The organism is Rhodococcoides sp. S146-33 (assembly GCF_059489205.1).
On record NZ_JCAJWY010000002.1, the window covers coordinates 1,432,963 to 1,490,633 of the forward strand.

Sequence of the window (57,671 nt, forward strand, 5' to 3'; positions counted from 1 at the left end):
CCATGACGGTGAACCTGCATTCGGGCTCGAGCGCAGCGCTGCCGTCCAGCCAGAAACTTTTCTTACCGTTGGCGTAGAGCGTCGCGAAAACCTGCTCCGGATCGAAAACGTCGTCGAGAGAACGGGTTTCGATGGTGAACATCGATTGCTGGGTACCTTCGGCACTCGATGCGCTGGACTGCGCCAACGTCAGGTCTCTGAAGTTGGCGAGCAGCTCGCGTCCGTACTCGGTGCTGATGGATTCGGGGTGGAATTGCACACCCCACATAGGCTTGCTGCGATGCCGAACTGCCATCACCAGTCCGTCGGGTGTCCACGCAACTTCCTCGAAGTCCGCAGGCGTCTGTGTCACGACCAGCGAGTGGTAGCGGACTACCGAGTAGGGAGACGGGATTCCGGCGAACAGGTCGACACCGGTGTGACTGATGTCGGTGATTCTGCCGTGCATCGGCGTCGGTGCGAGGTCGACACTGCCACCGAACAGATGGCACAACCCCTGGTGCCCGAGGCAGACACCGAGAATCGGAAGGCCCGATTCACGGATCACCCGACTGCTGATACCGAAGTCCTGCTCGAGATCCGGGCGTCCGGGTCCGGGGGAGATGACCACGTTGTCGTAGACACCGAAATCCAGGGACGACCACTCGACGTCGTTCTTGACCACTGTCGGAGGGCGGCCGTTGACCTCGGCCAGGAGGCTGTAGAGGTTGTAGGTGAACGAATCGTAATTGTCCACGATGAGAGTGTTGATGGTCACCGAACTGCTCTACCGTTCACTCTCGAGGCCTGGACCGGCCACGGGAGAATCGATGATCAAGTCCTCGACGCGACATGCTTCGGCAATCATCGATCGGTACAGTTCTTCGAGGAAGTCGGGGGACAAGCCGTTTGCGGATGCGAAGTCTCGAGCACGCTCGGTCACCAATCCGACACGACCCGGTTGCATCATGGGAATGTCATGTTCTCGCTTTACGTGTGCAACTCGGACACACACATCGATGCGGTCTCGAATTGCGGCGCGCAGTACTTCGTCTATTCCGTCCAACTCACGCCTCAGCTCGGCAAGCTTCCGTTCGCCTGCGGCGCGATGACCTTCGAATGTCGCCTCCGAGGCAGCTGTGCTCTGAGCACCGTTGGAGCGTTGATCAATATCCTGGCTCACGAGTTACTGCCCCCTGCTTTATTCGACTCCTGTGGTGATGCTTATCGGAATGCACCGACCATTGTTACGGCAGAACTTGCCTATCGACGACCTGCGCAGCAATTGATGCTCGATCATGACACTTCTCGCGGTTTCACCGCCACTCAACAGTATTGGAACACCCGAAAGCGCGACGATAAACACATAGCTCTGGACCGAAACGTACGCCGAGTTGGGATAGCGCAAAAAAACTGCACCGCCGGATTGTTTCCAATCAGGCGGTGCAGTTGGCGAAACTCATGCGCCGCGGCGCTTGACCTTCAGCAAATCCAAACGCTCTTTGAGGAGTTCTTCGAGCTCGTCCACCGAGCGACGCTCGAGCAGCATGTCCCAATGGGTGCGCGGCGGCTTGACCTTCTTGGCCTCCGGCGCGGTGCCCTCGATCAGCGACCCTTCGAGGCCGTTACGGCAGGCCCAGGTACCGGGGATCTCTGCGTCGTCGGCGAAGGGGACGTCGAACTCCTCACCGTTGTCGCATCGGTAGCGTGCAACGCGGCGAGGTGCCAGGTCGTGATCACGATCGGTCTCGTAGCTCACGGCGCCGAGTCGGCTACCTCGAAGTACACGATCTGCCATGGTGAAGTCCTCTCCCTCGATAGTAGGTACGCGAGTCCGTGTCATCCGTCGACACAGCGCTACAACCGTCTACCCACTGATCTACAACGTCGCCGCGCGTCGGTTCGTTCCCCGGGCCCATGAGCCCCGGTGCGATGCCATCGGCGCAGCTGGTGAATGCATCTTACCTTCCGGCCGCAGTAGGCTGAGCGACCATGTCCGTCAGAACTCGCCGTGACCAGACGTGCACGTGGTGCGGACGCCCTGTCGCCGACTCCGGAACCGGACGCAAGCGACGGTACTGCCGTCAGTCGTGTCGCCAGCGTGCCTACGAGCAGCGTACTGCGATGAAGGAAACCTCGATTCCCGACGATGCCATAATCTTGACGGCCGAAGAGGCGTCGGCGGCGGCCGATCGAGCGTTCGAGGTCCGCTGCGCCGCCGAGGACGTCAGCACCGCGGTGACGGAAGGTGCAAACACCGTGGAGTTGCACCGCTTGTGTGTCGAACTGTTGACCAAGGCGCGCGATGCGGAGCGGCTGCGCTGAGGAGCACAACCTTGTCCAGCTGGGGTTCCATGCTCGTTTGCCGACACCGTGGACAATGGACGAGGTGCGCGCATCTGCGCGGATGAAAGAACATGAAGAGGAGCTCCATGGCGTTCTGGGATCAACTCAAGTCCAAGGCACAGGAACTGAACGGGCAGCTGCAAACCAAGACGAGCCAGTTCAAGAACAAGGAATTCGCGAACGGCAGCATGGCCATGTGCGCGCTCATCGCGGCTGCCGACGGCACCATCGATCCTGCCGAGCGTCAGAAGACGGCCGCCCTGATCGCCGGCAACGAGGCCTTGCGGGTCTTCGAATCCGACGAACTTCGCCAGAAGTTCGACTGGTACTGCGACAAGCTGCAGGGTGACTTCGATTTCGGGAAGGTCGAGGCGACTGCCACGATCGGCAAGCTGAAGTCCAAGCCCGACCAGGCGCGGGCCGTCATTCAGATCGGCATCATCATCGGCGGCGCAGACGGCCATTTCGACGATCACGAGAAGGCTGCCGTCCGCAATGCATGTTTTGCGGTGGGAATCGACCCGGCCGAGTTCGAGCTCTGAGGCGTCCCAACCGAGGGAAGACGAATATTCGATCGCAGCAACGGCGATCGGCGAAGGAGCTCCTTCGTCGGTCGCCGTTGCCGTTGTCGTTGTCGTCGGAACAGCGTGCGCTGTGAATTAGCCGGAATGCCGGGATACTGAGGTCTCTCCGACTGAATATGCCGATGTCGTCGATCCGTTGGAGATCCGGTTGCGACCCATCAGCAGAGAGACTGTGCATGACAGTTGCCGCGATCTACCTCGTCATTGCTTTCGGACTGGGCGGACTCGCCATGGCTGTCCGTCTACCTCCACTGGTCGGCTTCCTGGCGGCGGGCTTCGTCATCAACGCCCTCGACGTCGGCGAAGTGCCTCAACTGGAGGTTGTGGCCGACCTGGGCGTCACACTGCTGCTGTTCGCTATCGGTCTGAAGCTCGACGTTCGGATTCTGTTTCGACGTGAGGTGTGGTTGGCCACCTCGGCGCACATCGTGGTCAGCGTGGTGCTGGGGACCGGTGTTCTGTGGTTGGCGGCAGTCGCCGGAATGTCGATGTTGTCGGAGCAGTCCCTGACGACGATCGCTCTGCTCGCTTTCGCGATGTCGTTCTCGAGCACCGTCTTCGTGGTCAAGGTGTTGGAGGAACGAGGGGAGTCGCACGCGCTGTACGGCCGCGTGGCAATCGGCATTCTGGTGATGCAAGACATCGTTGCCGTCGTCTTTCTGACGCTCACCAGTGGGAAGCTACCGTCGATCTGGTCGCTGGCCCTGGTGTTGCTGTGGCCGCTCACCCGTATTCTTCGCAAGATCTGGAGCGGTTTGGGGCACGGCGAGATGCAGTCGTTGTTCGGCATCGTGATGGCGTTGGTACCCGGGTACGTTCTGTTCTCCGAGCTCGGTCTCAAGGGCGATCTCGGGGCGCTGATCATCGGCATTCTGTTGGCCTCACACCCGGCGTCCTCCGAGTTGTCGAGATCGCTTTTCCACATCAAGGAGTTGCTGTTGGTGGGGTTCTTCGTGTCCATCGGCCTCTCCGGTCTGCCGGACCTGCCCAGCATCGGCATCGCCCTGTTGATGGTGCTGCTCTTACCGCTCAAGAGCGCGCTCTATCTGGGCCTGTTCACGATGTTCAAACTGCGGTACCGCACGTCCGTATTGGCCGGGCTGAGCCTGATGAACTACTCCGAGTTCGGACTGATCGTCGTCTCGGTCGGGGTCGCCTCGGACCTCCTCGCACCATCCTGGCTGGTGGAAATGTCGATTGCCGTCGCTCTGAGCTTCGTGGTGTCGTCTTTGGTCAACGGTCGAGGCCATCTGATGGTCGAGAAGATCGCGGCGCGTCTGCCGGCGCAGAACGAACACGAACTGCATCCCGAAGAACGTCCGGGTGACGCCAGTGACGCAGAGGTGGTGGTGATCGGCATGGGACGGGTGGGGTTCGCGGCCTATGAACGCCTCACCGATCACTATCGGCTCCGCGTCGTCGGAGTCGACTACGACGGCCCTCGGATCGAGCGGCTCGCCAACCGTGGGTACCGAGTCATCGAAGGTGATGCCACAGATCTCGATTTCTGGAATCAGCTTCGACGATCCCAATCGGTGCGCATCGCCGTGCTGGCGATGCCGCGTCACGGTGCCAACGTCACGGCGCTCGCATGTCTGCGAGAGTCCGGATTCAGCGGCACGGTTGCTGCCGTCGCGCGCTACGACGACGAGGTGCAATGGGCCATGGAACACGGTGTGGACATCGCATTCAACGTCTACGCCGGTGCGGGCTTGGAGCTGGCGGATCAAGTCGGGAACGCGGTGCCCGAATTCATCGGTGATCACATCGACTCCGAGACCGACGAGCCGCGCATGCCGGACAACACCGGATGAGCCGGTGCCGATAGGGCACAGGGGAGTCGTCAGCCCGGCGCAGTGCCTCGGTAGTCGGTCTGTCTTCTGGCGCTCTTCGCGCGGTACATCTCGGCGTCGGCAGTTTGCAGCAGATTCAGTACGGCCTGTTCCGAACCTCCGATGTGCGTTTCGGTGGTAGCCGAGCCCACGCTGACCGAGAGCCCCGAAATCACTCGTGTGTCGGACAAGGCGGCCACCAAGGTCTCGATGCGCGGCTCCGTAGTCCCCGTTTCCGCCACCGATACACAGGCGAACTCGTCCCCGCCGAGTCTGGCGACCACCCATTTGTTTGCGGTGACGGCACGCAGATGTTGCGCCAGATCGACCAGAACAGCGTCGCCGGTGTGGTGACCGAACGTGTCGTTCACGTGCTTCATACCGTCCACGTCGAGCACGACAACACTCATCTCGGCAGCTCGATCCTTCTGCGCACTCAGGAATATCGCTTCGACCGCGGCGAAAAGCCCACGACGATTACGCAAGCCGGTCAGCGGGTCGACCAACGATTCCTGTGCACGGGAGCGCAATTCACTGACATAGATGACCAGAATCATCGGTGCCGCAAACATGAGCAGCATGGTGAGTGAGTGAGCAGCCACCACCCACACGCTGGCGGCATCGTTGAGGGCGGCCCGCACGCACACGATCGCGAGAACGAGGACGGTTGCGGCCATGTGCAGCCAATACACAAGCGGCCGCACGGCGATGACGGCGAACATGGTCACCACCGCGAACAGCACGGTGCCGCCGATTGCGGTGAGCAGATCTTGTTTGAGCAAGAGGCAGGCACCGATCGATACGTCGGCATACACCACATAGGCGACGAGTGCTCTCGGCGTCGGCCACCCACCGATGAACCACCGGAGTGACACGGGAAAAGTCGTGAGGCTGACGAGCACCACGATGACGACACCGATCCCGTCGTATTCCTCGCTGGGCGCACTGAGGAGTCCGATCAGCCCGATGACGACAGTGGCGGTACCGATGAAGAATTGCGCGATTTTGACTCGACCGGCATCGAGGTCGAGCACGACCGGATTGTCCCGTCGAGATTCGGACGGATGAACTGCCTCAGCGAAGAGTGCGCGTACCGCGATCATGAGAACCCCTGATGGAGATTGTGCGCCTCCGTGCACCGTAACCGGAAAACAGCAGCAGGATCGGACTTTCCCGATGTTCTCTTCCTCGCTCGCGCGCTGCGGAATCGTGATCGATCCCCACGAGGTGGGACATCGACCGATCGATCAGGTACTGCCTGCGGCTCCGCCTCCTCCACCTGCGCCTCCGCCCGAAGCAACGGATCCGCTACCGCTGGACACGAACACTCCGGAGAACGAGGCCCAGGGGAGGACCACTGGGCCGCTCGCCGCGTAGTCGGCACTCGCGGGTGATGTGAAGGCTCGCAGTGGCGTGTCACTCCTCGGGTCGGTTGCGGCCTCGAGTCGTTTCCGAAAAATCGGAGCCAAGCCGAGGGCAACGATGTCGGGCAAGGCTGCGTTCAAGTCGACCGACTCGTCGTCGTCCTTGGCGGCCTGCTTCAATCCGTCGCGGTACGCCTCCCACGGGCGGGCCGCATCGAGACCCGCGACCGAGAACCGGGAGTATGCGATCGCCGCTGACAGTCCCGCAACGAAGAGAAGTGCAGATGCCACCACCGCGAGCCACATGATCGGGGCACCCGACGTCGCAACGGCGATTCCTCCGGTCGCGCCGACTCCGCCGAGTACGCCGAGACCGGCCAAGACGGACCGGCGTCGACCAGTGCCGTCCGCGACGAACCCACTGGATCGTAGTCTCGAGTCCACGATGTCTTTCGTCGCGCCGAGGCCATGCGCGATCTTTTTCAACTCGCCGCCGGGTACGACATCGTTCTCGGCACGTTCGGCGAGCATCGACCAGACCGCTTCCTGGACTTCTCCGCGGGCATGGGTTCGATCGAGAAGCCTGATCTTGACTGTGCCCTTGTCGAACTTTCCCGGCTTCTTGTCTTGCTCGAAGGTGAGCGCATCGGCGGCAGCAAGGGCCAGCACCGTCCCTGGTATGCCGCTGGGCTGCGCCTTGCGGTGTACAAGGGCGGTCGCGTAGGCGGCATCGGTGGACTGGTCGGGTCGAACCGTGGTCGGAAGTTGTTTGGAATCGGTCGGTTTCGCGCGGCCGCGGAATACGGTTGCCACCAGGAGCAGCCCGAGAAGTGCGATCACCGAACCGGCCCACGGTAGCCATGTGGAGCCGGGACCGCCGGCGAACCTGTCCATGGCGGTCACTGGCGGACCGTTGCGAATGTCGGACCTCAAGCGATCTATGCCTGCGGTCAGGCTGCCCGCGACGTCTCCGTCTCGCAGCGGCGGAATCAGTGCGTCCTCCACGATGGCCTCTTGTTCGTCACGAGGGACGTTGCCGTCGTCGTACGTGCTGCCGACGAAGACGCCCGCGCGAGCCTCGTCGACCTTTCCGGGCTCCCGGTTTATCAGGATCGCGCCCGCAGTGTCCTGATCGACCCCTGTAGCGGACACCCAAGTCTGCTGCAGGTCTTCGACCTGATCCAACGTGTCATCGGAATCCGCGTCGAGTTCACGGACGTACGCAATGACGTCCGCACCGGTTTCGGATTTCAAGATCTCCAACTGACGTTGGATGTCCTCGGCCTGCGCGGGGTCGAGGGAAAAACCCGTTCGGTCGTAGACGCGCTGACCCGACGTCAGACTGTCGAAACCGGTGTCAGCGGACGAGTCGTCGGAGCAACCCACGAGGCCGAGGGCCGCGAAGAGGGCGATCAGCACGGCGGCAACTCGGCGGTTCGAGCCCCGACGACGGGATGTCTCAGCAAAGGCGTCCATCGACGAATGCTAACCAGAGTCGGTGTTCGGTAGCCAGCGCATGTCGACCGACGCGACGGTTGACATCGGGACCCGTTGCAGGTATCTGTTTCGTCACAGTGACGAAACAGATACCTGCAAGGAGCTGGGGTTGTGGGGCGAACAGAGGTATTCGATGTGTGCCGATCTCAGCGCGTCCGACGGACTCGGTCTGTCGAGAGCACCGCTTGACGGATCCACGGCCAAGCCTCGCAAGTACGCCGACACCACCGAGCCGCGTCACATCGCTGCGAAAGCTGAACAACGACGAGCTGCAGCCGAATCGACAACATCGAGCCCTGAGTTCAGCGAACTGCAGGCCGATGTTTTGCCGATAATCAACATTATGTCAAGTAGTGGATTGGTCACCAGCACTCGGCGAATATCTCCACTTCGTGCACACGCCTCACTGCGGCTCTCAGACCGGACGATCTCCCGGACCGCTCGAGCTCAGTGGCGAGTCGCCCCGCTTATGGGCTGCATCGAAGGTTGGTGCCGCCGTCCATCCGTACCGGGCGTCGACGCTGGGCAACACGATCTCTCGTTAAACGCAGCGTTACCAGCAATAGTTCGAAATGGCCCGCGCGCAACGGATTCGACCATCCTGATCGAAAGCACCACTAGCTACCACCCAACATTTGTGTCAAACTGTTCCCATGACTACCGGAAAGGCTGACACAGCCTCCATCGCGTGAGCGCCGTGCAGATCCCCTCGACTTCTTCGTCTCACGGGACATCCATCGACGGCCCCCATTCACAACTCGTCCGCAGAGTCGTGTACTTGCGTGACACCTACCTCGGTCACGGTATGCGGGCCGGACCATCGAATCGATACTCTGCCGAAGCTGCTGTGGCACAGCTGTATCGACATGCCGACCTCCCCGTTCCTCGCTTCGTATGGGAACAGTCTCCGGCAGCTGCAGCGGCCCGCATCGCCGAGGACAACCTGGCTTACGCTGTCACCTTTGCCGTCGAGGGCCCCACCTGTGCATCGGCTCGCATCGCGACACTGCTCTCCATTTCACGGTCCCGAATGGACGCATGCATTCGATTGCCGGTGAGCGAACGGCCACCACCCCGGTGGCCGATGACGATCCGCTCTCAGGCGCTCAGAGCAGCCCAAGGTCGCACAGCGGCTGCAGCACGAAATCAGCCACCCGAAATGTCGGTCCGCGAGGGCATCGGACTCAACCCGGTCATCCGATCAACGGTGTGGGACTCGTTGCGCACCAGCCTGTTCGACGGCGTCGCAGCAGCAATCAGGACATCGATGCCGCCCCTTGTCGGCGGAATCCCCTGGTACGGCCAGCAGGAAGCACACCGCATCGCGTACTACGACATATACCGCCGCCTCGGCCTCGCAACCTTCCAACCACAGGACAACGAACTGCTCGACGCACTTGTTGCCCTGACCGAATCGACGGGATGGTGGTGGGCGTTCGACGACGTCTGCGTCATGTCCGAACGACCGACCGCGCTGCACTCCGAACCCATTCCCGATCGAGTACACGGTGAACGACGACTGCACCACCACGACGAACCGGCGCTCCAATTCGCTGACGGCAGTGCGGCATACGTCCTGAACGGCACAATTGTGCCGGATTGGGTGATGCTCGACCCGAGCGTCGAACGCATCACCGTCGAACGCAACGTCGAGATCCGCCGCTCCGCAATCGAACGCATCGGGTGGGACAACTACATCGACGCTGCAGGACTCGCGCTGGTCGACAACGCCGACGATCCAGGCAACGAGGGCTGCATACTGCAGCTGTTCGCCACCCCCGCCGGCTGGGGCGGCGAGGGTCGAGTGCTTCTCGCTGTCAATGGGTCTCGCGAACGCGACGGCCAGCGCAGACGCTACGGCCTGTACGTTCCAGGTGAATTCTCCTCGGCCCTCGACGCCGCAGGCTGGACCTACGGCCTCAGCGGAGAAAACTACGCCCAATTGCTCCGCCGAACCTGAACCTACTCTCACACAAGGTGACTCAGATGAATCAGAACATGACCCTGTCCGCATTGACATCGATGACCGGCCTCGATGTCTTCGACTATCTCGACAAGGAGATCTCGGTGCCGATCATCGACGGCATGCAAGCTCAAGGCGACCTCATCGTCGTTCCGTATGCGCTGCTCGACGGCGTCGTCTCCACCGGGATTTGGACGCGAATCGACGCGGTGCCCCTGTCCGGAATCGAGTTGCTGCGCAGCGCAGCGGGCGGAAATCCCCACAGCCTCGTAGCCGATGGCGGCCGATGCACATGGTCGACACCGGTGAGCGATACGCGGCGTCTGGCGCTCGGAATTCTCGACAACACAGTGACCGCCTACCTGATCCACCCCGAACACGGAGCCACCGGAATTGCCCCGGGCCGCTACGTCATCGGCAGACAACGTGAGCGTGCTCGAGGTGGGTACTTCGAGTCGACGCAGTTGGTCGCCGACTGAGTGCGGCTCGGCCGCGCTGCTCCTTGCCCATTCGGAAATACGGGTGGGCAAGGAGCCACGACCTGAACGACAGGCAGGGCCGCGTACCAGGGTTCTGCATACTGCGATTCTGAGATGATTGCCCGATGCATCGAATCCGGCTGATCTCCGCGCTCGTCGCGCTGACACTGCTCGCGGCAGCATGCGCCGACGACCCTCCACCCGAGCCGACACCGGTGGTCGTGGCCTTCGACGACGGATGGGGCCAGCTGTTCGTCATGAACATCGACGGCTCCGGCTTGCGTCAGGTCACCCCGACCGTGGGCGAAGACAGCCGCGACCCGAACTACGGGAACGACGCCGCCCTCTCCCCCGATGGCAAGCAGCTCGCGTACGCCCGAGGCCGGTTCATCGAGATCGTCGACCTCGAGTCGGGTGAATCGAGGTCGGTGCACGAAGGTGGCTACGAACCGGCTTTCTCACCGGACGGATCCAAGATCGCGTTTACCTCGAACGGCAGCATCAACATCATGAACGTGGACGGATCCGACGCACACGTCATCGCACAAGAAGAGTCGGCCTTCGGAGCGACATTCTCCCCGGACAGCTCACGGATAGTCTACGTCACCGGCGGCTACCTGAACGAAGTGTCTGTCAACGGCGGAGAATCGACAGTGCTTCTGCGCGATCAGTTCTGGAACTCCGACCCGACCTTTTCGCCCGACGGGTCGGCACTCGTCTTCTCCAGTAACCGAGGCGGTAACAACGGCTCGGAGATCTACGCAATGCCCTCCGGAGGAGGGGAAATCACTCCTCTCACCGATACCTACGCCGTACATCCGAAGTTCACACCCGACGGCTCGCGCATCCTGTACGACCGGGCGGTCACACAGGCGGGTGAACTGGTGACCGACGTCGCTACCGGCTCTCAGCCCGAGATTGCATCGATGAACCCCGACGGGTCCGACCAGAAACGGCTGACTCCACGCTCTCTGAGCGGTCAGATGCCGACCGTGGGCGGGGGACGTTGACCCGCGAGCGACAATGACTGTTGCTGCGGAGTGGTGATGGCCAGGTCGTCGGGGACCACCTGGCCGTCATCACGGTTGATTCGGTCGATCCGTGCAGCGGTTGGGCGGTATCGGATTGGTAATCGGCGAGCTCGGTCAGACGGGGAAATCCGCACTACGAGAGAGCGTTTCGTTCGACCGGATGTCGCCCAGGCTCTGTTCCAGCGAGTCGACCACAGCGTCGTAACCATTGTTTCCCAGGATCAACCGTCGTGGTGGCGGGTCCTGGGCCATCGCCGTGATCACCGCGCGGGCACCGCGATGCGGATCGCCCGGTTGCACCCCGTTCATGTCGACGAAGGCGGCACGAACCTGTTCCAGCATGTCGTGGTATTCCGGAATCGACTCCGATACGGGCTCGTCGGTGAATCCGGCATAAGCGTTCGTGCGGAAAGCCCCTGGTTCGACCGCCAACACGCAGATGCCGTGCGCGGCAACCTCTTGGCGCAGAGCGTCGGTGACGGCTTCGATCGCGTATTTCGTGGCGCTGTAGTAGCCGAATCCGACCGCCGCCAGAAGTCCGGCCACCGAGGATACATTCACGATCCACCCACTTCCGCGGGTGCGCATCCCAGGTAGCACGGCTCGCGTCACGGACAGTACTGCAAAAAAATTCAGCTCGAACATCGCCCGAATCGAGGCTTCGTTCATTCCCTCGATCGATCCGTACCAGCCGCGACCGGCGTTGTTGACCAGCACGTCGATACCGCCGAAATGCCCCTCGGCCGTTCGTACCGCCTGCAGTACCTGTGCCGCGTCCGTGACATCCATGGGCACGACGAGAACGCGGTCACCGTACTGATCGGCCCACGACGCCAGTTCCCCGGGACGCCGCGCCGTGAGTACCACGCGGTCCCCCGCACCCAAAGCCACCTCTGCGTACGCCATGCCGAAGCCGCCTGGTGTGCCACCGGTGATGAACCATCGCTTGCTCATGGCTCGATCACCAACCGGTTGATCAGCGCGCCGTCCAGAGTGAAGCGGTAGTGCAGGTCGACGACTCCCCCGGGAAAATTGCCTTCCAGGTGCTGCGTGACGTCGACAGTCGCGGCCGTCGCGGTCGCTCCCGTGAACTCCGTTGTGTAAATGTACTCGCTCTCATTGACCGAGGCGGTCAGCCAGGCCTCGATCTCGTCGCGGCCCGAGTGGTCGTGGCCCTCGTCGGTCACGACGGCATCCGCGGTGAACACGGTAGTTGCGCGAGCGCCCTGTCGGGCATCGAGTGCGGTCATGAACTTCTTCACGTTGTCCGGGAGTCCATCCCATTCTGTGGTCATGGCACCACGGTGATGCCTCCCCCAGGGGGAAGGTCAACACCGGATCGACACCGGTCTCCATGCCGGACTCTCGACGTCACGTGTTCTGGGAAACACTCACCGGAATTGCCGGGACAGACCGCAGGAAGCACCGAGCGGACTCCAGGCGATCGGCGTCGTAATGATTCCATTTTGCAGCAGGCACATCCTGGCGTCCTACCTCGTCGAATCCCCGTCTGGCGAAGAAATCTGCAGCCTCGCCGCTGACGGTCACGGCGAACAGGTTCGCGATCCCCCGCTCCCGACACAGATCCATCAACCCGTCGATCAGCAGGCCGCCAGCACCGAGACCCGAGAACTCTGCGACCGTGATCAAGCCCGACACCTCGCCGAATCCCGTTCCGTCGTATCGGTCGACCTCGAGTCCGACGATGCCGGCGAGATGTCCGGTGCGTAGGACCCGGGCACCGAGCCCACCGGCAGCCATCCTCGCAATCTCGATCCGGCTGCGCCGCTTGAGGACCCCTTCGCGTACTCCCTGCGCGACCAATGCCTCGATTGCCGGAAAATCATCCACCTGAAGCGAGGCCAAGTGAAGATATCGTCCCTGGGTCAGAACGGTACCTCGGCCATCGAAGGTGAACAGCTCGAACTCCACATCCTCTGCTCGGCAGAGGTTCACGCTGTAAGCGCCGCCTGCGAGAGCTACCTGCGCGGCGTGCGGAAAATCGTCCAGTCCGCGTCGAGTCAAATGACGGGTGAGACGCTCGCGGTGCACGTCGATATCCGCGAAGCTACGAGGCGGAGCCCCCCAGCCGCCGCCCGGGTCGGTCAGCACCATCTTCGATGCCCGGACGCTCGCAGCTACCGACCCGGCTGTGCGTGCGACGTCGGAAGCCTCGGTCCCGATCACGACGCATTCCGAGTCCGCGATGGCGAGCCACAGACGGGCCACCGCCTCGCCGGTCCACGCCGTCGAACCGTCCATGGTCAGACCACCTACCGCAGTAGTGGTTTCCGAAACATGGTCGGACGGAACGACAAATATGAATCGCGTATCCCCCGTACCGAACTGGCTCACCGTGCGGCTGACCGCGTCCAGACCAGCGGCGCTGACAACGGGTAGCGCGACCACGATGGTGACCCCGCGGAACTCTTCGATGAAGAAGTCCCGCTCGGATACAGGCACACCGCTGGACGTTAGTTCGACCGCTGCCTCGAGTGGTGCAATCCGTCTCGCCCTCGCTGTGCGCGGCTTCGCGCGCAAGTCGTCGTTCGTCATGATTGCTTCAGTCTGAACTGTTCCCATCGCGCCCCGCAACGCGTGTGATACTCCGTGCCGCGTTGGCGATGTTGCGAGGAAGCTCCATCCATCGAGTTCGCGCCGACGTCACCGCTGTGGTGTGGTGGCAGTCCGTAATTCCCGGATGTTCTGGAAGGTAACCGACCACATGACAGCGCTATCCACCCGAGCCGGTGCCGCCCCGTACACCAGACTGTTTCTGAACGTGTACGACCTGTGGGTTATCAGAATCTCGAACAGTTACGGATGGCGTTGCAACAGAGAAAATTTCGTCGATCTCTATCGTCAGCACATCGGCCACCGTCACCTGGAGGTCGGCCCTGGATCCGGCTGGGCCCTCGCGAACCTCGACCTACCCACCGATATCGACCTCACCCTCCTCGATCTCAACGCCAATTCGCTCACACACACGGCCTCCCGACTCGATGTCGCTGCCACGCAGATCCAGCGCGACGTTCTTGTGCCACTGGACGAGGGTGTCGACAAATTCGACTCGGTGTCGATCAATTACGTCCTGCACTGCCTCCCCGGCGACTGGTCCACCAAGGCGGTCGCCCTGACGAACCTTGCACGGATACTCGAGCCGGAGGGGGTCTTGTTCGGATCGACCGTGATCGGTGTCGACCAGCGCTTCACCGTCCTCGGCACTGCGCTGATGTTCGTTTACAACAAGATTGGCGCGTTCGGAAACAGCCGAGACGATCTGCCCGGTCTTCGTCGGCTCCTGTCCGACAAATTCGAGTACGCGGAGGTGACGATGGTGGGGAATGTCGCGATCTTCGTCGCTCGACGGCCTCGAACGACGACGTAGACCCAGTACACACGCTTCGTCGTAGCAATCGTGCACATCGATTGCACCCGCCGAATAGCATTGGCCCGGTGCCGCTCGGATGACGAGCGAGGTGGATCGGAGGACCGGTGAACGATCTCACGGGTGATCCGGTGAGCCTTCGGTCGTTTCTCGATCGATTTCCCGACTTCGTTTCCCTGTCCGACTTCTCGGGAAAGATCCTGTACATCAATCCTACCGGCTTGGAACTGATCGGATCGACGAGCCTTTCCGCGGCCATGGAGTTGACTGCTCTCGAATTCCTCACCCCAGGTGCGCTCGATCTCGCGGCGGATATCGGTGCCGGTCTGCGCGCCGACGGAAAGTGGGAAGGATACTGCGAATTACTCCATCAGGTGACCGGTGCCGAAATTCCGGTGATGGTCACCGCTTATTCGATCGAATCCGACGACGGTGGACCCGACTTGGTTGCCTCCACCATTCGCCATCGTCACACTGTCGAACAGCGCAACGCTCGGATGGCCGCTGATGCACTCGTCGCGGGTCGGCATGCCCGCGAGCAGAAGGCTCTGGCCGAGCTCAGCAGATTCGCCGTCATCGCCGACCTACCGACACTGCTCACTGCCGCCACCGACACCGCAGCAACCCTGATCGGTGTCGGAAATTCGGCAATCGCCCATCTCGAACAACCCGACGATCCTTATCTGACCATGGACGCCGCAAGCGGTGTACTCGGCAAACGGCGTGACGTTCCAGCCGGAGACGGTTCGTTGATGGGATACGTCCTGGCGAGCTCCGAGCCCGCTGTGTGCAACGACCGCACAATGGAGACTCGTTTTCGTACCGAGACGATGGCTGCTTTCGGACTCCGCAGCGGAGTGGCAGTTCCGATCTTCGACGTCACCGGCGACGCGTGCGGAGTGCTCTCGATCCACAGCGTGGAGGACCGCCTCTACCGCGACGAGGAAGTGTCGTTTCTCGGTTCCGTCGCCGGGATCGTGTCCGCGGCGGTTCGAAGAATCGATCTGGAACACCAGCTGAGACGACGCAGTACCCACGACGACCTCACCGGTCTACCGAACCGCACGCTGGCCTACGACGTAATCGACGCTGCGCTTGCCCGCGCCCGTCGACAGGTCGGCACCGTCGCGCTGTTGTTGCTCGATATCGACGACTTCAAGATCATCAACGACAGCCTGGGCCACGACGCAGGCGACCGCGCGCTGGTCGCATTCGTCGACCGACTGGGCTCGGCAATCCGCGAAGCCGACACCGTCGCCCGCCTGGGCGGAGACGAATTCCTGATTGTCTGTGAGGGCGTGGACAGCGTCGAGCATGCGGAAGAACTCGCGCGGCACATCTCTACGTCGATCGCGGTGCCGTTTTCTGCCGTCGACGTTCCGATCCCGCTCAGCGCGAGTATCGGCATAGCTGTCTCCGACCGAGATTCGACGCGACAGGAGCTCATTCACCGGGCGGACCTTGCCATGTACCGCGCAAAAGACAGCGGTACCGGCGGCCATGCCGTCTTCGATCCAACCGATCTGTACGACGCCGATCGCATCAGATCGCTCTCGATAGATCTCAGGGCAGCCCTGAAAGCGAACGAACTCACGCTGGCCTTTCAACCGCTGGTGGAGATCGCGACTCGGAAGATCGTTGCGGTCGAGGCACTCGCCCGCTGGAATCACCACCTCCTCGGACCGATCGAACCCAGCGAATTCGTCGGTGTCGCCGAGAGAACCGGCCTTGCAACACCATTGGGCACCTGGGCACTCCGAACCGCAGCCGCGGCTGCGGCACGGTGGCGAGCGTTCTCGGACATCGTCGTTCGCGTCAATGTCAGCGCACTCCAACTGCGCGATCCAAACTTCCCGAAAGAGGTTGCATCTGTCCTGGCAGACACGGGACTTCCCGCTTTCGCCCTCGGCTTGGAAGTCACCGAAACCGTCTGGGTCGCAGACACCGAACGCGTCGCCGACACCGTCTCCACGCTGCACTCGATGGGTGTCACTCTGCTGCTCGACGACATGGGGAAGGGACACAGCTCCATGTCGTATCTCGACCGCTATCCCATGTTCGAGAGTTTCAAGATCGACCGGTCGTACATCGCCCGACTGCCGGCCCCCCGCGCCTGCGCCATCATCTCGGCTATCGTCGCGCTCGCCCGGGCGTTCGATGTAACCGTCGTCGGAGAAGGGGTCGAGACCGAAGACCAACTCGAGGCGTTGGCCGCCGCGGGATGCGATTTCGCACAAGGTTTCCTGTTGGGACGACCGGTCGACGCCGGCGCAATCGCAGATCTGCTGCTCGCCGATTCTTGAGGCGATGGATTGGGAAGGCGACGATTACCTCTTCCCCTTTCAATGTATAGCGCACCCCCGGTCTTGCGGCAAGACCCCGTACAGGGCTCAGAATGGCTCGCTGTAGTAGCGAATCAGCCGATCGGAGTCCTGTGAAACCTGAATACCCACCCGTCTTCGACTTGCCAAAAGCTCTTGCCCGCAAGCGCGATCCAGAATTGACCGGTCATGACCAGCAACACTTTTCGGCAATCCGTTCGAGTATCGAGACGTCTCGAACCGACACGGCGGATCGCCTGAACACCATCCAGAAGTCGTCGGGCCGGATGGGACAAGAGGTGATGGAGCGTGACTTCGAGATCCACAGATTGAACGGACGACTGCGTTCCCTCCGTCGATACGGCATCGACCTGTGCCTGGGACGAATGGTCCCCTCCGGCTCCGACGAGCCGGTGTACATCGGGCGCCTCGGACTGTTGGGGAACTCGGGTGAGCAACTTCTGACGGACTGGCGCTCCCCCGCTGCCGAGCCCTTTTTCGGTGCGACCCACGCGAACCCCATGGGGCTCGCGAGTCGCCGACGCTACCGATGGACGAACGGCCTCATCACCGATTACTGGGACGAGGTGTTCGACTCGACGGAGCTCGAAACCGATGCGGCGCTCGACGATCAGTCGGCATTCATCGCCACCTTGGGTGCCGATAGGTCGGCACGGATGCGAGACGTGCTCGGCACCGTGCAAGCAGATCAAGACGCGATCATTCGAGCCGATGCGCACGGAGCTCTCGTCGTCGACGGTGGGCCGGGAACCGGCAAAACGGTTGTTGCTCTTCACCGTACGGCCTATCTCCTCTACGCGGATTCTCGTGTCGGCCACAACCGGGGCGGAGTGTTGTTCGTCGGCCCGCACGAGCCGTACCTCGCCTATGTCTCCGACGTCCTGCCGAGTCTCGGTGAAGACGGGGTACACACCTGCACCCTCCGCGACCTCGTTACGGAAGGAACGAACGCAGCAGAGGAGGCCGATCCCGTTGTGGTGCAACTCAAGTCCACCCTCGGTATGGTCGACGCAATAGAGGCAGCCGTCGCGTTCTACGAGCAACCGCCCACCCAGAACATGATCGTGGAAACAGAATGGGCCGATCTGAAACTCACCCCGGACGATTGGATCGAAGCCTTCGGGGCAGCCGAGCCCGGTACTCCGCACAACGAGGCCCGTGAACAGATCTGGGACCTACTCCTCACCATTCTCGCGGAGCGATACAGCGGTGAGGAGTCCACCCACGAAGTACGACAGTCTTTGCAGCGCAACAAGTATCTACGTCGGACTCTCGAAAGATCCTGGACAATAATTGATGCTGCCGACCTGGTGGCCGACTTGTGGAGCGTGCCGGCATATCTCCGTCGATGTGCACCCTGGCTCAGTGGCGAGCAGGTGCGTGCGCTCCAACGAACCGATCCGACACGATGGACACTTGCCGATCTACCATTGCTCGATGCCGCGCGCATGCGGCTCGGAGATCCCGAGTACGCGCGTCGCACGCAACGCCGCGAGGCAGCGTCGGCAGTCGAGCGGACGCGGATGGATCGCGTCGTGGACGAACTCATGGCGGCCGACGACGACGAGATGATGGCTGCACAGTTCCGCCAGGACGGGATTCGCGATGCGCTCGTCGATCGGGCCGGGTTCGAGGACGTCCCCATCGACCCACTGGCCGGTCCGTTCGCGCATATCGTCGTCGACGAGGCGCAGGAGCTGACCGACGCACAATGGCAGATGGTCCGGCGACGCAGTCCTTCGGGAAGCGTCACGGTTGTCGGAGACCGTGCGCAGTCGCGTCGGGGATTCTCCGAATCCTGGCTCGAACGGCTCGGACGAGTGGGGATCGACCGGATCGACATTGCCACCCTGAGCGTCAACTACCGCACGCCGCGAGAAGTGATGGCCGTGGCCGAGCCGGTGATCCGCGCGGTGTTGCCGGACGCCAATGTCCCGGTATCGATCCGCAGCAGCGGTGTGCCTGTCGAGTACGGCACCTCAGCAGATCTGTTGTCGATCTTGGAACGGTGGATGGTGTCGAACGCCAACGGAATCGGTTGTGTCATAGGCGATCCTGCGTTCTCAGGTTCTGGACGTATACGCTCACTGACACCGGAACTGACCAAGGGACTCGAATTCGACTTGGTTGTTCTCGTCGACCCGGATTCGTTCGGTTACGGAATCGCCGGTGCCGTCGACCGGTATGTGGCAATGACGCGGGCAACGGGACAGCTGGTCGTTCTGACCTAACGACCCGAGGCCGGTTGCAGCACGTCGAGCACCGCGTGAATTGCCGGGCTCGCGTCCGCGCTACGCCTCCAGGCGGCGTGCACCTCACGCGTGGGAATGCGTGCAGGTGGAATTGCAACGAGGCCGGCAGTGAGGACCGGACGGGCGAGACGAGGAACGAGCGCAAGAACATCGTCCCCTTCGACCAGTGCCAGCTGGGTGGAGAAGTCGTCGACGAGATGGCGGACATCGACCTCGGTGGGCGTCTCGGCGAACAACCGACGAAACCATTGATGACACACGGTTCCCGCTGGGCTGGTCACCCATGGGTAGCGGGCGAGGTCGGCATGGGTCGGTGCACGCCCGAGCCCTGCAAGTGGGTGGCTCCGATTCATGATCACATCGCCGTGATCGGTGTGGATCGGTCGCCGGACGATCGAGGGCGGTGCGGCCGCTGGTACGCCATCGGCGTCGTGCACCAGCGCCAAATCCGCGGCACCGGCGTGGACGCTGTGCAGGGCGCGATCGGGATCTTCCTCACTTATATGGACGGTCAGGTTGGGATACCGCCGGTACAGGTTGCTCAGCGCAGGTGCCACCAGACCGCGAAGGGCGGTCGAGAATCCGACGAGGCGAACGACTCCACGAGCGACGCCCTCATCCGCGGAGCGTGCCGATTCCACGCAGCGCTCCAAGGCCTGGAATACATCGTCTGCGGAATCGACCACCGCTCGGCCGGCCGGGGTGAGTACGACGCCTCGGCCGGCCTGCGCCAGAACCGATGTCCCGATCTGCCGTTCGAGTCGTTTTATCTGCTGGGAAATCGCCGACGAGGTGTACCCGAGTTCGTCGGCCGCTCTGGCAAGAGTGCCGAGAGCAGCTACCGCCCGCAGGGCGTGAAGGGCACTCACATCGATCATGAAGCAACACTACGCAATATTGCCGATAATCCATCGCTGGACCGTAGGTGTCGGACAGACCACACTCACCTGGTGACCACCACCGCGCCTTCTTCCCCGTCGATTTTCGGTACCAATGTCGTCGCCATGGTGACGCCCATGCAGCCGGACGGAAGTATCGATCGCTCCGGCGTCGATGCACTGCTCGTGTACCTGCTGTCGACCGGATGCGACGGAGTCGTCGTCGGCGGCACCACCGGTGAAGCACCCACTCTGACCGCTCACGAGATGTCGGGGCTGATCACGCAGGCCCGAGAGCACTCGAACCATGCCTTTCGGGTGATCGCCGGAGTCGGTACCAACGACACTGCAGCGGGGATGGACATGGCTCGGTCCGCTGCGGCGGCCGGGGCCGACGCACTTCTGATCAGCGCACCCCATTATTCGCGCCCCACCCAGGCAGGAATCGCGACACACATCGTCGACATCGCGGAGGCCGGTGGGCTTCCCGTCATGGTGTACGACGTTCCGGCGCGCACAGGTGTCACGATCGAGCAGGCGACGTTGATCGAACTGTCCCGGCACCCCGCGATCAAAGCCGTCAAAGACGCAAAGGGTGATCTCTACGAAGCCATGACCGTCATGGCTTCGACGGATCTTGCCTACTACTGCGGAATCGACGAGCTTGCCCTGCCCTATCTCTGCTGTGGCGCAACGGGTTTGGTGAGCGTCACCGGAAACGTCGTGGCCGCCCGGTACGCGCGGATGATCGATGCCGTCCGAACCGGCGACCTGGATCTGGCGAATGCTATACAGCGGTGTCTGTTGCCGCTGACCGACGCCGTCATGCGCACTACCCAAGGTGCCATCATGGCCAAGGCGGCGCTGGTCAGGATCGGTGTTCTGCCCAACGCATCCGTCCGTCGTCCACTCCTCGAGTCATCTGCAACGGAGCTGAGGCGATTGGACGAGGCGCTGTGCGGCACCGGAATCGATCAGGAATCGAGAAGCGTGGGCGTCCCGGTACGACTAGCCTGACTGCTCATGGCGACGAAGAAGGTCACGCAGGTCTCCGAAACGCACGCTGCCGACAGCCACGATCTGATTCGTGTGCAGGGCGCGCGGCAGAACAATCTCCAGGACATCAGTGTCGACCTACCCAAGCGACGCCTCACCGTGTTCACCGGTGTGTCGGGATCGGGCAAGAGCTCACTGGTCTTCAGCACCATCGCCGCGGAATCACAGCGGATGATCAACGAGACCTACAGCGCCTTCGTCCAGGGATTCATGCCGACGCTTGCTCGACCCGACGTCGACGTCATGGACGGGCTCACCACCGCCATCATCGTCGATCAGCAGCGAATGGGTGCCAATCCTCACTCCACCGTCGGTACCGCCACCGATGCCAATGCCATGCTCAGAATTCTGTTCAGCCGCATCGGCAAGCCGTATATCGGTTCGGCACAGGCCTTTTCGTTCAACGTGGCATCGGTCTCCGGAGCGGGAGCCTACAAAGTGGACAAGGGTGGCCGTCAGACCACCGAGAAGAAGTCCTTCTCGGTCACCGGCGGCATGTGCCCACGCTGCGAGGGACGGGGCTCGGTCAGCGACTTCGATCTCACTGCCCTGTACGACGCGAGCAAGTCCCTCAACGAGAGCGCGATCACGATCCCCGGCTACAGCATGGAAGGTTGGTACGGCCGAATCTTCCGCGGCTGCGGGTACTTCGACCCGGACAAGCCCATCTCGAAGTACACGAAGAAGGAACTCGACGATCTGCTCTACCGCGAGCCCACGAAGATCAAGGTCGAGGGCATCAACCTCACCTACTCGGGACTCGTACCTCAGATTCAGAAGTCGTTCTTGTCCAAGGACGTCGACGCCATGCAGCCGCACATACGCGCCTTCGTCGAACGCGCGATCACCTTCACCACGTGTCCGGACTGCAACGGCACCCGACTCAACGAGGGCGCTCGATCCTCGAAGATCAAGGGCATCAACATCGCCGATGCCTGTTCGATGCAGATCAGCGATCTGGCCACCTGGGTCGCAGGCCTGAAGGAACCGTCGGTGGCACCGCTCTTGACGACGCTGAGCGAGACTCTTGACTCGTTCGTGGAGATCGGCCTGGGCTATCTGAGCCTGGATCGCCCCTCGGGAACATTGTCGGGCGGAGAAGCTCAGCGCACCAAGATGATTCGCCACCTCGGCTCCTCACTGACCGACGTCACGTACGTGTTCGACGAGCCCACGACCGGCTTGCACCCTCACGACATCGAACGTATGAACAACCTACTGCTGCAGTTGCGAGACAAGGGAAATACGGTGCTGGTCGTCGAGCACAAGCCCGAGACGATCTCCATCGCAGATCACGTCGTAGATCTGGGTCCCGGGGCCGGCAGTGCAGGCGGGCACGTGTGCTTCGAGGGTACCGTCGACGAACTCCGACACAGCGACACTGTCACCGGGCACCATTTCGACGATCGAGCGTCACTCAAGCAATCGGTGCGTGAGTTCTCGGAAGTACTCGAAATTCGCGGCGCGAACTCTCACAATCTGCGTGACGTCGACGTCGACGTTCCACTCGGTGTGCTGGTCGTCGTCACCGGCGTCGCAGGCTCGGGCAAGAGCTCGCTGATTCACGGGTCTCTGTCTGGCACGGACGATGTGGTGTCGGTTGACCAGGGTGCGATCCGTGGTTCACGACGAAGCAACCCCGCGACGTACACCGGCTTGCTGGAACCGATACGGAAGGCCTTCGCCAAGGAGAATGCCCTCAAGCCAGCGCTGTTCAGTTCCAACTCCGAAGGTGCCTGTCCGACGTGCAACGGAGCAGGCGTCATCTACAGCGACCTCGCGATGATGGCCGGGGTGGCCACGACGTGCGAGGTGTGCGAGGGCAAGCGGTTCCAAGCTTCGGTACTCGAGTACCACTTCGGCGGTCGCAACATCGACGAGGTGTTGTCCATGTCGGTCGCGGAGGCCGAGGAGTTCTTCTCGGACGGCGCAGCCAAACTGCTCCCAGCGCACAAGATTCTGCAGCGCTTGAACGACGTCGGGCTCGGCTATCTAAAGATAGGACAGCCGCTGACGACGCTCTCGGGCGGCGAACGCCAGCGCCTCAAGCTCGCCACGCACATGGCAGGCAAGGGCGGGGTCTACGTCCTCGACGAACCCACCACCGGACTGCATCTCGCCGATGTCGACAAGCTGCTCGGACTACTCGACAGACTGGTCGACTCCGGCAAATCGGTGATCGTGATCGAACATCACCAGGCCGTGATGGCACACGCCGACTGGATCATCGATCTGGGACCCGGTGCCGGACACGACGGCGGACTCGTCGTGTTCGAGGGAACGCCGTCCGATCTGGTGGCGGACGGTTCTACCCTCACCGCGCAACACCTGGCCGCATACGTCCAGAGCTGATAGCTGCGGACCGCACCGAACGATCAGTGGTCGAACGTAGACTCTCGCGCATGGCTCTCGATCACGGCGACCCCGGTGACGCTCCGTCCGTTCCCCCTCCCCTGGCTCCCGTGGTCACCGACCGTCGTCCCTCGGCGGCCGAGGAGGCGCGCACGATCGCCGCATCCACCAACATTGCGACCCTTGCGAGCCTGACCACTGACGGCGATCCCTGGGCATCGTTCGTCACGTACGGATTGCACGGCGGCGCTCCGGTTCTGTGTGTCTCGCGGATGGCCGAGCACGGGCGCAACCTTGCCGGCGATCAGCGCGCGAGCCTGTCGATCGTGGCGCCGCAATCGCAAACCGATCCGTTGGCGTCGGGCCGAATTACTCTCGCCGGCGTGGTCGAACGGCCCGAGGGAGACGAGCTGGCGGCGGCCCGCGAGGCGCATCTCGCGGGAGTGCCCGCGGCGAAGTACTACCTCGACTACAGCGACTTCACGCTGTGGGTCATGCGGGTGCATCGGGTCCGGTGGGTCGGCGGATACGGGCGCATGGATTCGGCAACTGCCGAGGACTACGCCGAGGCCGCACCCGATCCGGTATCGCCCACGTCCGCATACGCGATCGAGCACCTCAACGCAGACCACTCGACGTCTCTGATGGCAATGGCCCGCGAACTGGGTGGCTATCCCGATGCCACGTCCGCCGAGTGCACCGCCGCCGACCGCTACGGACTCGATCTGAAGGTGCTCACGCCGCGCGGAGTCGCCTACACCAGAGTCGGCTACGCGACTCCGATCGACTCTGCCGGAGAATTGCGGGCTGCGACCGTGGAACTGGCGAAGCGCGCGGTAGGCAGCCGCTAGTTTCCGCTGCGCTCCCGGCTCTGTACCGGTACAGCCACCTCGCCGAGACGCCGCGAAGGATGGCGGCTACCGTTGTGCTTACATCTCAACGTCTAGGGAGCAGGTAATGAGCATCCAACCGGTCGAATCGAAGCGTCATCGTGTCGTCGTCATCGGTTCCGGGTTCGGAGGTCTGTTCGGCGTCAAGGCGCTCAAGAAGGCCGACGTCGACATCACCCTCGTCGCCAAGACGACGCACCACCTCTTTCAGCCGCTCCTCTACCAGGTCGCGACGGGCATTCTGTCCGTCGGCGAGATCGCTCCGACCACCCGCGTCATTCTCCGCAAGCAGAAGAACGCCGAGGTGTTGCTGGGCGACGTGTTGAACATCGACCTCGAAGCCAAGACGGTGACGTCCAAGTTGCTCGAGCGCATCACCGTCACTCCCTTCGACAGCCTGATCGTCGCGGCCGGAGCACAGCAGTCCTACTTCGGCAACGATCACTTCGCCGAGTTCGCGCCCGGCATGAAGACCATCGACGACGCACTCGAACTCCGCGGACGCATCCTCGGTGCGTTCGAGCAGGCGGAACTCTCCGACGATCAAGAGGAGAAAGACCGCCTCATGACCTTCGTCGTCGTCGGGGCAGGCCCTACCGGCGTCGAATTGGCCGGGCAGATCGCAGAGCTTGCGGACCGGACGCTCGACGGAGCATTCCGCAACATCGATCCTCGCGACGCCCGCGTCATCCTGCTCGACGCCGCGCCCGCCGTGCTGCCGCCGATGGGCGAGAAGCTCGGCCGCAAGGCCGCCGAGCGGCTCGAGAAGCTCGGCGTCGAAATCCAGCTCAACGCGATGGTCACCGACGTCGACAATGACGGCTTGACCGTCAAGGAGAAGGACGGCACGACGCGTCGCATCGAGTCGCAGTGCAAGGTCTGGTCTGCAGGCGTGCAGGGCAGTCCCCTCGGCAAGCAGCTCGCCGACCAATCCGGATCGGAAACCGATCGCGCCGGACGCGTGCTGGTCGAACCGGATCTCACCGTCAAGGGCCATCCGAACGTGTTCGTGATCGGCGACCTGATGTCGGTCAAGGATGTGCCGGGCATGGCGCAGGGTGCCATTCAGGGAGCGACCTACGCGGCCAAACTGATCAAGGCGTCGGTCAAGGGCCAGGACGATCCCGCCCAGCGGGCCCCGTTCAAGTACTTCGACAAGGGTTCGATGGCAACGGTCTCGCGCTTCAACGCGGTGGCCAAGGTCGGGAAGCTCGAGTTCGGTGGATTCATCGCGTGGCTGATGTGGCTTGCGCTGCACCTCTACTACCTCGTGGGCTACCGCAGTCGAATCACCACCGTCATCTCCTGGTTCGTGACCTTCCTCGGCCGCGGTCGCGCTCAGATGGCGTCGACCGAGCAGCAGGTGTTCGCGAGGCTGGCCATCGAGCAACTCAACTCGATCGAACGCGCCGGTGACGTGAACAAGCGCACCGCAGAGTTGGAGCAGCAACGCGAAGAGGCAGCAGGCTGACAGCGAGCTGAACCACAACTATCGGCGATACGCACCGGCCGGCGAAAACCGCCGCCGGTGCGTTGTCGTTTCGCGAGCCGCGAACTCACTGATCCGGTCCAGCGGCCGGTAGGCGGCGGCCCACCGAGGTAGTCAGCGAGCCGCCTCCTGCCAGGGCCAACCGAACGGTTCCGCCGCGTAGATCGACTTCGGACGCGCGAGCATCGGGGTATTGCAACGTACTGGCCATCGACAGCGGAGCCGACAACGCGTCGTGCGACACCGATCCGTCGCCCAGCTCCACTCGGTGGCGCAACAACGGACTGTCTCCGACGTCGCAACGCATCGCACTGGTCCACTTGCCCGACGCCTCCTCGAAACGCCCGATCTGCGTCCGCTCGCGCAACCACAGCGTCGAATCCGGCTGCAGCGCAATAGTATTGACCACCGAATGCGATGCGTCCGAGACAACGACCATCGGCTCGGGATCGAAGATCAAAGACGCACCCGCACCGACCTCGACGTGCCACTGCGCCGACGAATGACGCTGCTGCCCACCGGGCATCGCCAATGACGCCGCGACGCTGCGGACCTCCAGGTGCGCGCCGGCCGCCACAAAAATTCTGACGGTGATCGTGTCACCACCGAGTGGCGTTGCGGCGGTTCCGATCAGGTGGACCGTATCCGGCCCCGTCTGCCGTCCGGCAAGTCCGCCGACCGAGGTGATGCGTGGGCTGCGATGCGGGCTCGCATCGATGCAGAGCTCGGTGTGCATCGACGCTCAGTGCGTGTGGGCATGTGCGTCGGCGTCGGCAATGACCTTCAGCTGCTCGCGAATCCACGCGAGTACCGTGGTCGCGGCCGGATCGTCGGTGAGTGAGATCAGCGCAGTCGGTCGGCCCTCGCGCACCTGTGCCGCATCGCGCTCCATCACACTCAGATCGGCCCCGACGTACGGAGCCAGATCTGTCTTGTTGACGACCAACAGATCGGAGAACGTGACACCCGGACCACCCTTGCGCGGCACCTTGTCGCCGCCCGCGACGTCGACGACGAAGATCTGTACATCGATCAGACCGGACGAGAACGTCGCGGTGAGATTGTCTCCACCCGACTCGACCAGAATGAGGTCCAGAGGCGGATTGTTCTCGATCAGGTCGTCGATGGCGTCGAGATTGGCGGTGATGTCGTCACGAATTGCAGTGTGCGGGCACCCACCTGTCTGAACGGCCGTAATGCGCTCGTCCGGCAGCACCGCATGCCGACGCAGGAAGTCCGCGTCCTCGGTGGTGTAGATGTCGTTGGTCAGAACGGCAAGCGACAGCTCGTCGCGCAGCTGGCGGCACAGGGCAGCCACCAGAGCGGTCTTCCCGGAACCGACCGGTCCACCGATTCCCACTCGCAGCGCCTCCCCTGCCCCCCGGGCGCGTTTGGGGCGATCCAGTCCGTGGTCGTGGGGCTCACCGTCGATCAGGTGCGGGGGCATGACATCTCCTTTGTCGTTCGAGAACAGTCGGGCGAATCAGTGGATCGCAATTTTCAGGATACGAACAACGGACGATCGCGGACGGCGTGGGCTTCGGCGAACATGTCCAGCAACGGATCCGACAACTCCATCAGCTCGGGTAGGCACTCGCACACCGAGGCGGTCACATCGTCACAGAAGTCGCCCAGGCGGATGGTGCATGCGGCAACCTCGGCCGGATCGAGCGCCAGCAGACGCTGCGCCGCGATCGCCGAACCGGTCATGGTGATGTACACCTGCACGGCCGCTGTGTCGGCAACCGACAGCCCGCACGCGAGCCCCACATGGCCTGCAGCCACGGGGAGGTGCGGCTTACGGCCGATCGATGTCCAATCATGAAGCGGCCACGCCGATTTGGCCAATCGAAGCAGACCGCGACCCTGTGCGCGTGACGCGGACCTGGCCGCCGGGGACGGCGTCCGAGCGTCGCACTCGGCGTCGGCGTCCGCCGTGCCGAGCGAGCCGTGGACGATCGCTGCGGCCACCGACGCCATGGTGGCACCGGAGGTCTTGATACGACGTCGCAAGAAAGCCTCGAGTGTCGCGATATCTCGGACGAAACCCGAGGCGATCGCCTCCTCCACTCCACCGGAATGCACGTGTCCACCGGTGGGCAGCCGTGAATCGGCAAGCGAGAGAAGCGTTGTCACCTGCAGACGAGCAGCCGTCATCAGAAGAGAAAGTATCGCTGCGCCATCGGCAGTTCGGTTGCCGGCTGTTCTTTCCACACGTCGCCGTCGATGCGCACCGTGAACGTGTCCGGATCCACCTGAATGTCGGGCATCGCGTCGTTGAGAGCCATGTCGGACTTCCTGATGCTGCGGACGTTCTTGACCGGCACGAGCCGGCGATCGCAGTTCAGGCGGCCGGCGAGTCCATCTTCGATTGCCTGGGGAGCGACGAAATGCAGCGAGGTGGCTGCAGCTGCTTTGGGCGAGGCTCCGAACATCGGTCGCGGAAGCTCGGGTTGCGGTGTCGGAATGGACGCGTTGGCATCGCCCATGGCCGCCCAGGCGATCATTCCGCCCTTGATGACCATGTGCGGACGGACGCCGAAGAACGCCGGGTCCCACAGAACCAGATCGGCCAATTTCCCCGGCTCGATCGAACCGATCTCATCGTCCAGCCCGTGGGCCACGGCCGGGCAGATCGTGTACTTGGCGACGTACCGCATGACGCGGTTGTTGTCGGCCCCGTTGTCTCCGGACAGGAAGCCCCGACGAGACTTCATCACGTGCGCCGTCTGCCAGGTGCGCAGAACGACCTCGCCGATCCGGCCCATTGCCTGCGCATCGCTGCCGATCATCGAGATCGCACCCATGTCGTGCAGCAGATCCTCGGCCGCAATGGTCGACGGCCGAATACGGCTCTCGGCGAAGGCCAGATCCTCGGGAATCGACGGACTGAGGTGATGACACACCATCAGCATGTCGAGATGTTCGTCCAGGGTGTTGACGGTATGGGGACGCGTCGGGTTGGTCGAGCTCGGCAGCACGTGACCTTGCGCAGCCACGGTGATGATGTCGGGTGCATGCCCGCCGCCCGCGCCTTCGGTGTGATACGCGTGAATTCCGCGGCCGTCGATCGCCGCGAGAGTGGTCTCGACGAAGCCGGCCTCGTTCAGCGTGTCCGAGTGGAGCGCGGCCTGCACACCGGCGTCGTCACACACTCGCAAACACGCGTCGATCGCAGCGGGCGTCGAACCCCAGTCCTCGTGCAACTTGAATCCTGATGCGCCGGCACGCAATTGCTCCCACATGGAATCGGAGTTGACGGTGTTGCCCTTGCCGAGGAGCACGATGTTCATCGGCCAGTCGTCGAGAGATTCGAGCATCCGAGACAGGTGCCATGCCCCCGGGGTGACCGTGGTGGCCTTGCTCCCCTCGGCCGGTCCGGTGCCACCGGCGATCACGGTGGTGATACCTCCGCCGAGAGCTTCTTCCTTGATCTGCGGACAGATCAGATGGACGTGACAGTCGATGCCGCCGGCAGTGACGATCTTTCCGTTGCCCGCGATGATCTCGGTCGAGGGTCCGATCACGAGATCGGGATGAACCCCGGTCATGGTGTCGGGATTGCCGGCCTTGCCCAATGCCACGATGCGCCCGTCGCGAATACCGAGGTCGGCCTTGATGATTCCCCAATAGTCGACGACAACCACCCCGGTGATCACCGTGTCGGGAGCTCCGTCCGCGCGGGTGGCACGCGATTGACCCATCGATTCGCGGATCACCTTGCCCCCGCCGAAGACCGCTTCCTCCCCCGCGTTGCCCGGTCCGCCGCTGCGGTCCTCGGTGACCTCGATCAGCAGATCGGTGTCTGCCAATCGAATTCGATCACCCGTGGTGGGGCCGAACAACTGTGCGTATCGACTACGGCTCAGACGCGCCATCAGCTGTCCAACTTTCCGGGAGGTGTCATGCTCAAACCGTGGACCTCGCGCGTGCCACCGAGGGGCACGAGCCGAACTGTCTGTTCGATGCCGGGCTCGAAACGCACCGCTGTGCCCGCCGGAATGTCGAGGCGATGGCCGTGTGCACCTTCACGATCGAACTGCAGGGCGGCGTTGGACTGTGGGAAGTGCACGTGAGAGCCCACCTGGACCGGCCGATCTCCACCGTTCACGACGGTCATCGTGATCACCTCGGCACCCTCGTTGATCTCGATGTCCCCTGCGACGGTGATGATCTCGCCGGGAATCAGGTGACCGTCACCTCGCTTGGGTGAGATGGGCTCGTGCACCGTGATCAGCTTCGTACCGTCGGGAAAAGTAGCTTCGACCATCACCTCGGGAAGCAACTCCGGAACCCCACCGAGCACATCATCGGCGGTGAGAATTTCGCGCCCCGAGGACATCAGGTCCGCAACGGATCGGCCGTCCCGGGCCCCCTCGAGAAGGTGATCGGTGATGACCGCGATCGCCTCGGGGTGATTGAGCTTCAGTCCGCGAGCCCGACGACGCCGAGCGAGCTCGGCCGCATAGCTGACGAGCAGTCGATCCTGCTCGTGCGGAGACAACCGCATTGGAGTTCTCCGTCCCGATCGGTGATGGTGCTCGGCAATTCTGACACGCGCGCGGCGACCCGGCAGCGGAGTGCGCCACTGCGCCTCACCCGAGGGGCACGGTCACCGACCGATCGAGCAGTCCCCGCAGAACGTCTCGGTCGATTCTCGAGGCAATTGCCTGCACGTCGGCGAGGCCGAACGCACCGGCGTCGAGGCCACGCACCAGCACGCCGGCCAAGGCCTGCGCGGTGGCGGGCTCGTCCATGACCTCACCGCCCTGACGATCGAGGTAACCCCCGAGTCGAGCAGCCGCGACCGGCATAGCGTGGCGGAAGAAACCGAAAGTGGCCAGCCATCGCGTCACCAGATGCCCGGGATGCATGTCCCACCCCTGGTAGAAGCCGCGTTCGAGAGACCTCGTCACCAGCTCGAAATGCCGACGCGCCGACGCCGCGACCTGTTCCGGATTGCCGGTAGGAACAACCTGGGTCGAGCCGTCACACACCCACACTCCGGTCTGCGCGGCTGCCACCAGCATGACATTCTTCGCGTGGTCCGCCACCGGATGTGCCAGCGACTGCTGCGCAGAGGTGATCCCACATGCGGCGCTGTAGTCGTAGGTTCCGTAATGCAACGACGTGCAACGACCGTCCGCACGGGTGATCGCCCGCGCGAGAGTCGCCGTACCGTCGGCCCCGATCACCGCCTGGGGACTCTCGATCTGCAACTCGAAACGCAGGGCGCGATCGGGTAGTCCGTGCGCTCGCTCGACCTCCTCGCACAACGCGACCACCGCATCCACCTGACCGACAGCACGCAGCTTGGGCACAGTGAACACAAAACCGTCGGGCACTCCCCCGGCCCCGTCGAGAACGAGCTCGAGGGTGCGAATTCCACGCCTGCGCTCGTGTGCTGCAAGCCCTTTGGAGCGAATACCCAACCAGGTAGGACCGTCGGAATCCTTCGCCAGCGCCGCCAACGCTGCACCCGCTGCGGTTGCATGCCGGTCCTCGACGACGTCGGAACGCCATCCGTAGCCGTCCTCGAAATCGATTCGGAGGTCCTGGATGGGGGCCGTGCTCAATCGCTCACGAACCACCGGAAGAACGTTCGCAGTGTCGAGTTCGGCAAATGCCTCGGGGTGAGCGTCCAGAATCGCCGACGCTGCAGTGCCCCATTCGGCGGGCACATTCGCCGAGGCATCCGCCGCCGAGACGTACACGGTGTGGGAAGGCTGCCCGCCGATTCGGTCCCCGGGATAGTGCTGCGCCAAGTCCTCGTCGATGGGTACGAAGAGTGACTCGAGACGATCGACAGCGTCGGAGGTCAGCGCGGTGACCGGTGAATCCGGATTCTGATTGTGGCCCGTCATGGGCATCACTGTCCCAGATGTGCAGTGTTTTCGATATTTGCCAACCGGACTTTGCCCTGCGCTACCAAGCGACCGGTCTCGTCGGAGATGTCCACCTGCCACAGCTGCTGGGTGCGTCCACGATGAATCGGATGTCCGTGTGCGGTCAAGGTTCCCGATCGTGTGGCGCGCAGGAAATCGGTGTTGTTGTTGACGCCGACCACGTGTCCTCGCGAGCCGAACCAGGCCGAGCCGGCGATGCTGGCCACCGATTCGACCACCGCGCACAGGACGCCGCCGTGCATGATTCCGGCGGGTTGATGGAGCTGCGGTGTCACTGCCCACTCCGCGCGCACGTCGTCGCCGGACACCTCGAGGTATTTCAGACCGACGACTCCGTCGAATCCGCGGTGACACAGCTCGGTCAACTGTTCCGGCGTCAAGGCGTCGAAAGGCGTCTCTTCCGTGGTGCCGTTCGAGTCCGTCATTGCACTGCCTCCGGTTGCGTCGAAACATCTCGGCCGAATGTGCAGCCGACTTTCCATCAGAATTACACGACGGTCGACCCACGAAAATCGGTGGGCCTCCCGTTCGTGACGAACGAGAGGCCCACCGTGGCAAGGACCGGGAGTCACTGCAGCCCTCAGGACTCCGGCGCGATCCGTTGGTACGTAGTCAGCATAGGCAAACCTTAGTTGGGATGCAAGAGCGTCACAACGCTCGGAGTCTCGCCCGTCCGGGAACCCCGGCGCGTGACCGGACCGGAGCGCCGGCATCGACCATCGCGTCCAGCAGCATCTGTCCCCGACGAGCCCCGTCCGACGCGCTGGCTGCCGCCAGGATGGGAACGTGTGTCGAAGCGCCGAGAATCGCGTCTCCGACCAGAGCCCAGAAGACGCGCACATCGAGCGGGGCGCGCTCGGATATCGCGCTGAGCACCGCACGCAAGGACGTCGTGCACCGGTGCGCTGTCCAGACGAACAGGGCTTCTTCGCACGGAAGGGTGACCGTGCCGGGCTGGCCCGCCGAGGGATCTTCCGGCAGTAGTCTCAGGATCGGCGATGCGACACCCGCCCAGTCGATTCCACCGTCGCTGTCCATGTGGATCCACATGTTGTCGATGCCGGGATCCCACGCCCGGGCCTCCAACACCAACAGCGCAGATACTCGCCCGATCACAGCGTGGATCAAGGCCGTGGCCACCTGCACCGCAGCGGCCTCCGGCGCATCCAGATCCTCGAGCGACCGGTTGTACATCCGTTCGACACGTCCGTCCGTGAGACCGACAGCCAGTTGCCACCACCGGCGCTTACCTTCGTTGGCCATGGCAGCCACGGCATACATCCGCGGGTAATCGGGGTTGAGCGCGCGAAGGGTCTCACACGACTCGGCCAACTGGGCCGTCCCATCGGATCGATTCGAGAATCGACGAACATCGGCCCAACTCGAGAATGCCGCCGTTGCAACTGACACCTGATCGCTCCTTGAAGTTCGTGGCGGTGGATGCATCGCACCCCGACTTGTTATATAGGTTAGCCTAACCAGATTAGTTGAGGAATCAGGTACCGCTACCCTTACCTCGCCGCGCACGAAAGGCAAGGGTTCCGTAACCTAAACAAGTCCCTTCGATACAGCGAGGAGTCACGACCACTGTGACCACAGCTCCGCTACTCGGCCCCGACGGCACTCGCCGGTCTCCCGATGAGCAGTACGGGACCGAGAACGTGCTCGACGGCCCGCCGCCCCGGAGCGCATGTATCGCAGCGGGCACGATCGACGCTCTGATCGTTGTGGTCCCGTTGTTCGTCGGATGGTCGATAGTCGACGCACTGCGCGACGACAACGGCGGCGGCCAAGCGGACCGCTTCGTGTTCGGCGCGATCGCGGCATGCGTCGCGCTTGCTCTTTTCGTCTGGAACCGCGGGTACCGCGACGGCAACGAGGGCCAGAGCACCGGCAGGCGATGGCTTGGGCTGACGCTGCGAGACACCGCCACGCACGGCCCGATCGGTGCCCGTCGAGCGCTGCGTCGTCAGTTCATGATCGGCTCTGCGTCTTCGGAGGTGGTGCGCGAGAAGTTCGCTGCCGCAGAAGGATTCGAACCCATTCCCAAGGACGGTTCGGTCGCTGCCATTCGGCGGCGAAGGTTACTGGGGCTGGCCGTACTCGTCGCCGCTCTCGTGGCCGGGATTCTCGCCAGCATTGCCATCGGCGCTCGGCCCCTGACCTTCGCCGAGATAGCTCACGCTCTGCTGAATTCGACGGGCACCGACACCGACATCATCGTGCGCACGCTGCGCGTTCCCCGCACTGTCCTCGCACTGGTCGTCGGAATTGCGCTCGGCATCGCAGGCGCTCTCATTCAGGGCCACACCCGCAACCCGTTGGCCGACGCCAGCCTGCTCGGCCTCAATTCGGGAGCGGCGTTCTTCGTCGTGATGGCCATCTATCTGTTCCGGTTCACCTCGCCGAGCCAGTACCTGTGGTTCGCGTTCGCCGGTTCGGCGGTGGCGAGCGTCGTCGTGTTCGGATTGTCGTCGATCGGGTCGGGCAGATCGAGCCCGGTCAATCTCGCGTTGGCCGGTGCCGGAGTCGCATTCTTCCTTTCGGCGATGACCAATGCCGTGGTCCTGCTCGATCAGACCAGTCTGGACGGCTACCGCTTCTGGGTGGTCGGATCCGTCGCCGGACGCGGCCTCGACGTGTTGTGGCAGGTCTTGCCGTTCCTCGTGATCGGCGTCCTCATCGCGGTTGCAAGCACTCCAGGCCTGAACGTCATGAGCCTCGGTGAGGACGTCGCACGGTCACTGGGAACGAATATTGCAGTCACCCGTACCGTCGGGATTCTGGCCATTACGCTGCTGACCGGCGCAGCAACCGCAGCATGTGGGCCGATCGCCTTCGTGGGCCTCGTCGTACCGCACATCGCCCGTGCGGTGACCGGCCCCGACTACCGTTGGCTCGTCCCTTATGCAGGACTCATGGGCGGTGTGATGCTCATGATCGCCGACGTGATCGGACGGGTCGTCGTACGCCCGGGTGAGCTCCAGGTGGGCATCGTTCTGGCCCTGATCGGCGCGCCGTTCTTCATCGCTCTCGTTCGGCGCCGGAAGTTGGTCGGCCTGTGACAACCGACCTGCACGCCACACCGCCGTCGTCCGACAAGGCCCTCGTTCGCGCCCGTCCCGCGTTTCGACTCGGCCCGATCTCTCTGGTCCGACGACCGCTGATGGTCATCGCCACCGTCCTGCTGGCGGCAGCCCTCGTGCTGGTCATGTGTATCAACATCGGACGTGGTGACTTTCCACTGTCGATCGCGCAGGTTCTCGACGTACTCCTCGGGGGCGGCTCGCGGATCGAGCGGTTCATCGTCATGGATCTGCGGCTGCCTCGATCTCTCACCGGCCTCCTCGTCGGAGCCGCGCTCGGTATCTCCGGGGCCATCACCCAGTCTATTTCCCGCAACGCGCTCGCCAGCCCCGACATCCTCGGTATCACCGCCGGTTCCAGTGCCGCAGCCGTCGCATTGATCGTGCTCGGCGGAGGCGGCAGCTTCAGCGGTCTGCTCGCTACTCTGGGCCTGCCGCTCGCGGCTCTGATCGGCGGTGTGCTCACCGCAATCGCGATCTACACCCTCGCCTGGCGAAAAGGTGTGGACGGTTTCCGGCTCATTCTGGTGGGAATTGCCGTCAACGCCATGCTCACTGCCGTCATCGGATGGCTACTGATCAGCGCCGACATCAACGATGTCTCACGCGCTCAGGTCTGGCTCAACGGCTCGCTCAACGGTGCCAACTGGGCGTCGGTCTGGCCCGTCGCGGTTGCCGTCGTACTCGTCGGCGGTGGCACCGTCATCGCGACGTTCACCCTCGGCGCGTTACGCCTGGGCGACGACAACGCGCGATCGCTCGGAGTACGCCTGCAACACAGCCAGGCCATGATGCTCCTGGCTGCCGTCGCACTCGCCGCCATCGCGACCGCCGCGGCCGGACCCATCGGATTCGTTGCGCTGGCAGCGCCGCAGATCGCACTCCGAATCCTGCGAACGCCTGGCCCGCCGATCATTGCGTCGGCACTACTCGGTGGATTGCTCGTCGTGGCGAGCGATCTGATCGCTCGAACGATTCTGCCGGTCGAACTCCCGGTCGGAATCGTCACTTCGGCCCTCGGCGGGCCGTTCCTTCTGTACCTTCTCGTGCGCAGTAATCGAAAGGCTTCCGTATGACCACCAGCCACCCCTCGCGTCTGATCGCGCAGGACCTCAGCCTCGGTTACGGCGATCGCACCATCGTCGAGCATCTCGACCTCGAAATTCACACCGGAGTCATCACCACGGTCATCGGACCCAACGGCTGCGGGAAGTCCACGCTCCTGCGTTCGCTCGGTCGCTTGCTCAAGCCCAAGGCCGGCAGTGTGATGCTCGACGGCCGAGCGATCTCCTCGATGAAGACCAAAGAAGTTGCCCGAACTCTCGGAATGCTGCCGCAGGCACCGACCGCCCCTGAAGGTCTGACCGTCGCAGACCTCGTCTCACGTGGTCGTCATCCGCACCAATCGTGGATCAGGCAGTGGAGCTCCGACGATGAGGCCGAGGTGGCGAACGCACTCGAGTTGACCGGAGTAGGCGATCTCGCCGACCGACCCGTCGACGAACTCTCGGGCGGTCAGCGCCAAAGAGCGTGGATCTCCATGGCCTTGGCCCAGGGCACCGACATCCTGTTGCTGGACGAGCCGACGACGTACCTCGATCTCGCACACTCCATCGAGGTCCTCGATCTCGTCGATCGCCTGCACGCGGAGCTCGGCCGGACGATTGTGATGGTGCTGCACGATCTCAATCTGGCCCTTCGCTACAGCGATCGGTTGATCGTCATGAAGCAGGGGCAGATCGTCACCTCCGGCCGACCTCAGGATGTCATCTCGGAGCAGTTGTTGCTCGACGTGTTCGGCCTGGAGGCCGCCGTGATCGAAGACCCGATGTCCGATCGACCCCTCATCGTCCCGATCGGGACCCGGCACGTCTACGGGTCGGTCGGGGGGCCCGTCAGGTCCTAGGACTGCCACTCCCCGCAGGCAGATCCACCTCCGCTCGGCAGCCGTCAACGCTCGATCATGGTGCGCACCAGCTTGAACCCCTGACCGATCGACACGTCAGGCAAGTAGGCCCGACCGATCGCGTTACCGATACTGGGCAGAGCAGCCGGATCCGCGAACGTCATGTGCATCGGTTCGTAGCGAGGCTGGAACTTGGATTTGAACGCCAGTAGGGATCGGAATCCGTAGACCGGTTCGAGTGTGCGTCCGAGCACGTCGAGCAACCGTTCGAGCAGTCCCGACAGAGTCGACTGCTCGGCGCTGGAAACATGTTCGGGTTGCTTTTCGTCGACCTTTGCCAGCGGTGCGCCGGACAAGCTGAGGAATCTGGCACCCTCCTGTTCGAGCAGCAGAGCAGCTGAAGCGATGAGAAATTCCATCGTCGGCCGGAAGCCTTCGGATCGACGACGCATGAAGTCGAGCGTCCATCCGACTATGACGCCGTCTTCGTACACCGGCATCCACGAGGTCACGCCGTGCACGGTCCGATGCTCGTCGACCGCGATCAGGCACCGAACATTCTCGTCGTCGACTTCTTCGAGACCGCCCAGAGTGAACCCCATCTCGGGCATACCCTTGTCTGCAACCCATTCCTCGGAAATCGCGGTGATCTGATCTGTGATGGCCAGTGGTGCAGACGGGAAACGAATCCATTCGGCTACGACACCCGCCTTCTTGGCCCGGTTCAGCGCCGTCCGGACGTCTTGGAAACGCTTGCCGGTGAAGGCAATTCCGTCCAGGTCGAGCACCGTCTCCTCGCCCACCTGAATTCCGCCCCAGCCGAGGGAATCGGTGATGCGACGAACGTCGGGAGTGACGGAGTAGAAACACGGTATCCAGCCGTTCTCGGACGCGAATTCGGCGAAGTCGACGACGTTGTTCCGCAACGACTCTCGCGGACCCACTGGATCGCCGGTGGTCAGAGCTACACCCGAGATGACGCGGTAGGCGACGTAACTGCGACCGTCGGGACCGAACCAGTACTTGTTTCCGCGCCAGGTCGTCATCCACGACAGTGCCGAACCACTGCTCGCCATGAGCAGTCCGCGCGCACGTTCGGTCGCGTCGGTCTCTGTCCCGTACACCGGGGTCAGGAAGGTGCTCGCAGCGAAAACACAGACCACCGACCAGAACACCACGCCGGTCCACTCGAACAGCAAGGTGGTCGCAATGCTCTGCGGCAGCAGAGCGGGTTCGAGCCACTGCAGGTAGACCGGCGGAATCAGGCGCTGCGGAAAGTCTGCCAGCAAACCGCCGAACGACGGCGAATCGGCAAAGCCGCCGCGCGCGAGGTACCCACCGATCGCGTAGACCGCGCCGAGTCCCACCCCGACTCCGATCACCGACGCCGCCCACCGCCGGTAGGTGCCCGAGGGTGCCGATACGTCGAAGAACTTGCGGGTCACCAGGAGAACCACAAGCACGATCAGTGGGAGCAGGAACGGCACCGCGGTGCGATACGCGGTCGGCGACTCGAGCCCGTAGAAGAGCGACTGGTCGTCGCCGGCCTCGAGGAACCGAATTGCGAAGTTGGCCACCGACAGTGCGAGCAGGATCAGCTGGGAGACCATAGCCAGCGCCCAAGCGAAACGCCTGCCACGCCGAAGGCCGTCGCTGATCACCAGCAGGAACAGGGAGGGCATGATGCTCAAAATCGTCGGACCGACGCCACCGAGCCTGAGATCGAGCAGACCGCGACGGCATTCCACCGGATCGGTAGTCGCATCCGCGCATATCTCACGTACCTCGGCCGCCGTGTACGGAACTCCTCGAACCACATCACGAAGAACCGCGAACGGACCTACAGCGTTGGGGCTCAGGGCAGCCAGCACGGGACCCAACGCACTCGCAGCGACGATGAGCGCAACCAGCACGCGGCCTTCACGTTGCGTACCCGCCAATCGAGGCCCACGCGCCGAACGGCCGACGATCCACGGACCCACGATCAGGCCGATGACCGCGGCGGCCAGTCGAATCACATCCTGCAGGTGCCCACCGAACAGGGCCAGCGTCACCAGCAGGGCCAGCACGCCCACGCGAATCCGTCTCCGCCACAACGTATCCATGCGCGAGGTGGCCACCAGCACCACGCCGAAGATCCAGGTCGTCGGGCCGACAGCGGTTCCGACGTGCAATCGGAAACCCCAATCGGCGTCGAAGGTCTTGGCCAGAGCCGCAAGACCGAGACCGAACAGCGAACCGGCCACCTGGGTGACGAACGCGGCGATGGCGAAGCGACGGGACCCGATCCGGCGCTCGATGGGCGTAGCAGCGAGCAGGACTGCAACAGTCGCCACCACACAACCGGCGATGTTCGGTGCCGTCAGCCCCGAGGTCAGCGGCGTCCACAGGTGCCAGCGCTCGAACGGCATGATCCCCACGGCAAAGTACTTGTCGTATTCACCCCGATCGTCGAACACGGCAGCAGCGATACCGGTCGACCACACGATCGCAAGCAACGTGAAGCTGACCGGGGCCCCGACCGCTCCGAACACGATGAGCGACCACAATCTGCGAATCTGGCGCATCACTGCGGACGATCCGGACTTCAACGCCGTGGTGCGCTTCGATATCCACGAAGGTCCGGCGACGTCGCCTGCCGTGGCCTCTCCAGAAGACGAGGTGGCTGTCGCGGGGAGCTCCGGCTCGGTCACGTTCACGAAGTCAGCCCTGTTCTCGTTGCCAGCCATGGGAGTTCACGACGCAGGCCTTCCGACCAGACTGCGAAGCTGTGTCCGCCAGGTACTTCCACGTACTGCACATCCATTCCAGCGGCCTTCGCCGCGTCGTACATCTCCTGTTGACCCGGTTTGTAATCCTTGTCGTCCGCGCCCACGACGAAAATACCGGCCGAGTCGGGGTACCGACGCGATTTGAGCAGGTCCAGCGGGTTGATCGCGGTGAATGCCGCAGCATTGCCGCCGAAGGCCTGCTGCACAGTGCGATCCCGATCCCCGAGGGTGGGCTCGCGTTGACCCGACAGGTCGAGGAAGGTGGGATAGACGTCCGGGTGATTGGTCGCCATCTGAATGGAGCACGTGCCACCGTAGGACAACCCACCGATCGCCCAGTGTGCGCGATTTCGGTCCACCTGCAGGGTGGCGTCGATCCAATCGGGAACGTCCCGGGACAGATACGTGTCCACGTTCCCCAGCGGCGAATCGACGCAGAGAGGGTTGGCGATGGATGACCCGGTGCCGTCCGCAACTACCACGACGGGCGCGAGACCTGCATGGTCACGGGCGAAGTTGTCCATGGTCTCTGCGAGCTTCCCGCCGTTGAGCCAGTCCTCGGGCGCACCCGGCTGACCGGCGAGCAACACCAGGACCGGCAGCAACGGGCGAGGATCGGCAAAGTACGCGGGCGGGAGATAGATCTGAGCATCTCGGGCCGAAAAGTTGGACGCGGTAGCGGGAACGGTTGCCGACGTGACTCGTCCTGCGGTCGCCAGATCAGCAGGCGCGGTCCACACCGAATCCAAGGGCGTGCCACTGACTGTCTGTGCCACTGCGGCCGGCACATCCGAGAACTGAATTCGGGTAGCGGACTCGACACCGAGGGCATTGCCCACGGTGGGATATGCATCGAACTCCAGGTTGACGTGCAGCGCTGCAGCCGCGACGACGAGGACCGCTGCGATCACCGTCGTCAGTTTCCCCAGCACCCCGCGCGCTGCGAGCAACCGGAACACCACCGCGAACAGTGCGGCGAGACCCACGCCGATCCAGACGTAGATCGACGTGGCTATTGGATCCGGAAACGGTCGCCACAACTTCTCGACCACCACATAACCGACAGCAGTGGCAACGATCGCGACTGTCGCCACGATCGGCAGCGCACGCCTCGAATATCGCCGCGACGACGACACAACCAACCACACGCCACCGAGCGCGCCGAGAACGGACACGATCACCGGTACCGGGCCGTCGATCAACGACAGCGAATCGAACCACTCCACGCTTGCGTCTCCGCTCACTTCTCGAAGAGTCGGGCCGCGAGGCGGCACGATCATGTGAGAAGGATATTCGCCCCGAGGTGCCCTCGGTCGATACCCGTCGATTCGAGACGCCGGCACTATGACCGAACCCACACTGTCGGGACAACCGGTACTACCACGGGTAGTACGCATCAGCGTCGGAGTAGCCGTAGAGTGTTAGGAATGGCTGGTCTTGGTGAACTAGAGCGCGCAGTGATGGACCATCTGTGGGAGTCGACGGATCCCCAGACCGTTCGACAGGTGCACGAAGCACTCGCGACACATCGCGAGCTCGCGTACACGACGGTGATGACGGTGTTGCAGCGACTGGCGAAGAAGAAATTGGTCGTCCAGCAGCGCGACGACCGCGCTCATCGGTATGCGCCCCTCCACGGACGAGACGAGCTGGTTGCGAGCCTGATGGTGGACGCGTTGTCACAGGCCCCCGCGTCCGGTGGCCGCGCTGCCGCACTCGTGCATTTCGTCGGACAGGTGGGTGCCGACGAAGCCGCCGCACTCCGTGAGGCGCTCGCCGCTCTGGAAGTGGCACAATCGAAGAGAGAGTCCCCTTCGGCTGGAGATGGCCGTCCGACGGACTGACGCTCGGCGTAGTAAGTGAGGACATGAACTCGACGACTGCGTTGGTATTCGCGGTACTCGCGCTGATCTTGGCGGGGCCGATACCAGCCGTGCTCGCTCGCGCCAGTTGGCCGTATCGGTCCCCGCGCGCAGCGCTCGTTCTGTGGCAGGCAATCGCGCTCGCTGCCGTGCTCTCGGCATTCAGCTCAGGACTCGCCATCGGCGGACTGCTTCTCGTTCCCGGCCCTGACGGTCGGCCCACCACCGCACCCACCGACGAAATCGACGCGCTCGGTTTGCCCCTCTGGATCCTGTATGTCGTCGTACTCGCAATCACCCTCGGCATCGGTGCCAAGTTGATGTTCTCCGTCGTCCAGGTAGCGGTCAGAACTCGTCGGCGACGGTCTCGGCACCGCATGCTCGTCGATCTGCTCGATCGAAACAACCTGAACGAGAATCCTTTTCGCAGTCTGCGCGATGCGGACATCCGAGTACTCGACGCCGCCGAGCCGATCGCGTACTGCCTACCAGGCCTGCGTCAGAGGGTCGTCCTGAGCCGCGGAACGCTGGCCAGCCTCTGCGAGGCCGAAGTGACCGCAATTCTCAGCCACGAAAGGTCACACCTTCGGTCCCGCCACGATCTGGTACTCGAAGCATTCACCGCGGTCAACGAAGCGTTCCCCCGAATCGTTCGTAGTAAGTCCGCGCTGGGCAGCGTCCAGCTGTTGGTCGAGCTGCTGGCCGACGACACAGCGGTCAAGGTCACCGGACCTACCCCGCTGGCTCGAGCACTGGTCGCGTGCGCAGGGTCCACCGCACCGCGGGGTGCCATGGCGGCTGGAGGTCCACACACCCTCATCCGCGTGCAACGGTTGAGCGGCCCGGGCAGCGACGTGCGCATCGCCGCGGCAGCCTACGCGGCGGCTGTGGTGATCCTCGTACTTCCTACGATCTATGTGGCGATGCCGTGGCTCGAAGAACTGAGCAAACTGGTCGGGTGACCTCGGGGTCGCACAGGTCACATCGATTCCAGGTGAACAATCAGCGGTGCGTCGAGTACAGTGGACTTCGGTCGCCATCGCGACCATGCAATCGAAATGGCACAAACAGCCCCACTTTATGCGGTACCCGCATATCGATGGCCAGGTGACAGTGCCCTGGCTCGTATCAATGTGTTCTGGCTGTTTTTCGTGTTTCCCATCTCGTTCGGGTGCTCTCAGCTTCGGGCTTATTGGCGTGCCCGTAATCCGGAGAGGCTTTACTGCGTGACCCACGCTGTTTCCAACACACCCGTTTCCACCACGTCCGACGCGACGGCTGTCCCGACGCCCGCAGCGGCACCGGCGTTCACCTTCGCTGAGCTCGGACTGCCCGAGGCCGTCGTCGCCGCTTTGGCGCGCAACTCGATCACCGTGCCCTCCCCCATCCAGGAGAAGGCCCTTCCCGACGCTATCGCCGGCAAGAACGTTCTCGGTCGCGCGCAGACCGGTTCGGGCAAGACCCTCGCGTTCGGCTTGCCGATCCTGCAGCGCCTGTCGCTGCACACCGATCGACCGGCAGCCAAGCGCCCGCGTTCGCTCGTACTGGTTCCGACCCGCGAACTCGCTTTTCAGGTCGTCGAATCTCTCGCCCCCTACGCCAACGCGCAGGGTCTCCGGGTCATGCCTGCCGTCGGCGGCACCCCGTTCAACAAGCAGGTCGAGCAGCTTCGCCGTGGAGTGGACGTACTCGTCGCCACACCCGGCCGCCTCGCCGATCACCTTCGTCAGGGCACCTGCATCCTCGACTCCATCGAGATCACCGCACTCGACGAGGCCGACCAGATGGCCGACATGGGCTTCCTGCCGGAGGTGCGTGCCGTCCTCGCCGACACTCCCGCAGACGGACAGCGCATGCTGTTCTCGGCAACCCTCGACCGTGAGGTTCAGTCACTGGTCCGCCAGTTCCTGCCCGACCACGTCGAGCACTCCACCCAGGACGGCAAGGCCAGCGTCCGGACCATGGACCACTACGTCCTCATGGTCGACCGGGGTCAGAAGGATCTCGTTCTCTCCGAGATCGGTGCTCGCGAAGGCGGCCGCACCATCATGTTCGCGCGTACCAAGCTGGGCTGCGATGGAATCACCGATCGCCTGCGCGCGCTCGGCATCGCCGCCGAGTCACTGCACGGTGGCAAGGCACAGAACCAGCGCACCCGCGTTCTCGAGCGCTTCAAGAACGGCCGCACCCCCGTGCTCGTCGCCACCGACGTTGCCGCTCGCGGAATCCATGTCGACGGCATCGACCTGGTCGTTCACGTCGATCCGCCCGCAGACCACAAGGACTACCTGCACCGCGCAGGACGTACGGCACGCGCCGGCGAGAAGGGCACCGTCGTCGCGATCGTGCTCCCCAACCAGCGTCGTCAGGTTCTGCGTCTGACCGGTATGGCCGGCGTCAAGGCCACTGCTGTCAACGTCTCTCCCGGTTCGGCCGAGCTCAACAGCATCACCGGCGCAAAGAAGCCCACCGGTGAGCCGCTGCGCGCCGAATCCTCGCCCCGCGATCGCAACAGCCGTCCCGGCTACCAGGGATCGAACCCCCGCAGCGGCGGCGGATACCAGGGCTCCAATCCACGCAGCAGCGGCGGATACCAGGGATCGAACCCGCGCTCGAGCGGCGGATACCAGGGCTCCAACCCGCGCAGCGAAGGCGGCTACCAGGGTGACCGCCCCCGCACCGGATACCAGGGCTCGAACCCGCGCTCGAGCGGCGGATACCAGGGCTCCAACCCGCGCAGCGAGGGCGGCTACCAGGGTGACCGCCCGCGTCGCACCGACTCGAGCTCGTACCGCGGCGCCGAGAGCCGGGGCTACGAAGGACGCGGCTCCGACAACCGGGGCTCGGACAACCGTCGCCCGGCATCCGCTCCCCGCCAGGACGAGCACCGTTCGGGTGGCTTCCGCAGCCGCACGGAACGTCGCTCGTACGACGGTTTCGATGGTCCGGCTCGCAGCCACTGATCAATTCGCAGCCACTGATCAAATCGCTGCCACTGATCGGTTCGTAACCGTGCGGTCGTGAATCGACCGGAGCATATTTCGACGACACGAGGTGTCGCATTCTTCGCGAATGCGGCACCTTTTGTCGTTGTCTACGGCCAGGTTTGAGTTCTGCTGGGGGGTTGGCTCGCGCGACGCCGCTCGGCAGGGAAAGCTGTCTGTATGACCTCAGCAGCAGAACCGACAGAACTGGCTCAGATCGGAGTCACCGGACTCGCCGTCATGGGCTCCAACATCGCACGCAACTTCGCTCATCACGGGCACACCGTCGCGTTGCACAACCGCAGTGTCGCCAAGACCGATGCGTTGATCGCCGAGCACGGCAGCGAGGGAAACTTCATCCGTACCGAGACCATCGAGGAGTTCGTCGCTGCGCTCGCGAAGCCGCGCCGGGTCCTCATCATGGTCAAGGCGGGCGACCCGACGGACGCTGTGATCGAGGAACTCGCGGGCGCGATGGAAGAGGGCGACATCATCATCGATGGCGGCAACGCGCTCTACACCGACACCATCCGTCGTGAAGCTGCCATGAAGGAACGCGGCCTGCTCTTCGTCGGTGCCGGAATCTCCGGAGGCGAGGAGGGCGCACTCAACGGCCCGTCGATCATGCCGGGCGGCCCGGCCGAGTCCTACAAGGCGCTCGGTCCGCTGCTCGAGTCCATTGCCGCACAGGTGGACGGCACGCCGTGCTGCACTCACATCGGACCCGACGGCTCCGGCCACTTCGTGAAAATGGTGCACAACGGAATCGAATACGCCGATATGCAGCTCATCGGCGAGGCGTACAACCTGTTCCGCGACGCCCTCGGTTACACCCCGGCGCAGGTCGCCGACGTCTTCACCGAGTGGAACGACGGCGATTTGGAGAGCTATCTGGTGGAGATCACCGCCGAGGTGCTGCGCCAGGTCGACGCCAAGACAGGTCAGCCGTTGGTGGACGTGATCGTCGACGCCGCAGAGCAGAAGGGCACCGGCCGCTGGACTGTCAAGGCCGCGCTCGATCTGGGTGTTCCCGTTACCGGTATCGCCGAAGCAGTCTTCGCCCGGGCGCTGTCGGGATCGCGGGCGCAGCGCAAGGCGGCCGTTGGCCTGGCCTCGGGTGCGCTTGCCGACAAGCCCACCGACGCGGAGCAGTTCACCCACGACATCAGCCGGGCGCTGTACGCGTCGAAGATTGTCGCGTACGCACAGGGCTTCGACCAGATTGCTGCGGGCAGCGCCGAATACGACTGGAATCTGCATCCCGGCGACCTGGCCACGATCTGGCGAGGCGGATGCATCATTCGCGCGCGGTTCCTCAACCGCATCAAGGACGCATACGACGACAACGCCGAACTGCCGAGTTTGATCCTGGCACCGTATTTCCGTGACGCCATCGAGAAGGCTATCGACAGCTGGCGTCGCGTTGTCATCACCGCGGCCTCATTGGGCATTCCAGTCCCTGCATTCGCGTCCTCGCTCTCGTACTACGACGCTCTGCGGGCAGAGCGTCTGCCCGCGGCATTGACTCAGGGGCAGCGAGACTTCTTCGGAGCGCACACCTACGAGCGAACCGACTCGGAAGGAAAGTTCCACACCCTGTGGAGTGGCGACCGCTCCGAGATCGAGGCCTGACAGCAATCTCGTCCACGCCGGTGGCGCTGCGTGCATCACGCAGCGCCACCGGCGTCTTTCCGGGGTCCAGTCAGAGTGGGACGGGCCCGAAGACCGGCTGCACCACCGTCGACGGAATGCCCTCCCAGGGCAGAAAACCGTCGAGGTCCTTCCACACTGCTTGAACGGCGCCGAAGCACCCCTTGCCGTACACATCCGAGGCCGAATACAGAATGTCGGCACAATCCGGTACATCGATGGTGAACAGCTCGAACCCTGCTGCAGTGCAGCCGATTCCGGATTCGAGCTCCAGCATCCCCGTGGCGACCGAAGTGCCGAGCGCGTTGAGAATTCTGGAGGATTCGCCTGGCCCACGCCCTGTCATGACGATCTCAGGACTACCGAAACCGGTGAGCCCGACGGTATAACAGAACGCCGGATGGATACCGTCCCGATCGACTTCCGATTCGACGTACTGCAATGCCCACCCGAATGTGTCGATGGTGCGCTTCAGATCCCGGATGTACTCGTCGAGACTCAGCCCCTGGCACATCTTGCACATAGCTCCCCCAACTCGGCATGCAATCGCCCCCTCGGCGATCGCGGTCTCGAACGCCTTCGAACGTGCGTTCCATTCCGATTATTGCGCTGGGGACCGACAAGAAGATTCCTGCGCGATCGACGCGGCGGTAAGGTCACACCCATGCCAGGTCAATCCGCTTCATCGTTCGCAGACCTGGGGCTCCCGGTGGTTCTTGTTCATTCACTGAAGAATGCGGGCGTGTCCAACCCCTTCCCGATCCAGATTGCTACCGTCCCCGACGCCCTTGCCGGCCGGGACGTACTGGGCCGTGCCCCTACCGGGTCGGGAAAGACGCTGGCGTTCGGACTTCCACTGCTCGTGCGGCTGGCGGGTCGTCGAAGCGAGCCGGCCGCACCGCGCGGGCTCGTGCTCGCTCCGACCCGCGAACTGGCGCTCCAGATCCACGAAGTTCTCGACCTTCACGGTGCCACGTTCGGACTGCGCACCGTCGGTGTCGTGGGCGGTGTCCCACTCGAACGAAATGTTCGCGAGATACAGCGCGGTGTCGACATAGTGGTTGCCACCCCCGGTCGTCTCAACGACCTGCTGGAGCGACGTTCCATCGCGCTGAATCGCGTCGAGACGACCGTGATCGACGAAGCGGACCGCATGGTGGACATGGGGTTTCTGCCCCAGATCGAATCACTTCTGGCCGCGACGCCGCCCGACGGCCAGCGGTTGTTGTTCTCGGCCACCCTCGACCAGGACACCGACCGCCTGGTCGAGAGGTTCATGCACGATCCGGCAAAGCACTCGACCGCCGAATCGGTGAGCGTGCCCGACATTGCGCACTACGTGTTCGAGGTCGATGCCACGCGCAAGACAGAAGTAGCTGCCGCGCTTGCCAACAGAGACGGACGAACGCTGCTGTTCGTCCGCACCACCCACGCGGTCGATCGACTCACCGACGAGTGTCGCCGACTCGGCGTACCCGTATCGTCGTTGCACGGCAACAAGACTCAGGCGCATCGCACGCGTTCGCTCGCCGCCTTCGCGGACGGCAGCTCGGGTGCGCTGATCGCAACCGACGTCGCCGCCCGCGGTGTTCACGTCGACGACGTCACACTGGTGGTGCACGTCGATCCGCCGATGGATTCCAAGGACTACGTGCACCGTGCAGGCCGAACCGCCCGGGCCGGGGCCAGCGGAACCGTCGTGACCTTGGCGACCGGCGATCAGTTGGCGGGGGTACGAGCCATGGCGGACGAAGCGGGGGTATCCGCCACCGTCGTCGATACCGAGGCGGATCCCGTCTCGTGGCGGCGAATGACCGGTGCCCGAGCCCCCATCGGCAGACCACTGCCGAATCCGGCCGACACCTCGGCATCCGCCCGTGGCGATCTGCCGGAGCGAGGGGCACGGCGGGGCGCTGCACCCTCGCGGCACGAACGACGGGGCCGAACCGGTGGCAGTCGGGGCACCGGGCGAGGACGACGCGGGTGACCTCGCCCTGGTTGTCGGTCGCACTCGCTCTGATTTCGGCATTCCTGTTCGCGTGCGCTGCGGTGGCGCAGCAGAGCGCCGCTGCGTCCGTTCCCGAGGGAACATCGCTGGTATCGGCCCTCGTCCGTAGCCCCCGATGGTGGATGGGTGTCGTCGGAGACGGGGGTGGTTATGCGGTACAGATTGCGGCCCTCTGGGTCGGTTCGGTCCTGGTCGTGCAGCCGCTGCTCGTCACTGCCCTGCTGTTCGCATTACCGATGTCGGCGAAATTCGCGCGCCGCTCGCTGCCTGGGTCGACCTGGGCACTCGCGCTTCTGCTCGCCGCCGCGCTCGCGGTCTTCATCGTGGTGGGAGACCCGAGCGAGGGAACCGCCGACGCTCCACTCGCAGCGTGGATCGTGCCTCTGATCGTCGCCGCTGTCGTGATCGGCGGCGCGGCAGTCGGCGGTCTGGTGCTGGCCTCCCCCGGCCTGCGGGCCCTGCTTCTCGGAGCTGCGGGAGGTCTGTTGTTCGGACTCGCTGCAGCCCTCACCAAATTCGTGACCGATCTCGTCGACGCCGATCCACTTGCAGCACTGACGGCCTGGCAGACCTACACCTTGATCGGATCGGGCATTCTCGGCTTCTACCTCCAGCAGCGCGCGTTCCAGGTGGGTCCGCTGTCTGCGTCCATGCCGGCCGTCACGATCTGCGAACCACTCGGTGCAGCGTTCATCGGAGTGACGGTCCTGGACGAGAGAATCAGAACCGAGGGCGCAGCCCTGGCGACGATCGTGGTGGCGGTCGCCGTCATGGTCGTCACCACTGTGCTCCTGTCGCGCACTCAGGCTGCGAACACTGCCGATTCGACGGTTCCGGACCGGGCGTCGAACACAGGAAGTTCATCCGACCGGTAGTCTCGATCAACGTGCAGTTCCTCGATGGTCACCAGCCGCCCTACGATCTCACCTACGACGATGTCTTCCTCGTCCCCAATCGAACCGATGTCACCTCGCGTTTCGACGTCGACCTGAGCACGGTGGACGGCTCGGGAACGACCATCCCGATCGTTGTGTCGAACATGACGGCAGTATCGGGTCGGCGGATGGCCGAGACCGTCGCCCGCCGCGGTGCCATCGCCGTCATCCCGCAGGACTTGCCGACCGAGGCCGTCGCCGACACCGTCGCATTCGTCAAGAGCCGTGACCTGATCGCCGATACACCGGTCGTACTCGGGCCCAACGCGTCCGTGTCCGACGCTTTGGCGCTGGTACACAAACGAGCTCACGGATCGGTCGTGATCGTCGAACACGGCAAGCCCATCGGAGTAGTCACCGAGAGCGCGTGCGCCGACGTCGACCGATTCGCCCGGCTCAGTTCCGTGGCGTCTGCCGACTTCGTTCGCGTTCCCCGCCATGCGTCGCCCCAGGAAGTGTTCGAGAAGATCGAGGCGGCCCATGCTCACCTCGCGGTCGTCGTGGAGGACGACGGTTCGCTGGCGGGTGTCGTGACGAGAACCGGCGCGGTTCGGACGGGCATCTATGCCCCTGCCGTGGACGCGTCGGGGCGCCTGCGGATCGCCGCGGCGGTCGGCATCAACGGCAATGTCGCGGAGAAAGCGACCGCCTTGGTCGAGGCCGGTGCCGATGTTCTGGTGATGGACACGGCCCACGGACACCAGGAGAAGATGCTCGACGCTCTTGCTGCTGTACGCGCTCTCGATCTCGGAGTGCCCCTCGCTGCCGGCAACGTCGTCTCTGCGCAAGGCACTCGCGATCTGGTTCGGGCCGGCGCGGACATCGTCAAGGTGGGCGTCGGTCCAGGCGCAATGTGTACGACACGCATGATGACCGGTGTCGGACGCCCCCAGTTCTCCGCTGTGGCCGACTGTTCCGCCGCGGCAGCCGAACTCGGTGCCTCGGTGTGGGCCGACGGCGGCGTGCGCCACCCGCGTGACGTTGCCCTCGCCTTGGCCGCAGGTGCCGCGAACGTCATGATCGGCTCGTGGTTCGCCGGAACCTACGAGTCCCCCGGCGACCTCCGAGTGGACGCGGCGGGCAACCGCTACAAGGAGAGCTTCGGCATGGCCTCCAAGCGGGCCGTTGCCGCACGTACCGCCACTGACGGCGCATTCGATCGGGCCCGCAAGGCCTTGTTCGAGGAGGGCATTTCCAGTTCTCGGATGCGCCTGGATCCCGACAGCCCCGGCGTCGAAGATCTGATAGATCACATCTGTGCCGGAGTTCGGAGCACCTGCACCTATGCAGGGGCCCGCAGTCTGCCGGAGTTGGCGCAGCGCGCAGTCCTGGGAGTTCAGTCCGCGGCCGGATTCGCCGAGGGGCGCCCCCTGCCGTCCGGATGGTGACCGTCGTTCACGGTTAGACTCACCAACAGCAAACAGAGTTGTCCGCGCTCGCTGCGCGCCCGAGGCCGATCATTCGTGCTTGGGGTGCCGCCGAACGTAGATCCCGCACGGGTGGGGTCACAGCGCGGACCATACAGAAGGGAATCAGGTGCCCGAGGCACCCACTATTTCGGTTGCCGGTCCGGCAACTGCAGAGCAGCACGACGAGAGTTCCACTTCGGAGGGATCCTCTATCGAGCCGGGAGAGAAACCCGGCGACACCGATTTCGGCATCCGCGCGCAGTCCGGCGGCGCAATGCTCTTGTCCCAGCTTCGGCGGCCCCGGCTCGGACGGGGTTGAGACGTGGCGACCCTTCTCACCATCGTCAGCCTTCTCGGCTTCGTTGCCTTGACGGCGGGAACCGCGTTGTTCGTTGCGGCCGAGTTCTCCCTCACTGCGTTGGAACGCAGTGCGGTCGAGTCTCAGGCCGAGAACGGCGACATGCGCTCGCGTCAGGTTCTGCACGCGCACAAGACTTTGTCCTTCCAGTTATCCGGTGCCCAGCTGGGCATCACCATCACCACTCTGATCACCGGTTATCTAGCAGAACCCGTGCTGGCCGGCTTCATCCGGCCGCTGGCCGATGCCCTGGGCGCGTCCGAGACGCTCGCGTCGGGCATCTCACTCGCCGTGGCACTGATTCTGGCCACCTCGTTCTCCATGATCTTCGGTGAGCTCGTCCCGAAGAACATTGCCATCGCGAAACCGATGTCGACGGCCCGCGTCACCGCAGGTGCGATGGCCGGGTTCTCACTGATCTTCAAGTGGGCGATCAACGGGCTCAACGGCTCCGCCAACTGGCTCGTTCGACGGCTCGGTATCGAGCCGGCCGAGGAACTCAGATCGGCGCGATCGCCACAGGAACTGGGTTCGCTCGTACGCACGTCCGCACAACAGGGTTCGATCGACGAGAACACGGCTCGACTGGTCGACCGGTCGTTGCAGTTCGGCGATCGAACGGCCGAGGAGCTGATGACACCGCGAGTCAAGATCGAGACGCTCGCCACCGACTCCACCGTGGCCGATTTGATCGAAACTGCTTCGCGCACCGGCTTTTCCCGTTTCCCGGTGGTCGATGGCGATCTGGACGACACCGTCGGCGTCGTCCACATCAAGCACGCGTTCACCGTCGCAGCGTCGCTCCGTCGTTCGACGACCGTCGAGTCCCTGGCACGTGATGTTCCCGTCGTACCGTCGAGCCTAGACGGCGACGCGGTGATGGAACGGGTGCGGGCCGACGGTATGCAGGTGGCTCTCGTCGTCGACGAGTACGGCGGTACCGCAGGCATGGTGACGATGGAAGATCTGATCGAGGAGATCGTCGGTGACGTGCGCGACGAACACGACGAGCCTGAACTCGATGTCTCGCGTTCCGGCGAGGGCTGGGACTGCGCCGGCCTACTACGCATCGACGAAGTCGCGTCGGCTACGGGCTATTCCGCGCCGGAGGGCGAGTACGAAACCATCGGTGGTCTGGTTCTGTCCGAGTTGGCCCGTATCCCGACCGAGGGGGACGCAGTGCTTCTGCCCCCGCCGTCGAGCGAAGATCCGCTCGACGGAGACGGCGGCTGGGTGGCACGGGTGATCCGCATGGACGGTCGTCGGATCGATCGGGTGTTGCTCATGCCCGTCGACGCCGCAACGGTGGCTCGAATGAGATCGGCGGGAGAGATCGATGGGTGACCTGTTCGGAGTCGGTCTCGCCGTTCTTTTGCTGGCCGGCAATGCATTCTTCGTCGGAGCCGAGTTCGCGTTGATCTCCGCTCGGCGCGACCGACTCGAAGCACTGCTCGCGCAGGGAAAGAAGCGCGCACAGAGCGTCATCGAGGCCGGTCAGAATCTGTCGCAGATGCTCGCCGCTGCTCAGCTCGGCATCACGATCTGCTCGATTCTCCTGGGCCGGGTGGCCGAGCCGGCGGTGGCGCACCTGATCGAGGTCCCGCTCGATGCCGTCGGAATCCCCGAGTCGTTCCTGCACCCGATCGCCTTTGCCATCGCGTTGACGCTGGTGGTCGTATTGCACATCCTGGTCGGCGAGATGGTTCCCAAGAACATCGCGATCGCGGGTCCGGAGAGCACCGCCATGATTCTGGTGCCGATCCACCTGGTGTTCATCAAGGTCGCGCTGCCGCTGATCTCGTTCTACAACCTGTGCGCCAACCTGACGCTCCGGATGCTGCGTATCGAGCCCAAGGACGAGCTGAGTTCTTCGGTCTCGGCGGTGGAGTTGTCGCAGATGATCGGCGAATCACGTTCCGAGGGATTGATAGACGCCGAGGAGCACCGCAGACTGCGGCAGGCACTGGAGACGTCCGGTCGGACGGTCGGCGAGGTGTTGATCCCTTCTCACCAGGTTCGCAGCATCGAGTTGTCCGGGCCCGATCACACCCTCGGACCGACACTGGGCTCTGTCGAACGCGCCGTCATCGAGACCGGCTTCTCGCGCTACCCGGTCCGCGATGCGGCCGGCGCGCTGGTCGGCTACCTGCACCTCAAGGACGTTCTCGACGACATGGCCGACGAATCGGCCGGACCGGACACGGTCATCCCGCGAAGCGACGTTCGGGCACTGCCCGTCGTCTCCATCGACACGGTGCTCGACGATGCACTGACCAAGTTGCGACGCGCCAGCAGCCACCTCGGAGCCGTGCACGACGCGACGGGGGCCACTGTCGGGATCGTCGCACTGGAAGACTTGGTCGAGGAGTTCGTCGGTACCGTTCGAGACGGCACGCACCGCGTCGCCGGTCCTCGGCCGGGTCAATCTGCATCGAGCACTCCCCCGCGGAACGCGTAGATGTCCGGCCCGGCGTCGCTGACCGAAGCGGAGTGGACCACCCGACGAGCCGCGCACACGGCGCGGGTCGAGCACCTCGTCGGTGATTATCTGACCGACCGAGGACATGGCAACACCCACCCGGTGCTGGATTTCCTGTTCACGTATTACAGTCACCGACCTGGTCAACTGCGCCGGTGGAATCCGGGTCACGGCATCGCGCTGACCGGCGACCGTGCATGCGAGTACGCCGAGTTCGCGTCCTACGAACAGGTGCAGACCGATCGGGGCGTCGGTTACCGGGTGCGGTCCGATCTCGTCGAGCGCCGCCGCGCCAGTATCGAATTCATCCTGGGACTGCTGACCGCCACCGCCGAGCGAGCACCCATGCTCGGCTGCTTCGGCCTGCATGAGTGGGCGATGGTCTACCGCGGAGGAATCTCGGCGCAGCGGCACGAGCAGGTGCCACTGCGCCTCGGCCGTGACGGGACCGATGCTGTGGTCGATTCGATGTCGTTACGGTGCACCCACTACGACGCCTTCCGGTTCTTCACCCCCGACGCCGCACCGCGCAACGCTGTGACGCTTTCCGCGGAATCGCGCCTGGGGTCCGAGCAGCCCGGGTGCATTCATGCCTCCATGGATTTGTACAAGTGGTGCTACAAGCTGGGGCCATTGATCCATTCGGAGTTTCTGACCGACTGTTTCGAGCTGGCGCTGCACGCGCGCACGATCGATATGCGGGCCAGCCCCTACGACCTGAGCGACTACGACCTCGAGCCCATACGGATCGAGACCGCGGCCGGGCGAGCAGAATATGTGCGCGCGCAGGGGGAACTGTCGACCGAAGCGGCACCACTGCGCTCGGCGTTGATGGCTCGGTGCCAGAATTTACTGATCGGCGGCGAGTTCGGTGACGGACTTACTGCCGAGTAACATCGACATCGTTGTCGTGGGGACACCGTCATCGGTGTCCGAGACCGGAAAGAGTGAGGAATTCATGACCGATCGTGTGCAGGCTGGTGGACTTCAGGTCGCCAAGGTCCTATTCGATTTCGTCGAGAAGGAGGCGCTGCCAGGTACCGATGTAGATTCCGACGCCTTCTGGGCCGGTGCCGCGTCGTTGATCGCCGATCTCGCTCCCAAGAACAAGTCTCTGCTGGCCGTCCGCGACGAGATCCAGGGCAAGGTCGACGCCTGGCACGGCGAGCACGCGGGTCCGAACTACGACCGTGCCGCATACAAGGCCTTCCTGAAAGAGATCGGCTACCTGCTGGACGAGCCGGCCGACTTCCAGATCACCACGGCAGGTGTGGACACCGAGATCACGACCACAGCCGGTCCGCAGCTCGTGGTGCCGGTGCTCAATGCCCGGTTCGCGATCAACGCGTCCAACGCACGGTGGGGCTCGCTGTACGACGCCCTCTACGGAACCGATGCCATCCCCGAGGCCGACGGCGCCGAGAAGGGATCGAGCTACAACAAGGTCCGCGGCGACAAGGTGATCGCGTTTGCTCGTGACTTCCTGGACGAGGCGCTGCCCTTGAGCTCCGGCTCGCACGTCGGCACCACCGGCTATGTAGTCGACGCCGCATCGTTGACGGTCACACTGGCCGACGGCAGCACGGTGGGCCTGAAGGAGCCGGCACAGCTGCTGGGGTACCAGGGCGCACCGGACGCGCCGACGGCAATCCTGTTCGTGCACAACGGTTTGCATTTCGAGATCCAGATCGATGCCGAGAGCCCGATCGGCAAGACCGACGGCGCAGGCGTCAAGGACGTCCTGCTCGAGTCTGCTGTCACCACCATCATGGACTTCGAGGATTCGGTCGCGGCAGTCGATGCGGACGACAAGGTTCTCGGTTACCGCAACTGGCTCGGTCTGATGAAGGGCGATCTCACCGAAGAGGTCTCCAAGGGCGGCAAGACATTCACTCGCGCGCTGAACAAGGACCGTACCTACACCTCGGTCGACGGTTCCGAACTGACGCTGCACGGTCGCTCGCTGTTGTTCGTCCGCAACGTCGGTCATCTGATGACGTCCGACGCGATCCTCGACGCCGACGGTAACGAGGTCCCCGAGGGCATTCTCGATGCCCTCTTCACCTCGCTCGCAGGTCTGCATTCGTTGACCGCGGACAACGTCCTGTCCAACTCGCGGACCGGTTCGCTCTATATCGTCAAGCCGAAGATGCACGGACCGGACGAGGTCGCCTTCACCGCCGAACTGTTCGGCCGCGTCGAGCAGGTGCTGGGGCTCCCGACCAACACGCTCAAGGTCGGAATCATGGACGAGGAACGCCGCACGACGGTCAACCTGAAGGCATGCATCCAGGCAGCGTCCGAGCGCGTCGTGTTCATCAACACCGGATTCCTCGACCGCACCGGCGACGAGATCCACACCTCGATGGAGGCAGGGCCTGTCGTCCGCAAGGGTGCGATGAAGGGCGAGAAGTGGATCGCCGCGTACGAGGACTTCAATGTCGACACCGGGCTGGCCGCGGGCCTCGAAGGCAAGGCGCAGATCGGTAAGGGCATGTGGGCCATGCCGGATCTGATGCACGACATGCTCGAGCAGAAGATCGGTCACCCCAAAGCCGGGGCCAACACCGCGTGGGTTCCCTCACCCACGGCCGCGACGCTGCACGCCTTGCACTATCACAAGGTCGATGTGTTCGCCCGCCAGCACGAGATCGCTCAGGCCAAGCGCGCCACGGTCGACGACATTCTCGAAATTCCTCTGGCTCCGTCCACGGACTGGACCGACGAAGAGAAGCAGAACGAACTCGACAACAACTCGCAGTCGATTCTGGGCTACGTCGTGCGGTGGATCGACCACGGCGTCGGGTGCTCCAAGGTTCCCGACATCAACGACATCGCACTCATGGAAGACCGTGCGACGCTTCGTATTTCGAGCCAGTTCATCGCGAACTGGCTGCGCCACGGCGTCGTCACCGAAGACCAGGTGCGCGAGTCGTTGAAGCGGATGGCCCCGGTGGTGGACCGTCAGAACGAATCGGATCCGACGTACAAGCCGTTGGCTCCCGACTTCGACACCAACATCGCCTTCCAGGCTGCCAGTGACCTGATCTTCCAGGGCACCAGCCAGCCCAACGGCTACACCGAGCCGATCCTGCACCGCCGCCGACGGGAGTACAAGGCCGTCAACGCCTGACGGACTTGTCGACCTCGTGGGTGAACATCGGAACGCAGGGCGCGGTCGGTCCATAGCCGCGGGACCCGTGATCGTCGTGATCACGATCGCGGTGGTCGTCGCGGCCGTGTTCGGATGGTTTCAGCTGCGAGATCGGATTTCCGATCAAGGTGTCGAAGCTGCGAGCCAGTGTGTGGAGGGATCGGCGGTGCTCACTGTGGCCGCCGATCCCGACATATCCGGGCCCGTCGAACAGTTGGCCGAGCGGTTCGACGCCACCGCTCCGGTGGTACGGGATCACTGTGTGACAGTGCAGGTTCGAGCCACGGCTTCGGACGTGGTGCGGTCGGCTCTGAATGCCGGTATCGACTCCTGGGATGCCGGTGCACTCGGCGACCGACCGGGCCTGTGGATACCTCAGTCCACGGCCGACGTCGAGGCCGTGACCGCGCGCGGATCCATCGACGGCACTCCACGGTCGCTGGCGTCGAGCCCGGTGGTACTCGCGGCCCCGACCGCCATAGCCGACGCCGTCACTGCTGCGGGCTCGAGCTGGGCCGACCTGGTCCGGCTGCAACGTGACCCACAAGCTCTCGGATTGGGTGAATGGGGCGGGCTCCGTCTCGCTGTCCCGACGGGTTCCGACACCGGTGCCACCACTCTCGCGGTAGCTGCGATCGCAGCCGGTGTCCGGGGCGACCCGACCACGCCGCTGACCGTCGAGCAGGTCTCGTCGAGAGAGCTGGTGTCGGCGATGTCGGAGCTGGCGTTCACCGATACGAACACCGCCGCGCTGTCCACGTCCACGACGTACGACGCCTTGGCGAGCCTTGAGAACGAAGCAGGCCCTCAGGCCCCTGTTCATGCGGTTCCGGTGACGGAACAGCAACTGGCGTCGACCGATTCGTCCACACTGACCGCGGTACGACCGCAAGGTCCGACGCCCGTCGCCGATCATCCGGCCGTCGTCCTCACCGGTGACGAGACGTCCACTCGAGCGGCTGCGACGTTCGTCGAGTTCATGCGGCAGGCGGAAGGCGCGCAGACACTTCGAGACGCCGGGTTCGACGTCGACGAGGCAGAGAACGCAGGGGTCGTCGCCCCACCATCGGGACCGGTCGCCGATGCACTGCTCGCTGTTCTGCGCAATCCCGTCGTACCGCGACGCGCCACCGTTCTGCTCGACGTGTCCGAGTCGATGGGCACCACCGAAGGCGGGGCGACGAGACTGCAGAACACCGTTCGCGCTCTGGGTGAGCAGTTCGAGCGCGTTCCCGACTCCACCGAGCTGGGATTGTGGAGCTTCAGCGAGAATTTGAACAACTCGCTGCCCTTCCGAGTGGATGTTCCGACCGGACCGATGACGGTTACGGTCGGAACGACTCCCAGACGCGCTGCACTCGAGGCCGCCGCGACGGCATTGACTCCGTCTACCGGGTCGTTCACGTATGCGTCCGTAGGGGTCGCATATCTCGATGCCGTG

General features: G+C 63.7%; 48 protein-coding genes (2 of these 48 only partly in view). 28 read left to right on the plus strand and 20 right to left on the minus strand.

The features are described 5' to 3' along the window. The 3 genes from pabB to AC5WEY_RS15115 all read right to left on the minus strand — a co-directional run. Positions 1 to 757, minus strand: partial view of an aminodeoxychorismate synthase component I gene (pabB, locus tag AC5WEY_RS15105; RefSeq protein ID WP_495646428.1) — the 5' end (the start) only. Its footprint begins 1,304 nt before the window's first position; the window shows 757 of its 2,061 coding nt (coding positions 1-757); it begins with the start codon at positions 755 to 757; its stop codon lies beyond the left edge, outside the window. Between the two features lie 9 nt (positions 758 to 766). Beyond that, on the minus strand, positions 767 to 1,162 hold the full coding sequence (locus AC5WEY_RS15110; RefSeq protein WP_495646429.1) for a chorismate mutase family protein: 396 nt from the start codon (positions 1,160 to 1,162) through the stop codon (positions 767 to 769). Between the two features lie 276 nt (positions 1,163 to 1,438). Beyond that, on the minus strand, positions 1,439 to 1,777 hold the full coding sequence (locus tag AC5WEY_RS15115; RefSeq protein ID WP_027497120.1) for an RNA polymerase-binding protein RbpA: 339 nt from the start codon (positions 1,775 to 1,777) through the stop codon (positions 1,439 to 1,441). A gap of 194 nt (positions 1,778 to 1,971) precedes the next feature. Between AC5WEY_RS15115 and AC5WEY_RS15120 the strand changes: the two genes are divergently transcribed. The 3 genes from AC5WEY_RS15120 (at position 1,972) to AC5WEY_RS15130 (ending at position 4,723) form a co-directional block, all read left to right on the plus strand. Beyond that, complete coding sequence (locus AC5WEY_RS15120; RefSeq protein ID WP_495646430.1) at positions 1,972 to 2,304, plus strand: hypothetical protein; 333 nt, start codon at positions 1,972 to 1,974, stop codon at positions 2,302 to 2,304. A 92-nt stretch (positions 2,305 to 2,396) separates the two neighbouring features. After that, entirely contained in the window at positions 2,397 to 2,867 is a 471-nt protein-coding gene (locus AC5WEY_RS15125; RefSeq protein ID WP_495646431.1) for a tellurite resistance TerB family protein, read from the plus strand. A 218-nt stretch (positions 2,868 to 3,085) separates the two neighbouring features. Then, the gene (locus AC5WEY_RS15130) at positions 3,086 to 4,723 is read left to right on the plus strand and encodes a cation:proton antiporter domain-containing protein (protein WP_495646432.1); all 1,638 of its coding nucleotides are present in this window, start codon (positions 3,086 to 3,088) and stop codon (positions 4,721 to 4,723) included. Between the two features lie 29 nt (positions 4,724 to 4,752). Here the strand turns inward: AC5WEY_RS15130 and AC5WEY_RS15135 are convergent, their stop codons facing one another. Both AC5WEY_RS15135 and AC5WEY_RS15140 read right to left on the minus strand, forming a co-directional pair. After that, positions 4,753 to 5,844 carry a GGDEF domain-containing protein gene (locus tag AC5WEY_RS15135; protein ID WP_495646433.1) on the minus strand — a complete coding sequence of 364 codons (1,092 nt, stop codon included), beginning with the start codon at positions 5,842 to 5,844 and terminating at the stop codon, positions 4,753 to 4,755. A gap of 144 nt (positions 5,845 to 5,988) precedes the next feature. Then, positions 5,989 to 7,581, minus strand: coding sequence for a DUF2207 family protein (locus tag AC5WEY_RS15140; RefSeq protein WP_495646434.1), 1,593 nt, complete (start codon positions 7,579 to 7,581; stop codon positions 5,989 to 5,991). A gap of 793 nt (positions 7,582 to 8,374) precedes the next feature. On the opposite strand from AC5WEY_RS15140, the gene AC5WEY_RS15145 reads away from it, so the two are divergent. The 3 genes from AC5WEY_RS15145 to AC5WEY_RS15155 all read left to right on the plus strand — a co-directional run bounded on the left by AC5WEY_RS15145 (position 8,375) and on the right by AC5WEY_RS15155 (position 11,054). Beyond that, positions 8,375 to 9,562 carry a DUF6745 domain-containing protein gene (locus tag AC5WEY_RS15145; protein ID WP_495646589.1) on the plus strand — a complete coding sequence of 396 codons (1,188 nt, stop codon included), beginning with the start codon at positions 8,375 to 8,377 and terminating at the stop codon, positions 9,560 to 9,562. Positions 9,563 to 9,588: 26 nt separating this feature from the next. Continuing rightward, the gene (locus AC5WEY_RS15150; RefSeq protein ID WP_495646435.1) at positions 9,589 to 10,044 is read left to right on the plus strand and encodes a DUF8820 family protein; all 456 of its coding nucleotides are present in this window, start codon (positions 9,589 to 9,591) and stop codon (positions 10,042 to 10,044) included. A gap of 125 nt (positions 10,045 to 10,169) precedes the next feature. Then, positions 10,170 to 11,054, plus strand: coding sequence for a TolB family protein (locus AC5WEY_RS15155; RefSeq protein WP_495646436.1), 885 nt, complete (start codon positions 10,170 to 10,172; stop codon positions 11,052 to 11,054). A gap of 135 nt (positions 11,055 to 11,189) precedes the next feature. On the opposite strand, the gene AC5WEY_RS15160 is transcribed toward AC5WEY_RS15155, so the two are convergent. From AC5WEY_RS15160 to AC5WEY_RS15170, 3 genes are all read right to left on the minus strand, one after another. Further along, positions 11,190 to 12,029, minus strand: coding sequence for an SDR family NAD(P)-dependent oxidoreductase (locus AC5WEY_RS15160; protein WP_495646437.1), 840 nt, complete (start codon positions 12,027 to 12,029; stop codon positions 11,190 to 11,192). Then, positions 12,026 to 12,370 (minus strand): nuclear transport factor 2 family protein, encoded by a 345-nt coding sequence (locus AC5WEY_RS15165; RefSeq protein ID WP_495646438.1) that lies wholly within the window; start codon positions 12,368 to 12,370, stop codon positions 12,026 to 12,028. The genes AC5WEY_RS15160 and AC5WEY_RS15165 overlap by 4 nt, the downstream gene beginning before the upstream one ends. A 76-nt stretch (positions 12,371 to 12,446) precedes the next feature. Next, positions 12,447 to 13,538 carry a GNAT family N-acetyltransferase gene (locus tag AC5WEY_RS15170; protein ID WP_495646439.1) on the minus strand — a complete coding sequence of 364 codons (1,092 nt, stop codon included), beginning with the start codon at positions 13,536 to 13,538 and terminating at the stop codon, positions 12,447 to 12,449. A 262-nt stretch (positions 13,539 to 13,800) separates the two neighbouring features. Between AC5WEY_RS15170 and AC5WEY_RS15175 the strand changes: the two genes are divergently transcribed. The 3 genes from AC5WEY_RS15175 (at position 13,801) to helR (ending at position 19,036) form a co-directional block, all read left to right on the plus strand. Continuing rightward, positions 13,801 to 14,463 carry a class I SAM-dependent methyltransferase gene (locus tag AC5WEY_RS15175; RefSeq protein WP_495646440.1) on the plus strand — a complete coding sequence of 221 codons (663 nt, stop codon included), beginning with the start codon at positions 13,801 to 13,803 and terminating at the stop codon, positions 14,461 to 14,463. 107 nt (positions 14,464 to 14,570) lie between these two features. After that, positions 14,571 to 16,766, plus strand: a complete 2,196-nt coding sequence (locus AC5WEY_RS15180; RefSeq protein WP_495646441.1) for a putative bifunctional diguanylate cyclase/phosphodiesterase — start codon at positions 14,571 to 14,573, stop codon at positions 16,764 to 16,766. A gap of 92 nt (positions 16,767 to 16,858) precedes the next feature. Continuing rightward, positions 16,859 to 19,036 carry an RNA polymerase recycling motor ATPase HelR gene (gene helR / locus AC5WEY_RS15185; protein WP_495646442.1) on the plus strand — a complete coding sequence of 726 codons (2,178 nt, stop codon included), beginning with the start codon at positions 16,859 to 16,861 and terminating at the stop codon, positions 19,034 to 19,036. Here helR and AC5WEY_RS15190 read toward each other — a convergent pair. After that, a complete protein-coding gene (locus tag AC5WEY_RS15190) occupies positions 19,033 to 19,935 on the minus strand; it encodes a LysR family transcriptional regulator (RefSeq protein WP_495646443.1) in 903 nt (300 codons plus the stop codon). The genes helR and AC5WEY_RS15190 overlap by 4 nt on opposite strands. A gap of 72 nt (positions 19,936 to 20,007) precedes the next feature. Between AC5WEY_RS15190 and dapA the strand changes: the two genes are divergently transcribed. From dapA to AC5WEY_RS15210, 4 genes are all read left to right on the plus strand, one after another. Continuing rightward, positions 20,008 to 20,952: a 4-hydroxy-tetrahydrodipicolinate synthase gene (gene dapA / locus AC5WEY_RS15195; protein ID WP_495646444.1), complete on the plus strand. Its 945-nt coding sequence runs from the start codon at positions 20,008 to 20,010 to the stop codon at positions 20,950 to 20,952. A 6-nt stretch (positions 20,953 to 20,958) separates the two neighbouring features. Next, positions 20,959 to 23,343, plus strand: a complete 2,385-nt coding sequence (locus AC5WEY_RS15200) for an ATP-binding cassette domain-containing protein (RefSeq protein WP_495646445.1) — start codon at positions 20,959 to 20,961, stop codon at positions 23,341 to 23,343. A 50-nt stretch (positions 23,344 to 23,393) separates the two neighbouring features. Next, on the plus strand, positions 23,394 to 24,194 hold the full coding sequence (locus AC5WEY_RS15205) for a HugZ family pyridoxamine 5'-phosphate oxidase (protein WP_495646446.1): 801 nt from the start codon (positions 23,394 to 23,396) through the stop codon (positions 24,192 to 24,194). 106 nt (positions 24,195 to 24,300) lie between these two features. Further along, positions 24,301 to 25,704 (plus strand): NAD(P)/FAD-dependent oxidoreductase, encoded by a 1,404-nt coding sequence (locus tag AC5WEY_RS15210; RefSeq protein ID WP_495646447.1) that lies wholly within the window; start codon positions 24,301 to 24,303, stop codon positions 25,702 to 25,704. An 85-nt stretch (positions 25,705 to 25,789) separates the two neighbouring features. Here AC5WEY_RS15210 and AC5WEY_RS15215 read toward each other — a convergent pair whose 3' ends face one another. The 8 genes from AC5WEY_RS15215 to AC5WEY_RS15250 form a co-directional block, all read right to left on the minus strand. Then, positions 25,790 to 26,458 carry an urease accessory protein UreD gene (locus tag AC5WEY_RS15215; RefSeq protein WP_495646448.1) on the minus strand — a complete coding sequence of 223 codons (669 nt, stop codon included), beginning with the start codon at positions 26,456 to 26,458 and terminating at the stop codon, positions 25,790 to 25,792. A 6-nt stretch (positions 26,459 to 26,464) separates the two neighbouring features. Then, positions 26,465 to 27,169 carry an urease accessory protein UreG gene (gene ureG, locus AC5WEY_RS15220; RefSeq protein WP_495646449.1) on the minus strand — a complete coding sequence of 235 codons (705 nt, stop codon included), beginning with the start codon at positions 27,167 to 27,169 and terminating at the stop codon, positions 26,465 to 26,467. A 53-nt stretch (positions 27,170 to 27,222) separates the two neighbouring features. Beyond that, positions 27,223 to 27,879, minus strand: a complete 657-nt coding sequence (locus tag AC5WEY_RS15225) for an urease accessory protein UreF (RefSeq protein ID WP_495646450.1) — start codon at positions 27,877 to 27,879, stop codon at positions 27,223 to 27,225. Further along, a complete protein-coding gene (locus AC5WEY_RS15230) occupies positions 27,879 to 29,600 on the minus strand; it encodes an urease subunit alpha (protein WP_495646451.1) in 1,722 nt (573 codons plus the stop codon). The genes AC5WEY_RS15225 and AC5WEY_RS15230 overlap by 1 nt, the downstream gene beginning before the upstream one ends. Further along, complete coding sequence (locus AC5WEY_RS15235) at positions 29,600 to 30,232, minus strand: urease subunit gamma (protein ID WP_495646452.1); 633 nt, start codon at positions 30,230 to 30,232, stop codon at positions 29,600 to 29,602. The genes AC5WEY_RS15230 and AC5WEY_RS15235 overlap by 1 nt, the downstream gene beginning before the upstream one ends. An 85-nt stretch (positions 30,233 to 30,317) precedes the next feature. After that, on the minus strand, positions 30,318 to 31,586 hold the full coding sequence (locus AC5WEY_RS15240; protein ID WP_495646453.1) for a DUF6986 family protein: 1,269 nt from the start codon (positions 31,584 to 31,586) through the stop codon (positions 30,318 to 30,320). A gap of 5 nt (positions 31,587 to 31,591) precedes the next feature. Then, entirely contained in the window at positions 31,592 to 32,053 is a 462-nt protein-coding gene (locus AC5WEY_RS15245; RefSeq protein ID WP_495646454.1) for a PaaI family thioesterase, read from the minus strand. 223 nt (positions 32,054 to 32,276) lie between these two features. Continuing rightward, positions 32,277 to 33,038, minus strand: coding sequence for a hypothetical protein (locus AC5WEY_RS15250; RefSeq protein WP_495646455.1), 762 nt, complete (start codon positions 33,036 to 33,038; stop codon positions 32,277 to 32,279). 179 nt (positions 33,039 to 33,217) lie between these two features. Here AC5WEY_RS15250 and AC5WEY_RS15255 point away from each other — a divergent pair, with 179 nt between their 5' ends. From AC5WEY_RS15255 to AC5WEY_RS15265, 3 genes are read left to right on the plus strand one after another with little or no spacing between them, the layout of a single operon-like run. After that, on the plus strand, positions 33,218 to 34,693 hold the full coding sequence (locus AC5WEY_RS15255; protein ID WP_082521171.1) for a FecCD family ABC transporter permease: 1,476 nt from the start codon (positions 33,218 to 33,220) through the stop codon (positions 34,691 to 34,693). Further along, the gene (locus AC5WEY_RS15260) at positions 34,690 to 35,790 is read left to right on the plus strand and encodes a FecCD family ABC transporter permease (RefSeq protein ID WP_495646456.1); all 1,101 of its coding nucleotides are present in this window, start codon (positions 34,690 to 34,692) and stop codon (positions 35,788 to 35,790) included. Before AC5WEY_RS15255 ends, AC5WEY_RS15260 begins: the two co-directional genes overlap by 4 nt. Further along, the gene (locus tag AC5WEY_RS15265) at positions 35,787 to 36,620 is read left to right on the plus strand and encodes an ABC transporter ATP-binding protein (RefSeq protein WP_057479380.1); all 834 of its coding nucleotides are present in this window, start codon (positions 35,787 to 35,789) and stop codon (positions 36,618 to 36,620) included. The genes AC5WEY_RS15260 and AC5WEY_RS15265 overlap by 4 nt, the downstream gene beginning before the upstream one ends. A gap of 44 nt (positions 36,621 to 36,664) precedes the next feature. Here the strand turns inward: AC5WEY_RS15265 and AC5WEY_RS15270 are convergent, their stop codons facing one another. Together AC5WEY_RS15270 and AC5WEY_RS15275 are read right to left on the minus strand one after the other, a co-directional pair. Next, positions 36,665 to 39,187: a bifunctional lysylphosphatidylglycerol flippase/synthetase MprF gene (locus tag AC5WEY_RS15270; RefSeq protein WP_495646590.1), complete on the minus strand. Its 2,523-nt coding sequence runs from the start codon at positions 39,185 to 39,187 to the stop codon at positions 36,665 to 36,667. Between the two features lie 128 nt (positions 39,188 to 39,315). Beyond that, the gene (locus AC5WEY_RS15275; protein ID WP_495646591.1) at positions 39,316 to 40,617 is read right to left on the minus strand and encodes an alpha/beta hydrolase; all 1,302 of its coding nucleotides are present in this window, start codon (positions 40,615 to 40,617) and stop codon (positions 39,316 to 39,318) included. Between the two features lie 201 nt (positions 40,618 to 40,818). On the opposite strand from AC5WEY_RS15275, the gene AC5WEY_RS15280 reads away from it, so the two are divergent. The 4 genes from AC5WEY_RS15280 to gnd all read left to right on the plus strand — a co-directional run bounded on the left by AC5WEY_RS15280 (position 40,819) and on the right by gnd (position 45,869). Next, positions 40,819 to 41,235, plus strand: coding sequence for a BlaI/MecI/CopY family transcriptional regulator (locus tag AC5WEY_RS15280; RefSeq protein ID WP_057479381.1), 417 nt, complete (start codon positions 40,819 to 40,821; stop codon positions 41,233 to 41,235). A gap of 23 nt (positions 41,236 to 41,258) precedes the next feature. After that, the gene (locus tag AC5WEY_RS15285) at positions 41,259 to 42,215 is read left to right on the plus strand and encodes a M56 family metallopeptidase (RefSeq protein WP_495646457.1); all 957 of its coding nucleotides are present in this window, start codon (positions 41,259 to 41,261) and stop codon (positions 42,213 to 42,215) included. 264 nt (positions 42,216 to 42,479) lie between these two features. Beyond that, complete coding sequence (locus tag AC5WEY_RS15290) at positions 42,480 to 44,216, plus strand: DEAD/DEAH box helicase (RefSeq protein ID WP_057479538.1); 1,737 nt, start codon at positions 42,480 to 42,482, stop codon at positions 44,214 to 44,216. 201 nt (positions 44,217 to 44,417) lie between these two features. Beyond that, entirely contained in the window at positions 44,418 to 45,869 is a 1,452-nt protein-coding gene (gnd, locus tag AC5WEY_RS15295) for an NADP-dependent phosphogluconate dehydrogenase (protein ID WP_495646458.1), read from the plus strand. Between the two features lie 70 nt (positions 45,870 to 45,939). Here the strand turns inward: gnd and AC5WEY_RS15300 are convergent, their stop codons facing one another. After that, a complete protein-coding gene (locus AC5WEY_RS15300; RefSeq protein WP_235581807.1) occupies positions 45,940 to 46,401 on the minus strand; it encodes a DUF4262 domain-containing protein in 462 nt (153 codons plus the stop codon). Between the two features lie 228 nt (positions 46,402 to 46,629). On the opposite strand from AC5WEY_RS15300, the gene AC5WEY_RS15305 reads away from it, so the two are divergent. From AC5WEY_RS15305 to AC5WEY_RS15340, 8 genes are all read left to right on the plus strand, one after another. Beyond that, positions 46,630 to 47,874, plus strand: coding sequence for a DEAD/DEAH box helicase (locus AC5WEY_RS15305; RefSeq protein WP_235581808.1), 1,245 nt, complete (start codon positions 46,630 to 46,632; stop codon positions 47,872 to 47,874). Further along, on the plus strand, positions 47,871 to 48,770 hold the full coding sequence (locus AC5WEY_RS15310; RefSeq protein WP_495646459.1) for a DMT family transporter: 900 nt from the start codon (positions 47,871 to 47,873) through the stop codon (positions 48,768 to 48,770). Before AC5WEY_RS15305 ends, AC5WEY_RS15310 begins: the two co-directional genes overlap by 4 nt. An 11-nt stretch (positions 48,771 to 48,781) precedes the next feature. Continuing rightward, positions 48,782 to 50,218, plus strand: coding sequence for a GMP reductase (gene guaB1, locus AC5WEY_RS15315; RefSeq protein WP_495646460.1), 1,437 nt, complete (start codon positions 48,782 to 48,784; stop codon positions 50,216 to 50,218). A 343-nt stretch (positions 50,219 to 50,561) separates the two neighbouring features. Next, positions 50,562 to 51,941, plus strand: a complete 1,380-nt coding sequence (locus tag AC5WEY_RS15320) for a hemolysin family protein (RefSeq protein WP_057479393.1) — start codon at positions 50,562 to 50,564, stop codon at positions 51,939 to 51,941. Next, entirely contained in the window at positions 51,934 to 53,055 is a 1,122-nt protein-coding gene (locus AC5WEY_RS15325; RefSeq protein WP_057479394.1) for a hemolysin family protein, read from the plus strand. The genes AC5WEY_RS15320 and AC5WEY_RS15325 overlap by 8 nt, the downstream gene beginning before the upstream one ends. Beyond that, positions 53,056 to 53,970, plus strand: a complete 915-nt coding sequence (locus AC5WEY_RS15330; RefSeq protein WP_495646461.1) for a 3-methyladenine DNA glycosylase — start codon at positions 53,056 to 53,058, stop codon at positions 53,968 to 53,970. A gap of 64 nt (positions 53,971 to 54,034) precedes the next feature. Further along, positions 54,035 to 56,209, plus strand: coding sequence for a malate synthase G (locus tag AC5WEY_RS15335; RefSeq protein WP_495646462.1), 2,175 nt, complete (start codon positions 54,035 to 54,037; stop codon positions 56,207 to 56,209). Positions 56,210 to 56,276: 67 nt separating this feature from the next. Beyond that, a protein-coding gene (locus tag AC5WEY_RS15340; protein ID WP_495646463.1) for a substrate-binding domain-containing protein crosses the window boundary here: on the plus strand, positions 56,277 to 57,671 show its 5' portion. It continues 270 nt past the right edge of the window; only the first 1,395 of its 1,665 coding nucleotides appear in the window; it begins with the start codon at positions 56,277 to 56,279; its stop codon lies off the right edge, out of view.

Coding starts and splice junctions, on each gene's coding strand:
- AC5WEY_RS15115 (WP_027497120.1), bottom strand. CDS start 1,777: ATGGCAGATCGTGTACTTCGAGGTAGCCGACTCGGCGCCGTGAGCTAC.
- AC5WEY_RS15120 (WP_495646430.1), top strand. CDS start 1,972: ATGTCCGTCAGAACTCGCCGTGACCAGACGTGCACGTGGTGCGGACGC.
- AC5WEY_RS15125 (WP_495646431.1), top strand. CDS start 2,397: ATGAAGAGGAGCTCCATGGCGTTCTGGGATCAACTCAAGTCCAAGGCA.
- AC5WEY_RS15130 (WP_495646432.1), top strand. CDS start 3,086: ATGACAGTTGCCGCGATCTACCTCGTCATTGCTTTCGGACTGGGCGGA.
- AC5WEY_RS15135 (WP_495646433.1), bottom strand. CDS start 5,844: ATGATCGCGGTACGCGCACTCTTCGCTGAGGCAGTTCATCCGTCCGAA.
- AC5WEY_RS15140 (WP_495646434.1), bottom strand. CDS start 7,581: ATGGACGCCTTTGCTGAGACATCCCGTCGTCGGGGCTCGAACCGCCGA.
- AC5WEY_RS15150 (WP_495646435.1), top strand. CDS start 9,589: ATGAATCAGAACATGACCCTGTCCGCATTGACATCGATGACCGGCCTC.
- AC5WEY_RS15155 (WP_495646436.1), top strand. CDS start 10,170: ATGCATCGAATCCGGCTGATCTCCGCGCTCGTCGCGCTGACACTGCTC.
- AC5WEY_RS15160 (WP_495646437.1), bottom strand. CDS start 12,029: ATGAGCAAGCGATGGTTCATCACCGGTGGCACACCAGGCGGCTTCGGC.
- AC5WEY_RS15165 (WP_495646438.1), bottom strand. CDS start 12,370: ATGACCACAGAATGGGATGGACTCCCGGACAACGTGAAGAAGTTCATG.
- AC5WEY_RS15175 (WP_495646440.1), top strand. CDS start 13,801: ATGACAGCGCTATCCACCCGAGCCGGTGCCGCCCCGTACACCAGACTG.
- helR (WP_495646442.1), top strand. CDS start 16,859: ATGGCTCGCTGTAGTAGCGAATCAGCCGATCGGAGTCCTGTGAAACCT.
- AC5WEY_RS15190 (WP_495646443.1), bottom strand. CDS start 19,935: ATGATCGATGTGAGTGCCCTTCACGCCCTGCGGGCGGTAGCTGCTCTC.
- AC5WEY_RS15200 (WP_495646445.1), top strand. CDS start 20,959: ATGGCGACGAAGAAGGTCACGCAGGTCTCCGAAACGCACGCTGCCGAC.
- AC5WEY_RS15205 (WP_495646446.1), top strand. CDS start 23,394: ATGGCTCTCGATCACGGCGACCCCGGTGACGCTCCGTCCGTTCCCCCT.
- AC5WEY_RS15210 (WP_495646447.1), top strand. CDS start 24,301: ATGAGCATCCAACCGGTCGAATCGAAGCGTCATCGTGTCGTCGTCATC.
- AC5WEY_RS15215 (WP_495646448.1), bottom strand. CDS start 26,458: ATGCACACCGAGCTCTGCATCGATGCGAGCCCGCATCGCAGCCCACGC.
- ureG (WP_495646449.1), bottom strand. CDS start 27,169: ATGCCCCCGCACCTGATCGACGGTGAGCCCCACGACCACGGACTGGAT.
- AC5WEY_RS15225 (WP_495646450.1), bottom strand. CDS start 27,879: ATGACGGCTGCTCGTCTGCAGGTGACAACGCTTCTCTCGCTTGCCGAT.
- AC5WEY_RS15230 (WP_495646451.1), bottom strand. CDS start 29,600: ATGGCGCGTCTGAGCCGTAGTCGATACGCACAGTTGTTCGGCCCCACC.
- AC5WEY_RS15235 (WP_495646452.1), bottom strand. CDS start 30,232: ATGCGGTTGTCTCCGCACGAGCAGGATCGACTGCTCGTCAGCTATGCG.
- AC5WEY_RS15240 (WP_495646453.1), bottom strand. CDS start 31,586: ATGACGGGCCACAATCAGAATCCGGATTCACCGGTCACCGCGCTGACC.
- AC5WEY_RS15245 (WP_495646454.1), bottom strand. CDS start 32,053: ATGACGGACTCGAACGGCACCACGGAAGAGACGCCTTTCGACGCCTTG.
- AC5WEY_RS15265 (WP_057479380.1), top strand. CDS start 35,787: ATGACCACCAGCCACCCCTCGCGTCTGATCGCGCAGGACCTCAGCCTC.
- AC5WEY_RS15270 (WP_495646590.1), bottom strand. CDS start 39,187: ATGCGCCAGATTCGCAGATTGTGGTCGCTCATCGTGTTCGGAGCGGTC.
- AC5WEY_RS15280 (WP_057479381.1), top strand. CDS start 40,819: ATGGCTGGTCTTGGTGAACTAGAGCGCGCAGTGATGGACCATCTGTGG.
- AC5WEY_RS15285 (WP_495646457.1), top strand. CDS start 41,259: ATGAACTCGACGACTGCGTTGGTATTCGCGGTACTCGCGCTGATCTTG.
- gnd (WP_495646458.1), top strand. CDS start 44,418: ATGACCTCAGCAGCAGAACCGACAGAACTGGCTCAGATCGGAGTCACC.
- AC5WEY_RS15300 (WP_235581807.1), bottom strand. CDS start 46,401: ATGTGCCAGGGGCTGAGTCTCGACGAGTACATCCGGGATCTGAAGCGC.
- AC5WEY_RS15325 (WP_057479394.1), top strand. CDS start 51,934: ATGGGTGACCTGTTCGGAGTCGGTCTCGCCGTTCTTTTGCTGGCCGGC.
- AC5WEY_RS15330 (WP_495646461.1), top strand. CDS start 53,056: ATGTCCGGCCCGGCGTCGCTGACCGAAGCGGAGTGGACCACCCGACGA.
- AC5WEY_RS15335 (WP_495646462.1), top strand. CDS start 54,035: ATGACCGATCGTGTGCAGGCTGGTGGACTTCAGGTCGCCAAGGTCCTA.